At 64.2% G+C, this 57671-nt stretch carries 49 protein-coding genes (1 of these 49 running past the window's edge); 27 read left to right on the top strand and 22 right to left on the bottom strand.

The features are described from left to right. The 7 genes from DL237_RS13275 to DL237_RS13245 all read left to right on the top strand — a co-directional run. A protein-coding gene (locus tag DL237_RS13275) for a BKACE family enzyme (protein ID WP_119399560.1) crosses the window boundary here: on the top strand, positions 1–49 show its 3' end. The gene continues 872 nt to the left of window position 1, outside the view; the window shows 49 of its 921 coding nt (coding positions 873–921); its start codon lies beyond the left edge, outside the window; its stop codon occupies positions 47–49. Then, the gene (locus DL237_RS13270; protein ID WP_119399559.1) at positions 46–1509 is read left to right on the top strand and encodes a carnitine 3-dehydrogenase; all 1464 of its coding nucleotides are present in this window, start codon (positions 46–48) and stop codon (positions 1507–1509) included. Before DL237_RS13275 ends, DL237_RS13270 begins: the two co-directional genes overlap by 4 nt. Continuing rightward, positions 1506–3494, top strand: coding sequence for a CocE/NonD family hydrolase (locus DL237_RS13265; protein WP_119399558.1), 1989 nt, complete (start codon positions 1506–1508; stop codon positions 3492–3494). The genes DL237_RS13270 and DL237_RS13265 overlap by 4 nt, the downstream gene beginning before the upstream one ends. 138 nt (positions 3495–3632) lie before the next feature. Next, positions 3633–5222, top strand: a complete 1590-nt coding sequence (locus DL237_RS13260; protein ID WP_119399557.1) for an ABC transporter substrate-binding protein — start codon at positions 3633–3635, stop codon at positions 5220–5222. A 25-nt stretch (positions 5223–5247) separates the two neighbouring features. After that, positions 5248–6207, top strand: a complete 960-nt coding sequence (locus tag DL237_RS13255; RefSeq protein ID WP_267897024.1) for an ABC transporter permease — start codon at positions 5248–5250, stop codon at positions 6205–6207. Continuing rightward, positions 6204–7019, top strand: a complete 816-nt coding sequence (locus tag DL237_RS13250; protein WP_119399555.1) for an ABC transporter permease — start codon at positions 6204–6206, stop codon at positions 7017–7019. Before DL237_RS13255 ends, DL237_RS13250 begins: the two co-directional genes overlap by 4 nt. Continuing rightward, positions 7016–8659: an ABC transporter ATP-binding protein gene (locus DL237_RS13245; protein ID WP_407691912.1), complete on the top strand. Its 1644-nt coding sequence runs from the start codon at positions 7016–7018 to the stop codon at positions 8657–8659. The genes DL237_RS13250 and DL237_RS13245 overlap by 4 nt, the downstream gene beginning before the upstream one ends. Before the next feature lie 71 nt (positions 8660–8730). Here the strand turns inward: DL237_RS13245 and DL237_RS13240 are convergent, their stop codons facing one another. Then, on the bottom strand, positions 8731–9174 hold the full coding sequence (locus DL237_RS13240) for a winged helix-turn-helix transcriptional regulator (RefSeq protein ID WP_119399554.1): 444 nt from the start codon (positions 9172–9174) through the stop codon (positions 8731–8733). Positions 9175–9571: 397 nt separating this feature from the next. Here DL237_RS13240 and DL237_RS13235 point away from each other — a divergent pair, with 397 nt between their 5' ends. Beyond that, entirely contained in the window at positions 9572–10909 is a 1338-nt protein-coding gene (locus DL237_RS13235) for an MATE family efflux transporter (RefSeq protein ID WP_233544994.1), read from the top strand. Beyond that, the gene (locus DL237_RS13230) at positions 10906–11352 is read left to right on the top strand and encodes a MaoC family dehydratase (RefSeq protein ID WP_119399553.1); all 447 of its coding nucleotides are present in this window, start codon (positions 10906–10908) and stop codon (positions 11350–11352) included. The genes DL237_RS13235 and DL237_RS13230 overlap by 4 nt, the downstream gene beginning before the upstream one ends. A 305-nt stretch (positions 11353–11657) precedes the next feature. Here DL237_RS13230 and xylA read toward each other — a convergent pair whose 3' ends face one another. From xylA to xylF, 4 genes are all read right to left on the bottom strand, one after another. Next, positions 11658–12959, bottom strand: a complete 1302-nt coding sequence (gene xylA, locus DL237_RS13225) for a xylose isomerase (protein WP_119399552.1) — start codon at positions 12957–12959, stop codon at positions 11658–11660. A gap of 97 nt (positions 12960–13056) precedes the next feature. Then, positions 13057–13806 (bottom strand): ATP-binding cassette domain-containing protein, encoded by a 750-nt coding sequence (locus DL237_RS13220; RefSeq protein ID WP_119399551.1) that lies wholly within the window; start codon positions 13804–13806, stop codon positions 13057–13059. Then, positions 13807–15105: a sugar ABC transporter permease gene (locus tag DL237_RS13215; protein ID WP_119399550.1), complete on the bottom strand. Its 1299-nt coding sequence runs from the start codon at positions 15103–15105 to the stop codon at positions 13807–13809. Between the two features lie 158 nt (positions 15106–15263). Continuing rightward, entirely contained in the window at positions 15264–16292 is a 1029-nt protein-coding gene (xylF, locus tag DL237_RS13210) for a D-xylose ABC transporter substrate-binding protein (protein WP_119399549.1), read from the bottom strand. Between the two features lie 222 nt (positions 16293–16514). On the opposite strand from xylF, the gene DL237_RS13205 reads away from it, so the two are divergent. Both DL237_RS13205 and DL237_RS13200 read left to right on the top strand, forming a co-directional pair. Then, positions 16515–17795 (top strand): ROK family protein, encoded by a 1281-nt coding sequence (locus DL237_RS13205; protein ID WP_119399548.1) that lies wholly within the window; start codon positions 16515–16517, stop codon positions 17793–17795. Continuing rightward, positions 17795–19258, top strand: coding sequence for a CRTAC1 family protein (locus tag DL237_RS13200; protein ID WP_407691915.1), 1464 nt, complete (start codon positions 17795–17797; stop codon positions 19256–19258). The genes DL237_RS13205 and DL237_RS13200 overlap by 1 nt, the downstream gene beginning before the upstream one ends. Here DL237_RS13200 and DL237_RS13195 read toward each other — a convergent pair. Next, a complete protein-coding gene (locus DL237_RS13195; RefSeq protein WP_119399547.1) occupies positions 19255–20598 on the bottom strand; it encodes a cytochrome-c peroxidase in 1344 nt (447 codons plus the stop codon). The two genes, DL237_RS13200 and DL237_RS13195, sit on opposite strands and share 4 nt — an antisense overlap. Before the next feature lie 170 nt (positions 20599–20768). Here DL237_RS13195 and DL237_RS13190 point away from each other — a divergent pair, with 170 nt between their 5' ends. The 5 genes from DL237_RS13190 to DL237_RS13170 are packed head-to-tail and all read left to right on the top strand — an operon-like array spanning position 20769 to position 27335. Further along, positions 20769–22295, top strand: a complete 1527-nt coding sequence (locus DL237_RS13190; RefSeq protein ID WP_119399546.1) for an ABC transporter substrate-binding protein — start codon at positions 20769–20771, stop codon at positions 22293–22295. Positions 22296–22352: 57 nt separating this feature from the next. Continuing rightward, positions 22353–23270 carry an ABC transporter permease gene (locus DL237_RS13185; RefSeq protein ID WP_119399545.1) on the top strand — a complete coding sequence of 306 codons (918 nt, stop codon included), beginning with the start codon at positions 22353–22355 and terminating at the stop codon, positions 23268–23270. Then, entirely contained in the window at positions 23267–24187 is a 921-nt protein-coding gene (locus DL237_RS13180) for an ABC transporter permease (protein ID WP_119399544.1), read from the top strand. Before DL237_RS13185 ends, DL237_RS13180 begins: the two co-directional genes overlap by 4 nt. Next, positions 24187–26022, top strand: coding sequence for a dipeptide ABC transporter ATP-binding protein (locus tag DL237_RS13175; RefSeq protein WP_119399543.1), 1836 nt, complete (start codon positions 24187–24189; stop codon positions 26020–26022). Before DL237_RS13180 ends, DL237_RS13175 begins: the two co-directional genes overlap by 1 nt. Then, on the top strand, positions 26019–27335 hold the full coding sequence (locus DL237_RS13170; protein WP_158585641.1) for a lyase family protein: 1317 nt from the start codon (positions 26019–26021) through the stop codon (positions 27333–27335). Before DL237_RS13175 ends, DL237_RS13170 begins: the two co-directional genes overlap by 4 nt. Here DL237_RS13170 and DL237_RS13165 read toward each other — a convergent pair whose 3' ends face one another. Next, on the bottom strand, positions 27336–28265 hold the full coding sequence (locus DL237_RS13165) for a LysR family transcriptional regulator (RefSeq protein ID WP_119399541.1): 930 nt from the start codon (positions 28263–28265) through the stop codon (positions 27336–27338). A 206-nt stretch (positions 28266–28471) separates the two neighbouring features. On the opposite strand from DL237_RS13165, the gene DL237_RS13160 reads away from it, so the two are divergent. Beyond that, a complete protein-coding gene (locus DL237_RS13160; RefSeq protein WP_119399540.1) occupies positions 28472–29269 on the top strand; it encodes an MBL fold metallo-hydrolase in 798 nt (265 codons plus the stop codon). A gap of 162 nt (positions 29270–29431) precedes the next feature. On the opposite strand, the gene DL237_RS13155 is transcribed toward DL237_RS13160, so the two are convergent. Then, positions 29432–30088 (bottom strand): isochorismatase family protein, encoded by a 657-nt coding sequence (locus tag DL237_RS13155; RefSeq protein ID WP_119399539.1) that lies wholly within the window; start codon positions 30086–30088, stop codon positions 29432–29434. Between the two features lie 52 nt (positions 30089–30140). After that, positions 30141–31373, bottom strand: a complete 1233-nt coding sequence (locus tag DL237_RS13150) for an isochorismate synthase (protein ID WP_119399538.1) — start codon at positions 31371–31373, stop codon at positions 30141–30143. Between the two features lie 588 nt (positions 31374–31961). On the opposite strand from DL237_RS13150, the gene DL237_RS13145 reads away from it, so the two are divergent. Together DL237_RS13145 and DL237_RS13140 are read left to right on the top strand one after the other, a co-directional pair. Beyond that, a complete protein-coding gene (locus tag DL237_RS13145; RefSeq protein WP_119399537.1) occupies positions 31962–32342 on the top strand; it encodes a glucose dehydrogenase in 381 nt (126 codons plus the stop codon). Next, positions 32342–34579, top strand: a complete 2238-nt coding sequence (locus tag DL237_RS13140) for a pyrroloquinoline quinone-dependent dehydrogenase (protein WP_119399536.1) — start codon at positions 32342–32344, stop codon at positions 34577–34579. The genes DL237_RS13145 and DL237_RS13140 overlap by 1 nt, the downstream gene beginning before the upstream one ends. Before the next feature lie 46 nt (positions 34580–34625). Here DL237_RS13140 and DL237_RS13135 read toward each other — a convergent pair whose 3' ends face one another. Continuing rightward, positions 34626–36278 (bottom strand): alpha/beta hydrolase fold domain-containing protein, encoded by a 1653-nt coding sequence (locus DL237_RS13135; RefSeq protein WP_119399535.1) that lies wholly within the window; start codon positions 36276–36278, stop codon positions 34626–34628. A gap of 212 nt (positions 36279–36490) precedes the next feature. On the opposite strand from DL237_RS13135, the gene DL237_RS13130 reads away from it, so the two are divergent. The 7 genes from DL237_RS13130 to DL237_RS13100 all read left to right on the top strand — a co-directional run bounded on the left by DL237_RS13130 (position 36491) and on the right by DL237_RS13100 (position 44223). After that, a complete protein-coding gene (locus tag DL237_RS13130) occupies positions 36491–37366 on the top strand; it encodes a shikimate dehydrogenase (protein WP_119399534.1) in 876 nt (291 codons plus the stop codon). 81 nt (positions 37367–37447) lie between these two features. Further along, a complete protein-coding gene (locus tag DL237_RS13125; protein WP_119399533.1) occupies positions 37448–39340 on the top strand; it encodes a bifunctional sugar phosphate isomerase/epimerase/4-hydroxyphenylpyruvate dioxygenase family protein in 1893 nt (630 codons plus the stop codon). Between the two features lie 11 nt (positions 39341–39351). Then, a complete protein-coding gene (locus DL237_RS13120; protein ID WP_119399532.1) occupies positions 39352–40236 on the top strand; it encodes an SMP-30/gluconolactonase/LRE family protein in 885 nt (294 codons plus the stop codon). Between the two features lie 23 nt (positions 40237–40259). Continuing rightward, on the top strand, positions 40260–41246 hold the full coding sequence (locus DL237_RS13115) for a sialic acid TRAP transporter substrate-binding protein SiaP (RefSeq protein ID WP_119399531.1): 987 nt from the start codon (positions 40260–40262) through the stop codon (positions 41244–41246). 116 nt (positions 41247–41362) lie between these two features. Beyond that, entirely contained in the window at positions 41363–42346 is a 984-nt protein-coding gene (gene dctP, locus DL237_RS13110) for a TRAP transporter substrate-binding protein DctP (RefSeq protein WP_119399530.1), read from the top strand. 81 nt (positions 42347–42427) lie between these two features. Further along, complete coding sequence (locus DL237_RS13105) at positions 42428–42925, top strand: TRAP transporter small permease (protein ID WP_199672083.1); 498 nt, start codon at positions 42428–42430, stop codon at positions 42923–42925. After that, a complete protein-coding gene (locus DL237_RS13100) occupies positions 42922–44223 on the top strand; it encodes a TRAP transporter large permease (protein ID WP_119399528.1) in 1302 nt (433 codons plus the stop codon). The genes DL237_RS13105 and DL237_RS13100 overlap by 4 nt, the downstream gene beginning before the upstream one ends. A 75-nt stretch (positions 44224–44298) precedes the next feature. Here DL237_RS13100 and DL237_RS13095 read toward each other — a convergent pair whose 3' ends face one another. The 9 genes from DL237_RS13095 to glpD all read right to left on the bottom strand — a co-directional run bounded on the left by DL237_RS13095 (position 44299) and on the right by glpD (position 54631). After that, positions 44299–45414, bottom strand: coding sequence for an iron-containing alcohol dehydrogenase (locus tag DL237_RS13095; RefSeq protein WP_233544993.1), 1116 nt, complete (start codon positions 45412–45414; stop codon positions 44299–44301). Further along, a complete protein-coding gene (glpK, locus tag DL237_RS13090; protein WP_119399526.1) occupies positions 45414–46904 on the bottom strand; it encodes a glycerol kinase GlpK in 1491 nt (496 codons plus the stop codon). The genes DL237_RS13095 and glpK overlap by 1 nt, the downstream gene beginning before the upstream one ends. An 88-nt stretch (positions 46905–46992) precedes the next feature. Then, positions 46993–48702: an ABC transporter substrate-binding protein gene (locus DL237_RS13085; RefSeq protein WP_119399525.1), complete on the bottom strand. Its 1710-nt coding sequence runs from the start codon at positions 48700–48702 to the stop codon at positions 46993–46995. 80 nt (positions 48703–48782) lie between these two features. Continuing rightward, the gene (locus DL237_RS13080; RefSeq protein ID WP_119399524.1) at positions 48783–49055 is read right to left on the bottom strand and encodes a DUF2160 domain-containing protein; all 273 of its coding nucleotides are present in this window, start codon (positions 49053–49055) and stop codon (positions 48783–48785) included. A gap of 38 nt (positions 49056–49093) precedes the next feature. After that, a complete protein-coding gene (locus DL237_RS13075) occupies positions 49094–49870 on the bottom strand; it encodes a carbohydrate ABC transporter permease (RefSeq protein WP_407691914.1) in 777 nt (258 codons plus the stop codon). A 98-nt stretch (positions 49871–49968) separates the two neighbouring features. Continuing rightward, the gene (locus DL237_RS13070; RefSeq protein ID WP_119399523.1) at positions 49969–50844 is read right to left on the bottom strand and encodes a carbohydrate ABC transporter permease; all 876 of its coding nucleotides are present in this window, start codon (positions 50842–50844) and stop codon (positions 49969–49971) included. Beyond that, positions 50844–51926, bottom strand: a complete 1083-nt coding sequence (locus DL237_RS13065) for an ABC transporter ATP-binding protein (protein ID WP_119399641.1) — start codon at positions 51924–51926, stop codon at positions 50844–50846. The genes DL237_RS13070 and DL237_RS13065 overlap by 1 nt, the downstream gene beginning before the upstream one ends. Next, the gene (locus DL237_RS13060) at positions 51926–53011 is read right to left on the bottom strand and encodes an ABC transporter ATP-binding protein (protein WP_119399522.1); all 1086 of its coding nucleotides are present in this window, start codon (positions 53009–53011) and stop codon (positions 51926–51928) included. The genes DL237_RS13065 and DL237_RS13060 overlap by 1 nt, the downstream gene beginning before the upstream one ends. A 24-nt stretch (positions 53012–53035) precedes the next feature. Then, positions 53036–54631: a glycerol-3-phosphate dehydrogenase gene (gene glpD, locus DL237_RS13055; RefSeq protein ID WP_119399521.1), complete on the bottom strand. Its 1596-nt coding sequence runs from the start codon at positions 54629–54631 to the stop codon at positions 53036–53038. Positions 54632–54907: 276 nt separating this feature from the next. Between glpD and DL237_RS13050 the strand changes: the two genes are divergently transcribed. Further along, positions 54908–55684 (top strand): DeoR/GlpR family DNA-binding transcription regulator, encoded by a 777-nt coding sequence (locus tag DL237_RS13050; protein ID WP_119399520.1) that lies wholly within the window; start codon positions 54908–54910, stop codon positions 55682–55684. A 51-nt stretch (positions 55685–55735) separates the two neighbouring features. On the opposite strand, the gene DL237_RS13045 is transcribed toward DL237_RS13050, so the two are convergent. The 3 genes from DL237_RS13045 to DL237_RS20880 form a co-directional block, all read right to left on the bottom strand. Further along, positions 55736–56473, bottom strand: coding sequence for a sulfate/molybdate ABC transporter ATP-binding protein (locus DL237_RS13045; protein ID WP_119399519.1), 738 nt, complete (start codon positions 56471–56473; stop codon positions 55736–55738). Positions 56474–56497: 24 nt separating this feature from the next. After that, positions 56498–57361 carry a sulfate ABC transporter permease subunit CysW gene (gene cysW / locus DL237_RS13040; protein ID WP_119399640.1) on the bottom strand — a complete coding sequence of 288 codons (864 nt, stop codon included), beginning with the start codon at positions 57359–57361 and terminating at the stop codon, positions 56498–56500. Further along, the coding region (locus tag DL237_RS20880; RefSeq protein WP_233544992.1) for a hypothetical protein at positions 57354–57671 on the bottom strand (318 nt) is incomplete at its 5' end. The genes cysW and DL237_RS20880, both read right to left, overlap by 8 nt.

Genomic DNA, 57671 nt, shown 5'->3' with positions numbered 1-57671 from the left:
GCGCGAAAAGCTGGGGCTGACCAAGCGCGCGCCGAAGGTGGCAGCATGAAGGCCGCGATCATCGGTGGCGGCGTCATCGGCGGTGGCTGGGCCGCGCGGTTCCTTCTCAACGGCTGGGATGTGGCGATCTTTGACCCCGATCCGCAGGCAGAGCGCAAGATCGGCGAGGTCCTTGCCAATGCCCGTGCCGCACTGCCGCAGTTGTCCGACACAGGCTTGCCCACCGAAGGTAGGCTGAGCTTTGCAGGGTCTGTGGCGGAGGCTGTCACGGGGGCCGCGTATATCCAGGAGAGTGTGTCGGAGCAGCTGGCGTTGAAGCACCGGGTCTTTGCAGAGATTCAGGCCGCGGCGCCGGATGTACCGCTCGGTTCGTCAACCTCGGGGTTCAAGCCATCGGAGTTGCAGCAGGGCGCGGTGACCCCCGGCGTGATCTTTGTCGCGCACCCGTTCAATCCCGTCTACCTGTTACCTCTGGTCGAGATCGTACCATCGGCTGCCGATGCGCAGGGCTTTACCGATCACGTGCTGGAATTGCTGCGCGACATCGGGATGTTCCCGCTGCAGGTGCGCAAGGAGATCGACGCACATATCGGCGACCGTCTGCTGGAGGCACTGTGGCGCGAGGCGCTCTGGCTGGTCAAGGACGGTATCGCCACGACAGAAGAAATCGACGATGTCATCCGCATGAGCTTTGGCCTGAGATGGGCGCAGATGGGACTTTTCGAGACCTATCGCATCGCCGGCGGCGAGGCAGGCATGAAACACTTCATGGAGCAGTTCGGCCCGGCTCTGGCCTGGCCCTGGACCAAGTTGATGGACGTGCCAGAATTCACCGAGGAACTGGTGGAGCTGATCGCCGACCAGTCCGATGCCCAATCGGGCCATCACACCATCAGGGATCTTGAGCGCATTCGGGATGGCAACCTGGTTGCCTTCCTGCGGGCGCTGAAAGATCGTGATTGGGGGGCGGGCAAGGTGTTCAACGACCATGATCGACGCCTTGCAGAGCAGGCGAAGGCGACAAAAACGACATCGGCTGCTTCAGAGGCGACAAAGCTGGTGGTGCTTCCCAGCTGGATTGACTACAACGGCCACATGACGGAAAGCCGCTATCTGTTCGCGGGGTCGCAGATCGTCGATGCCTTTCTGGCCCGGATCGGGGCAGGGCTGGACTATGTGGCTGCCGGACACAGCTATTACACCGCCGAAACCCATATCCGCCACTTGGGAGAGGCCAAGTTGGGCGCGCATCTGACTGGTACGGTGCAGGTTCTCAGCCATGACGAAAAGCGCCTGCATATCTGGATGCGGCTGACTCGTGATGACGACGGAACCGAGGTGGCGACGATAGAACAGATGCTGCTGCATGTAGATATGGCCGCTGGCCGCACCTGTGCCGCCGATACTTCCGTGCTGAAAACACTGGATGAAATCGCCAACGCGCAATCCGACATGCCGCGCCCCACGGCGGCAGGTCGGCACGTTGGCCAAGGCAGGGATGCTGCATGACGATACGAACAGACTTTCCCTATCAGGTGACGGAAACGCCAGACCTGTGGATTCCGCTGTCTGACGGAACGCGGCTGTCGGCGCGTCTCTGGGCGGCTGATGGGGTCGGCCCGGTGCCTGCTGTGTTGGAGTTTCTACCCTATCGCAAGCGCGATGGAACCACGGCGCGTGATGCCCTGACCCACCCCTATCTTGCTGGCCACGGCTATGCCTGCTTGCGCGTCGACATGCGCGGCAATGGCGACAGTGACGGGCTGATGGACGATGAATACAGCCCCCAGGAGCTTTCGGACGCCTGCGAGGTGATCGCCTGGATCGCAGCGCAGGATTGGTGCAGCGGCAACGTCGGTATGATGGGCATCAGCTGGGGCGGGTTCAATTCGCTTCAGGTGGCGGCGCTGCAACCGCCTGCACTGAAGGCCATCATCACGCTGTGTTCGACTGTTGACCGTTATGCCGACGATATTCACTACAAGGGCGGTTGCCTGCTGAACGAAAATCTCGGCTGGGCGGGCACCATGTGGTCCTATTCCTCGCGTCCGCCTGACCCTGCGATGCGCGCAGACTGGCGCGAGCAGTGGTTGGAGCGGTTGGAGCGGCAGCCCTTTTTGGCAACGACATGGCTGAGCCACCAACGCCGAGACGCCTATTGGCAGCACGGGTCGGTCTGCGAGGATTTCAGTGCCATCAAGGCGGCCGTCATGGCTGTTGGTGGCTGGGGGGACAGCTACAAGAACGCCGTGCCGCAACTGGTCGAGAAGATCGACGGCCCGGTGCGTGGTATCGTCGGGCCTTGGGTGCATAAATATCCGCACTTTGCCGTGCCTGAGCCCCGCATAGGCTTTCTGCAAGAAGCACTGCGTTGGTGGGACCAGCACCTGAAAGGCGTAGAGACCGGCGTGTCAGACGAACCGGCCTATTCGGCATATCTGATGGACGGCGTGCGACCTGCGACATGGTATGCGGAGCGTCCTGGCCGATGGGTAACCGAGGCGTCCTGGCCGGCAGCCGACATCGAGACTTCGGTGCTGGATCTGTCTCAGCAGGGATTGGGCAAGGGGGCCGGGGCACTGAACCTGCCGCTTGCCTCGCCGCAACATTGCGGTGCTCAGGGCGGTGAATTCTGTGCCATCTGGCTGGGGCCGGAAATGCCAGGCGATCAGCGCACCGATGACGCCTTGTCGCTGTGCTTTGATAGCGATGCCATGGCGCAGACCGATATCGTCGGCGCGCCTGTGCTGAAGCTGAAGCTGACAGCAGATCAGACCGCAGGGCAGATCGCCGTGCGGCTGAACCATGTACATCCTGACGGGGCCGCAACACGCATCAGCTGGGGTGTTCTGAACCTGACCCATCATACCTCTCATGCAGAACCACGGCCCCTGATCCCGGGCGAAGAGATCGAGATCGAGTTGGCACTGGATCATATCGCCTATCGCCTGCCGGAGGGGCACCGTCTGCGTGTCGCGGTTTCGTCCGCCTATTGGCCGATGATCTGGCCATCCTCTGCGGCGACCCGGCTGACATTGTTGGAAGGCGCGCTGACACTGCCGGTCCGTGCAGCCGCGACAGGTGATGAGATCACCTTCGCGCCCGCTGAAAGCGCCGCACCACTTGAGGCGGAAACCCTGCGCGAAGCCGCCCATGTGCGGCGCAGCGAGACCGACCATCAGACAGGTGCGGTCACGCTGGTGATCGAGGATGATTTCGGCAAGAGCCGGAATGGCGACCATGGGCTGATCGCGGGATCGGTCGCACGCGAACGCTGGACGATCCATCCCGATGATCCGCTGTCGGCACATGGCTGGACGCATTGGACGCAGGAAATTGAGCGTGACGGAACGCGCCTGAGGACCGAAGCCATGCAGGAAATGTGGTCCGACTCGGGTACATTCTATCTGACGGGGCGCATCGAGGCGTGGCAGGACGATGTCCTGATCTATGAGCGAGATATCAAGGACGAGGTGCCCCGCGACAATTTGTGAGCACAAAACGATATTTTTTGCACGGCTGAGCAAAAAAAACGTTGCGTCTGCGGCAGGGTGCCGCAGTTTATTGATCAGTCAATCAAGAAACCTTGCGGCGCAATTTGTGACCGCAGGACCATCCGGGAGAATCAACACATGAACGACGAACTCCGCTATCTGCTGGCCCGCACCGTGCAGGGCAAGATGAACCGCCGCAACTTTCTGGGGCGTGCCGCTGCTGTGGGTTTCACCGCCGCTGCCGCGAACACGATGCTGGCGTCGGGTCTGAAGGCGCAGACGCCGCAGAAGGGTGGCGTGCTGAAGATCGGGATGCAGGGTGGCGGGTCCACCGACTCCCTTGATCCGGCGCTGGCTGCCAACCAGGTGACCTTCCAGCTGCTGAAACTGTTCGGTGATCCCCTGGTCGAGCTTGACCCAAAGGGCGGTCCCGTACAGATGCGCCTGGCCGAAGCGGTCGAAAGCACACCCGACGCCAAGCAATGGACGTTCAAGATCCGCAAGGGCGTCAAGTTCCACAATGGCAAGGATCTGACCCCCGATGACGTTCTGGCCACGCTGAAGCGCCACTCGGACGAAAACTCGAAATCCGGCGCCCTTGGCGTCATGAAGGGGATCGAGTCGATGAAGGTCGATGGCGACAATGTCGTCGTCACCCTGACCGAGGCGAACGCCGACCTGCCGTACCTTATGGCCGATTATCACCTGGTGATCGAACCCAACGGCGGCATGGATGATCCGGCATCCGGGATCGGCACGGGTGCCTACAAGGTCACCGTCAATGAACCCGGCGTGCGCCACGTCTTTGAAAAGTTTGACGAATACTGGGACGAAAGCCAGGGCCACTTCGATGGCGTCGAGATCCTTGTGATCAACGACAACACCGCCCGCACCTCGGCGCTGCAATCGGGGCAAATTCACGTTGCCAACCGGATCGATCCGAAGGTTGCAGGGCTGATGGGCCGCGCGCCGAACCTCGAAGTCAAGAACGTGTCGGGCAAGGGGCACTACGTGTTCATCATGCACTGCAATACGGCACCCTTCGACAACAACGATCTGCGGCTGGCGCTGAAATATGCGATCAACCGTCAGGAGATGGTGGACAAGGTGCTGCAGGGCTATGGCACGATCGGCAACGACTTTCCGATCAACGCGTCCTATCCGCTGTTCGACGACTCGATCGAACAACGCAGCTATGATCCCGACAAGGCCGCGTTCCACTACAAGAAATCCGGCCATGATGGCTCTCCCATCGTGATGCGGACCTCCGATGTCGCCTTCTCTGGTGCGCTCGACGCCTCCGCACTTTTCCAGCAAACGGCGCAAGCCTCGGGTATTCCTCTGGAAATCAAACGTGAGCCCGGCGACGGCTATTGGTCGGACGTCTGGAACGTGCAACCCTTCTGCGCCTCTTACTGGGGCGGCCGGCCCGTGCAGGACCAGATGTATTCGACCGCTTACCTGTCGAGTGCGGACTGGAACGACACCCGGTTCGACAACCCCGAGTTCGATAAGCTGCTGGTTGAGGCCAAGGGCGAGCTGGACACCGCCAAGCGCAAGGAAATGTACAGCCAGATGGCCTACATGGTGCGTGACGAAGGCGGTCTGATCCTGCCGATGTTCAATGATTTCATCTGTGCAATCACCGATGACGTGCAGGGCTGGGAAGAAGATCCGAACCAGGATCTGATGAACGGTCTGCTTGCGCACAAGTGCTGGTTTGCCTGAGGGCGGGATCTTGATCACATCCATAATTGGACACCCAGTTGTCCGGCTCGTGGCCCATCGCATTGCGATGGGCCTCTTGCTCCTCTTCGCCGCGTCGCTGCTGATCTTCGTGGGAACGCAGATTCTGCCCGGTGATGTGGCCCAATCCATCCTGGGGCAATCCGCCACTCCACAGGCGCTGGCCAACCTGCGCGCCGAACTGGGGTTGAACGAACCCGCCGTCAGCCGCTATTTATCCTGGTTACTGGGGGCTTTGCATGGTGATCTTGGCACTGCGCTGACCAACGGTCAGGATATCGCCGATGCCATGGGTCGCCGCCTGGGCAACACCCTGTTCCTGGCGGGCTGTGCAGCAATCATCGCAGTACCGCTGGCATTAACCTTGGGTCTTGTGTCCGTCCGTTACCAGGGGCGTTGGCCTGACAAGCTGATTTCGGCAGTCACCCTCGCGTCGGTTTCGGTGCCCGAATTCCTGTTGGGCTATATCGTCATGTTCATCATGGCGGTGCGTCTGCGCGCCTTTCCATCAGTCTCGACCGTCTACGACAGCATGTCCCTGCTGGAACGGCTGAATGCCATTGCCCTGCCTGTCACCGTCCTGGTGCTGGTGGTTCTGGGGCACATGATGCGCATGACCCGCGCCGCAATCCTTAACGTGATGCAATCGGCCTATATCGAAACGGCCGAGCTGAAGGGTATGCGCCCGTTCCGCATCATCTGGCGCCACGCCCTGCCGAACGCGATTGCGCCGGTGGTCAATGTCGTGATGCTGAACCTCGCCTACCTGGTCGTCGGCGTGGTCGTGGTCGAGGTCGTCTTTGTCTATCCCGGAATGGGACAGTACCTGGTCGATCACGTCGCCAAGCGCGACGTGCCGGTGGTGCAGGCCTGTGGCCTTGTATTCGCTGCCGTCTACATCGGGCTGAACATGATCGCCGACCTTGTTTCCATCCTTGCCAACCCACGTCTGAGGCACCCTAAATGAGCCGTATTCCCCTCTCCGCCCTCATCGGGATAGTGGTGACCGCGGCCTATTTCCTGGCTGCGATCTTTGCCGATGTCATTTCGCCCTACGGATACGCCGAAGTCGTCGGCAATGTCTGGGATCCGATTTCCGCCGACCACTGGCTGGGCACGGATTCCATCGGGCGCGATCTGCTGAGCCGTATGATCTACGGTGGCCAGATCACGATCTTTGTTGCCGCCGCCGCCACTGTCCTGGCGTTTGCCACGGGTGCCTTCTTCGGGTTTCTGGCCGCTGTTTCAGGTGGTTGGGTCGATCAGACGCTGTCGCGCCTGGTGGATCTGTTGATGTCGATCCCGGCGCTTATCCTGGCATTGGTCATCCTGTCGGTTCTGCCCGTGTCGATCCCCGTGTTGATCGGGGTCATGGGCCTGATCGAATCCACACGGGTGTTCCGTCTGTCGCGCGCCGTTGCGGTGGACGTGGCCGTCATGGATTACGTCGAGGCGGCCCGACTGCGTGGCGAGGGCACGCTTTGGGTGATCTTTCGCGAGATCCTGCCAAACGCGCTGTCGCCATTGGTGGCCGAGGCGGGCCTGCGCTTTATCTTCATGGTCCTGTTCATCTCGACCTTGTCGTTCCTTGGCCTTGGCGTTCAACCGCCGCTGGCCGATTGGGGCGGCATCGTGAAGGAGAACAAGGAGGGCATCGTCTACGGCATCCCCGCAGCGCTGATCCCGGCAGTTGCCATCGCCACGCTGGCCATTTCGGTCAACCTCGTGGCGGATTGGGTGCTGAACCGCACCTCCAGCCTGAAAGGAGGCCGCGGATGAGCGAGATTGAAAACCCGGTGCTGGAGATCCGCGACCTCAAGATAGAGGCGACCAGCTATCCGCCCGGTGAAAAGCCCGTCGATGTGACCATTGTCGAAGGTGTCTCACTGACCCTGGCAAAGGGCAAGGTGATGGGGCTGATCGGTGAATCCGGTGCAGGCAAATCGACCATCGGGCTGTCATCGATGGCCTATGGCCGGGGTGGCGTGCGCATCACGGCGGGCGAGGTGCTGGTCAATGGCACCGACATCCTGAAAGGTGGGGCAGGCGCCTTGCGACGTCTGCGTGGCAAGACGGTGACCTATGTGTCGCAGTCTGCCGCCGCGTCGTTCAATCCCGCACGCAAGCTGATGGATCAGGTGATCGAGACGTCGCTGGCCATGGGCGTGGCGCGTGCAGAGGCCGAGGCCAGGGCGGTGGCCCTGTTCGAAAAACTGGGCCTGCCATCGCCAAAGACCATCGGCAACCGCTACCCTCACCAGGTGTCGGGCGGACAGTTGCAGCGGGTCATGACAGCCATGGCATTGTGCCCGCAACCTGAACTGGTGGTGTTTGACGAACCGACAACGGCGCTGGACGTGACCACGCAGATCGACGTTCTGGCCGCGATCAAGGAAGCGATCCGCGATACGGGCGTGGCCGCGCTCTACATCACGCACGACCTGGCGGTTGTGGCACAGGTGTCGGATGAGATCATGGTGCTGCGCCATGGCAACATGGTCGAACTGGGCACGGCCGAGCAGATCATCCATGACCCGCGCGAGGAGTATACGCGCGACCTCGTTTCCGTCCGGCAGGTCAATCACGCCGAAAAGCCCGCAGTGGGCGAGGCGGTGCTCAAGATCAACGATATTTCGGCGCGCTATAGCGGGCTGAAGTTCGATGTTCTCAAGCATGTTACCCTGGAACTGGCCGCCGGGCAGACGTTGGCCGTGGTTGGGGAAAGCGGGTCGGGCAAATCCACCCTGGCGCGCGTCATCACCGGCCTTTTGCCCCCGAATGCAGGGTCGATCGAGTTCTGCGGACGCACGCTGTCACCCGCTCTCAAGGGGCGGTCGAAAGAAGATCTGCGCGAATTGCAGATGATCTACCAGATGGCCGATACGGCGATGAACCCGCGTCAGACGGTGGCCGCTATCATCGGGCGTCCGCTGGAATTCTATTTCGGGCTGAAGGGCGCGGAAAAACGCAAGCGTGTGCAGGAACTGCTTGACGAGATCGAACTGGGCACCGGCTTTGCCGACCGCTATCCGGCAGAACTGTCGGGGGGGCAAAAGCAGCGTGTCTGCATCGCCCGCGCCCTGGCGGCCAAACCCAAGCTGATCATATGCGACGAGGTGACCTCGGCGCTGGACCCGCTGGTCGCGGATGGCATCCTCAAGCTGTTGCTGAACCTGCAGAAGGAGGAAGGCGTCGCCTATCTCTTCATCACGCACGACCTTGCCACGGTAAAAGCCATCGCTGACAAGATCGCCGTGATGTATCGCGGTGCCGTCGTTCGCGATGGCAACCGTGACGAGGTTCTGTCACCGCCCTTTGACGATTATACCGATCTGTTGCTGTCTTCGGTGCCCGAGATGCGGTTGGGATGGCTGGAAGAAGTCATCGCGCATCGCAAGATGGAAGCAGGGGGCGAGTAGCCGCGCCGACATCCGCAAGACGTACAAAAAGGGCCGCCCGGTGGGTGGCCCTTTCCCGTTCGCAGCGCAGCCTATTCGGCCAGTTTCGCCGTGACGCTGAGGTGGGTGATCGGCGCGCCGGTCTCTTCGTCGACAAGTCGGGGGCGGATCGGGCGTTCGGTGTCGCGCGACAGCAGCGTGATCATCGGCGTGGCCTCTGTCGGTACGTTCTGATTTGCCCAGTCGATCAGGGTGACGAGGATCGGGTGCAATGCCTTGCCCTTTTCTGTCAGGCGATATTCGTGGCGCAGTGGACGGTCCTGGTAGGCATCGCGGCGCAAGACACCATCCGCCTCGAGCTTGCGCAGACGGTCTGCCAGGACGTGCCGAGTGATGCCCAGGCGGGCCTGCATCTGGTCGAAACGGCGCACCCCCAGAAAGCATTCGCGGATCACCAGCATTGTCCAGCGGTCCCCGATCACGGACAAGCCGCGGGCCACGGGGCAGGATTCGGTATGTAGCTCGGTCCATTTCATAGGCCCAGCATATCGCAGATTGACAGGTTCCGAAAGAGAACTTACCCCTAGTGCATTCCATAAGGGAACTTACTGTCCCGGGACCACATCAGCAGGGAGTAAGGGCATATGTTCGGGGAAAGGTCAGGCGCAGGCAGCGTGGGTGCGCTCTGTCCGGATCGCGCGAATTTTGCGACAAAAGTGTACGATAAGTATCTGAATGTGTGCGATAAAAAAAGCTTTCTGAGCCACGGATGCGGTGCTCTGCCGATGGACGCAGTGCGTATTGCAACAGGCCGAGGTGGTGGGCGTGGTTGAGGTGGCACCCTCGCCGAGCAATAGGCAGGGCGTGGTGGGCGCGGGCCGCGATACGGGCAGCTTGACCCCTGATGCACGGGCCTTGCGGCGGGATCTGTTGTTGAGCGGCCCGATCGGGGGCACCTTGCTGCGACTGGCCGCGCCCAACGTCATCGCCATGTTCGTGCAGGCGGCCCAAAGCATTGCCGAGGCTTATTTTGCCAGTCTTCTGGGGGTATCGGCGCTGGCGGGGCTGGCATTGGTGTTTCCACTGGTCATGTTGTCGCAAATGCTGTCGGCGGGGTCCATTGGCGGTGCCATCTCCTCGGCCGTGGCGCGCGCCCTGGGCGCGGAGGATGCTGAAAGGGCCGGTGGTCTGGCCTTGGCGGCGTGGATCATCGCGATAGCTGTCGCGGTGTGTTCCGCTGTCGCAATGCATTTCCTGGGGCCGCGGATCTTTGCGGCGCTTGGAGGGACGGGCGATAGCGTCGTCGCGGCTGTGACCTATGCGAGTGTTTTCTTTCCGGGGTGCATCTGTCTGTGGCTGTGCCATTCGACGTTGAGCGTGATCCGGGGCACGGGGGATATGCGGGTCCCGTCGTTGCTGTTGCTGCTGGTGTCGACAGGGTCGATACCGCTGTCGGGGGCACTGGCCCTGGGCTGGGGGCCGTTTCCGGCGCTTGGGATGGCGGGGCTGCCGGCCGGGTTGCTGACGGCCTATGCCATTGGTGCGATTGCCGGAATCGGCTTTGTCGTGACGGGGCGTTCTGGGCTGGTGTTGCGCGGGGCCTGGACACGGCTGAGCGCGGACCTGTTTCTGGACATCCTGAAGGTGGGGGCGCTGGCATCTGTCAACGGCGTGCTGACCGTGCTGACAATCGTGCTGATGGTCGGAATGGTCGGGCGTTACGGAGAGGCGGCGCTGGCGGGCTATGGTCTTGGCGCGCGGCTGGAATTCCTGATGATCCCGGTGGTGTTCGGGATCGGGGCGGCGATGACGGCGATGGTCGGCATCAATATCGGGGCGGGGCAGGTGGCGCGGGCACGACGGATTGCCTGGACCGGGGCCTGTGCTGCCGCGGCCATCGTCGGCGGCATCGGCATCGTTCTGGCGGTCGTGCCGGACCTGTGGCTGGGCATCTTTCTGGCGGCGGACGACAGTGCAACGCTGGCTGTGGGGCGCGCATATTTTCGAACTGTAGCACCCCTTTACGCCTTTTTCGGCTTTGGGCTGGCGCTGTATTTTGCCTGTCAGGGGGCGGGGCGCATGCTGTGGCCGGTGGTGGGCAGCGTGTCGCGGATCGTGCTGGCGGTCGGCGGGGCGGCCCTGCTTTCCGCGACGGCGGGTTTCGGGGTGCGGGGCGTCTTCATCGCCATCGCCACGGGGATGCTGGGCTATGGGCTGATCACCGGGCTGGCCGTGTGGCGCAGCACCTGGGAGCGGAGGACACCATCATGACCGATCTGTACCTGGAGGACATGGCCGCGGGCCAGACCTATGCCTCGTCCGGGCGGGTGAAGGTGACGCAGGATGCCATCGTGGCCTTCGCGGAAACCTTTGATCCGCAGCCGTTTCATACCGATGCGGTCGCCGCGAAAGAGACTTTTTTCCAAGGGCTTGCGGCAAGCGGATGGCATACGGCCGCGCTGACCATGCAGTTGACGGTGGCCAGTGATTTCCGACCCGCGGGCGGTATCATCGGGGCCGGTTTCGACGAGCTGCGGTGGCCGAGGCCGGTGCGCCCGGGCGACGAACTGCACCTTGAAATGGAGATCCTGGAGGTGCGGGAACTGCGGACGCGGCCTGGCCTGGGCATGATCAAGGTGCGGACGGTGACGCTCAATCAGAACGACGATCCGGTGCAGATCTCGGTCGGCAACCTGACGGTATTGCGCCGATGATCTGCCGGTCCGGAGACCGGGAAAACACCCTCGAAGCGCCGAAATACAACGTCGGTGCCTGCGTCGGTATTTGGGCGGTATCCGGGCGGTGCTGACACCGTGCGGGCAGGGGCAGGGGATGGAGGTCGGCGGCGGAGGTACGTGCCGATAACCCCCGCCTCGATGCGTTGAAATGCAACGTCGGTGCCTGCGTCGGTATTTGGGCGGTATCCGGGCGGTGCTGAAACCGCGCGGGCAGGGGCGGTGAGGGTCGCCTGATCGGGGGCCCCGGCGCGGCCAAAATGGCCTGCGCCGGGGCGGCGCGATCAGAGGTAGCGGTTCACCAGGTTTTCGAGGCGTTCCTGCCGACCCGAGCGGGGCTGCGGATTGATGCCTTCGGCGCTGACGCGGTCGGCAATGCTGGCGAGGTCGCTGGAGAGCATCGCCTTGGCCGCGTCGCTGTCCCATCCGGCATAGCGGGCATCGCGGGCGGCCTCCAGCTTGCCATCTTCCAGCATCGCGGCGGCGGCTTTCAGACCGGCGGCGCAGGCATCCATGCCGCCGACATGGGCAAGGATCAGATCCTCGGGGTCGAGGGACTGGCGCCGCAGCTTGGCGTCGAAGTTGGTGCCGCCGGTGGTGAAGCCGCCAGCGCGCAGCACCTCGTAATAGGCCAGTGCCATTTCGGGCACGTTGTTGGGGAACTGGTCGGTGTCCCAGCCGGACTGGTAGTCGTTGCGGTTCATGTCGATCGAGCCGAAGATGCCGAGGCTGCGCGCCATGGCGAGTTCGTGTTCGAAGGAATGACCGGCAAGGATGGCGTGGCCCTGTTCGACGTTCACCTTCACCTCACCCTCAAGCCCGAATTCCTTGAGGAAGCCATAGACGGTGGCGACGTCGTAGTCGTACTGGTGCTTGGTCGGTTCCTGCGGCTTTGGTTCGATCAGGATGGCGCCGTCAAAGCCGATCTTGTGCTTGTAGTCGACGACCATTTGCAGGAAGCGCCCGGCGTGGGCGCGTTCGCGGCCCATGTCGGTGTTCAACAGCGTCTCGTAGCCTTCGCGCCCGCCCCAGAGGACGTAGTTTTCGCCGCCCAGTTGCATGGTCGCGTCCATGCAGGTTTTCACCGTCGCGGCGGAGAAGGCAAAGACATCGGGGTCGGGGTTGGTGGCGGCACCGGCCATGAAGCGGCGGTTGGAAAACAGGTTGGCGGTGCCCCAGAGCAGTTTCACGCCGGTCGCGGCTTGCTTCTCCTCAAAATAATCGACGATTTCGCGCAGGGCGCGGGTGTTTTCATCAAAGCTGTTGCCCTCGGGGCGGACATCGACGTCGTGAAAGCAGTAGTAGGGTACGCCGAGGATCTGGAACATCTCGAACGCCACGTCGGCCTTGAGGCGGGCAAGCTCCATGGTGTCGCCGAACCAGGGGCGCTCAAACGTCTGCCCGCCGAAGGGGTCACCGCCGGGCCAGGCAAAGCTGTGCCAATAGGCGGCGGCAAAGCGCAGGTGATCCTTGAGCGATTTGCCCATGACCATTTCATCGGGGTTATAGTGGCGGAAGGCGAAATCGTTGTCGCTGTCGGGGCCTTCGTAGGTGATGGCCGGGATGTCCTTGAAAAAATCGCTCATGTCGTGTCCTTGAAACAGATCGGGGAGGCGGGTCTGGAATGGGCGCGCGAGCAAGGGCCGGGCGCGCGCCCGGGGTGTCATGTGCGGGGGGCGCCGGTCAGGCGGCGGCTTTGGGGTTCTTGCCCATGATGATCATCGACAGGATGTCATCCTCGGTCACGTCCTCGACCCGTTCGGTGCCGACGACCTGACCGTTCTTCATCACGGATACACGGTCGCACAGCTCCATCATCTCTCGGGTGTCGTGGCTGATCAGGAAGATGCCGAGGCCCTGTTTCTTGAGCTCGGTGATGAGGTCCGCGACCATCTTGGTTTCGTGCACGCCGAGGGCGGCGGTCGGTTCATCCATGATCAGCACGCGGGCCTTGAAGTAGACCGCGCGGGCAATGGCGACCGATTGCCGCTGGCCGCCGGAAAGGGCCGAGACGGGTTCCTTCAGTTTCTTGAAGTTGGGGTTGAGGCGCGCCATGATCTTGCGCGTCTCGGCCTCCTGCCTGGAATCGTTGACGAAGCCCAGCGGGGTGGTCAGTTCGCGCCCCAGGAACAGGTTCGAGGCGGCATCGAGGTTATCGGCCAGCGCAAGGGTCTGGTAGATGGTTTCGATGCTGTTGTTGCGGGCGTCGCGGGGCGAGGTGATCTCGGTCTTCTTGCCGTTGATCCAGATCTCGCCCGAGTCGGCCTTGTAGGCGCCGGACAGGATCTTGATCAGGGTGGATTTGCCGGCGCCGTTGTGGCCCAGCAGGCCGACGACTTCGCCCGGATAGAGGTCGATGCTGACGTCGTCGACCGCGCGCACGCCGCCGAAGGACAGCGAGATATTCTTCATCTGGACAAGGGGGGTGGTCATTTACTTGGCTCCCGTGCGCTTGCGGTATTCGATGTCGACCCAGACGGCAAAGACGAGGACGGCACCGACGACGATGTTCTGGTAGGGGGCGTCGACGCCGACCATGGCCATGCCAGATTGCAGCGACTGCATGATCAGCGCGCCGAAGATGGCACCGTAGATGGTGCCGAGACCGCCGGAGAGCGCGGTGCCCCCGATGACGGCGGCGGCAATGACGCGCAGTTCGTCAAGCGTGCCGATGTCGTTGGTGTGATAGCCGAGGCGGGCCGAGGCGACGACGCCGCCGAGGGCGCAGAGCACGCCGACGATGGCGAAGATCTTGACCGTCAGCAGGCGGGTGTTGATGCCCGACAGGCTGGCCGCGTCGGGGTTGCCGCCGGTGGCGAAGATGTAGCGGCCGAGGCGGGTGCGGGTGGCGATCACGGTCATGACGATGGCGACCGCGATCAGCAGCAGCACCGAATAGGGGATGCCGTAGGCGACGTTGCAGTTTTCAGCGGTGTCGCAGCCATAGGCGGCGAAGTCCCGGGCCACCACGCGCGAGGGCAGTTCGTAGGCGTTCAGCACCGCGACAAAGCCGAGGATGGCGCCGATGGTCAGGGCGATGACGATGGCTTCGGCCCAGAGCGGCTTGACCGGGAAGTCATGCGCCACGCGGGAGCGGCGGGCGCTGTAGATGCCGGCGGCGGCGGCGAGGGCGGCAATGCCCCCCGCGATCCAGCTGAGCCCCCACCCGAGGGTGCCGGTGATGCCGCCGAACAGGATGTAGGTGTCGTCGAGCGGGCCGATCGTCTGACCGTCGGTCAGGTACCAGGCGACGTTGCGCCAGACGAGCAGACCGCCGAGCGTCACGATGAAAGCGGGGATGCCGCGATAGCCGATCAGCCAGCCCTGCGCCGCACCGATCACGGCGCCGGTGATCAGGCCGAGGCCGATGGTGATCCATGGGATCAGGGGCGAGCCGATCTCGAGCCCGAGGACGCCGGGCAGCCAGCGGGTCTGCATCATGCCCATGACGGCGGTGCAGGTGGCCAGCAGCGCCCCGACCGACAGGTCGATGTGGCGGGTGACGATGACAAAGACCATGCCGGTCGCCATGATGGCGACGCTGACGGTCTGGATCGTCAGGTTGAAGATGTTGCGCGGCGTCAGGAAACGCCCGTCGGTCCAGACGTTGAAGACCAGGCAGACAACCAGGAATGCCCCGATCATGCCCAGCAGGCGGGTGTCGAGTTCAAGTTGCTTGAGGAGGTTTCGCTTGGCGGCGGGGGCCGGGGTGGATTGCGTCTGATCAGACATTCGGGCTCCTAGTGGGACAGCGGCGCGGGGCGCCGGGCGTGCCGGAGAGGGCGGAGGCCACGGAGATCCCCCGACAAGGGGGCTGCGACGGGGCCAGCGTGAAAGGGGTGGGGGTCGGCCTGCCCGTGGCGGGGCAGGCCGGGTAGATCATCGGATGATCAGTTGCAGGGGGCCGGTCCGGCCTCGACGCCCTGGCAGAGCGCGTCCTTGGTGATCCAGCCCGCGTCGACCACAACCGACAGGTTGTCCTTGGTGATCGGCACCGGGGTCAGGAACTTGGCCGTCATTTCGGTGCCTGCGGGCGAGGTCCAGGTCTGGCCGCCCTCGACGGCGGTCATGTCGTCGCCGTTTCCGGCCAGTTCGACCGCGATTTCAGCCGCAGCGGTGCCGAGGTCACGGGCGTCTTTCCAGACAGAGACGGTCTGCGTGCCCAGTGCGACGCGGTTCAGGGCGGCATGGTCGCCATCCTGGCCCGAAACGGGGATCCCTTCCATGCCTTGCGCGGTCAGTGCCGCGACAACGCCGCCGGCGGTCCCGTCATTGGAGGCGACGACGGCATCGACCTTGTTGTCGTTGGCGGTCAGGATCTGTTCCATGTTGCGCTGCGCGTTGGCAGGCAGCCAGCCGTCGGTATAGGCCTCGTCGACGATGGTGATCGCGCCGCTGTCGATGGCCGATTGCAGGACTTCCTGCTGGCCGCCGCGCAGGAAGTCGGCGTTGGGATCGGTGGGCGAACCCTTGATCATGACGTAGTTGCCGGTCGGCTGTGCCTCGAGCACGGCGCGGGCCTGCATCCGGCCCACCTCGACGTTGTCGAAGGTCAGGTAGAAGGCGCGCTTGTCCTCGATCAGGCGGTCATAGGCGATCACGGGGATGCCTTCGTTGGCGGCGGCGTCAACGGCGGGGCCGATGGCGGCGGTGTCCTGCGCCAGAATGATCAGCGCGTCGACCCCTTGCGAAATCAGGCTCTCCACGTCGGACAATTGCTTGGCCGAGGACGATTGCGCATCGGCGGAGACATAGGTCGCGCCGGCGGCCTCAAGGGCTTTCTTGATGGCGGCTTCGTCGGTTTTCCAGCGCTCCTCCTGGAAGTTCGACCAGCTGACGCCGACAGTCATGTCCTGGGCGAGTGCGGCCGAATTGAAGCCAGCAACGGCGATGACCGCTGCGAGAATGGATTTATGCATGTTTTCCTCCCGAAAAGTCCCCCCGCCACTGGCGAGAGTCCCGAACCGTTGGTCCGGTGGCGGCAGGATGACATATTTAATTCATCTGTCAAAATAAAACTTATTGCTTTTCGCCTTCTTTTCCACATTCTGACAAGCGAGATGCCTGATAATGTCGAATATACCCGTGCGGAGGGGTCTCTATCCCTTCGCAGGTGCAGCAATAAGTTTAGAGTCTGAATAATGTATGTGAGTGATGCCAGCCCAGAGCCCCCCCTGGCGCCGACGGAGCAGGCCCCGACCGGATGCGGACCGATTCTGTCGGTCAGCGGACATGCCGCCAAGAACCTGCGCCAGCAGATCTTTGAGGCGGTGCGGGCCGCCGGGCGCACGACACGGGCCGATGTGACGCGCAGCCTGGGAATCAGCGCCGGATCGGCGACGACGCTGAGTGCCGAGCTGATTGCCGCCGGGTTCCTGCGCGAGGTCGAGGGGCTGGCGCGCGAGGCGGGGCGGGGCCGCCCGCCCGTGGCGCTGGAGGTGGTGCCGGATGCGCGGCTGGTGATCGGGCTGAAGCTGTCGGACCAGGTGCATACTGCCGTGCTGACGGATTTCGCGGGCACCGTTCTGGCCAATGCGTCGCAGCCGACACCGCCGACGCGCAAGAGCCTGGAGGATATCCTGGCGGAGGTCGAAACGCTGGTCGCCGCGTTGTTGGCGCAGGCCGGGTGCGGGGTCGCCGCGATCAGCGCCATGGGCGTCGGGCTGCCGGGGCTGGTCGATCACCCGGCCGGGCATGTGGTCTGGTCGCCGCTGCTGCGGCTGCGCGATCTGCCGCTGGCAGAGGCGTTGCAGGATCGGTTCGGCCTGCCGGTGCAGATCGACAACGACGCCAACATGCTGACGCTGGCCGAGCTGTGGTTCGGGGCCGGGCGGGCGCGATCGGATTTCGCGGTGGTCACGATCGAGGAAGGCGTCGGCATGGGCGTGGTGCTGAACCACCAGCTTTTCCGCGGGTCGCGCGGGGTCGGGCTGGAGCTGGGGCATACCAAGGTGCATCTGGATGGCGCCCTGTGCCGCTGTGGGCAGCGCGGCTGTCTGGAGGCCTATGTGGCGGATTATGCGCTGGCGCGCGAGGCGGCGACGGCGCTGGATCGCAGCGCGCACAATCGCCAGAGCGCCCATGCGCTGCTGGAGACGCTGTTTGCCGAGGCCAAGGCGGGCAACGAGTCGGCCCGCACGATCTTTAGCCGGGCGGCGCGTTATCTGTCGCTGGGGCTGGCCAACGTGGTGCAGTTGTTCGACCCGGAGCTGATCATCCTGTCGGGCGAGCGGATGCAGTACGATTACCTCTATGCCGATGAAATGATGGCGGAAATGCGGGCGCTGACCGTGGGTGGGGGCCGGGTGCCCTGCGCCGTCGAGCTGCATGCCTGGGGGGACATGGTCTGGGCGCGCGGGGCATCGGCGCTGGCGCTGAGCGCCGTGACGGATTCGGTTCTGGGCGAGAGGTGGGCGGCATGATGCGGTGGGCGGTGGTTCTGGCGATGCTGGCAAGCGGGGCGCAGGCCGGCCCGGTGTTCGAGGACCGGTCCGACGCCTTGCCGCGGCATGTATACGGTGGCGGATGGGAACATTTCGTCGGCGGGGGCGTGGCGGTGTTCGATTGCGATGGCGATGCGCGGCCCGATATTTTCGCCGCCGGGGGCGAGAACGCGGCGCTGCTGCTGCGCAACGGGGGGGATTTCACGTTTCGGCAGGTGGCGGTGCCTGAGCTGCGCGGCGCCACCGGGGCCTATCCGCTGGACATCGACGCCGACGGATGGATGGATCTGTATGTGATGCGGGTCGGGCCGGACGTGGTCTTGCGCGGTCAGCCCGCCTGCGGTTTCGTCGATGCGACACAGGCGTTCGGCCTGCCCGAAAGCGATCAGTGGAGCACGGCCTTTGCCGCCTGGTGGACCGATGACCGCCGGCCGCAGATGGCCGTGGGGCACTATGTCGACCGCGGCAATCCCGACGGGCCGTTCGAGGCCTGTGACACCAATACGCGGCTGGTCCCCGATGCGCAGGGATACCGGGCCGAGGTGCTGGCACCGGGGTTTTGCAGCCTGTCGATGCTGGCGGCGCGGGATGCGCGCGGGCGGCTGGGCCTGCGGATTTCCAATGACCGTCACTACTATGTCAAGGGCGGCTACGAGCAGATGTGGGACATCGGAGAGGGGCGGTTCCTGGATGCACAGGACGGGTTCGCCAAGGTCTCGCTCTGGGGGATGGGGATTGCCAGCCGGGACCTGACAGGCGACGGGCGGGCCGAGGTGATGATGACCTCGATGGGGGATCAACTGCTGCAACTGGCGCAGGCGGACGGAACATACGCCAACGCACCTTACGCCATCGGCACCTATGCGACGCGCCCGCATGTGGGCGGTGACGGGCGGCCATCGACCGGGTGGCACGCGCAGTTCGCGGATGTCGACAACGACGGGCGCGCGGATCTGTTCATTGCCAAGGGCAACGTCGATCAGATGCCGGGCATGGCGATCCATGACCCGAACAACCTGTTGATGCAGCAGGCGGATGGCAGCTTTGTCGAGGCGGCGGCAGATGCGGGCGTGGCGACGGCAGAACGGTCGCGCGGCGCGGCGCTGGCGGATTTCGACGGCGACGGGCGGCTGGACCTGCTGGTGGTGAACCGCCGTGCGCCGCTGGAGCTGTATCGCAACGTGACCGAAGGCACCGGGCATTGGCTGGAGGTGTCGCTGCAACAGCCGGGCGGCAACCGCAATGCCGTGGGCGCGCGGGTGCGCGTCAATGGGCAGGAACAGGAGGTGAGCGTCGGCGGCGGCCATGCCAGCGGGCAGGCGACGCCGCTGCATTTCGGGCTGGGGGCGGCCGAGACGGCGCAGGTCACGGTGATCTGGCCGGATGGCAGCCGCAGCGAGGCGCACCCCGCCGTCGACCGCATCGTGACGCTGCGGCGCTAATGCGCCACGGGCAGGCCGCTCGGCACTGTGTCGGGAACGCCGAGCCCCCGGGTCAGCGCCTGTGGGTCGGTCAGAGTATCGAGGAAGGCCCTGAGGTTGGCGATATCTTCGGCCCCGAGGTCGGTGCGCCATGTCGCCATGGAGGCGATGGCGGCAACATCTGCCGGGCTGGCCATGGTGGCGGCATCGTCATAGGGCAGGGCGGGCAGGACCGCCTGGGTGATGTCGTAGCGGGCGAGGCCTGCGACAGGGTCGGCATGGTCCGCGATGAACTGGCCCAGATCGGCATGCGCCCCCGCATGGCCATAGGGCGCGGTCAGCGCCACGTTGCGCAGCGATGGCGTGCGAAAGGCATAGAGGTCGGCGGGGTCGCCGGTGACGCGAAAGCGGCCTTCGTCGCGGGTGTTGAATTCGAACTTGGCGGCCTTGCCCGGGCCGATCTGCGGCGCGCCCATGGCGTGAAAATCGTGGTCGGTCAGAAACGGACCGGAATGGCAGCTGTCGCAACCCGCGGGGCCATAGAACAGCTCCATCCCGGCGCGGGCCGCGTCGGGCAGCGGCGTGCCGTCGCGCAGATAGGCATCGAAGGGTGCTGTATCCGAGCGCCATTCCGCCGCCATGAAGACCGCGATGGCGTTGGAGATATCGGTGAAGGCGATGTCGTCGGGGCTTTTGATGGCGGGATAGACGGCCATGAAACCCTCGGCATAGGCCGGAATGGCGGCGACGCGGCGCGCGATCAGATCCCATGCGCCGCCGGGGCCGGTGATCAGCCCCTGACGGGCGGCGCGGGCAACGTCGTTTTCCTGCACATGGCCCGCCATTTCATCGGCGCTGAGCACCGGGAACATGGTTTGCGCGGAGAGCAGAGAGGCGAAGCCCGTGACCATGTCGTCGTCCAGCGGGGTGCGGAACCCGCCGGGGCGGGTGGGGTCGGCCTCGATCCGGCCATCGTCGAACAGGCGGGTGAATTCATGCGCGCCGAGGTTGAACAGCGCAGGCGCATTGCGGGGCACGCGGGCCTCGGGCGGGTTGTCGGGATCGGCGCGGCGGTCGGGGCCGAGGCCGATGCCGCCATCGCCCAGCGACAGCGACAGGCCATCGCCCGTGCCAAAGCGCGGATGGTGGCAGGTGGCGCAGGACACCTCCTTGTTGCCGGACAGGATCGGATCGTAGAACAGGAGCTGCCCGAGGGCGGCCTCGTCCGCGCGCACGGGGGCATAGCTGTCGTCGGTGACGGGCGCGGGCAGGGGACCGGCGATGGCGGTGCCGGTGGTCGCGAGGACGGCACTGGCGGCGAGGGCCAGATAAACCCCGGACGTGATGCGACTGTGGTGCATTGGCTCTCCCCCTCCTCTGCCCGAGGTGGAGGATGGCAAATTGCCCGGCGTTCGGCAATGGTCGTGAGGGGGATGTAACGCTTGCGGAATGTGCAACGATGGCTGCATTAATTGCAATTTACGCACTTCTTGGCGCGGACTATCGTTTGCCATACTCGGGAGGAGTAGACATGAAACATATGACGACGCGGGTGCTGGCACCTGCATTTCTGGCCGCGACGCTGTTCGCCGCCCCCGCCATGGCGGACAAGGCCGACGACACGATGCGCGTCGCGATGGCCGAAGAAATCCTGAACCTGGATTACAATTACACCACCAAGCGCGAATACATCATCCTTGCGCAAATGACGGATACGACGCTGTTCGATCTGGATCCGCGCACGCAGGAGTACAAGCCGGCGGTGGCGACGGGGTATGCGTTCGTCGACGACAAGACGTTGGATATCACCCTGCGCGACGACGTGAAATTTCACGACGGCAGCGTGCTGAGCGCCGAGGACGTCGCCTATACCTACAACTGGATCATCCGCGAGGACAGCGAATCCAACGCTTCGGGGACCATCGGGCGCTGGCTGGACAACGCCGAGGTGACGGGGCCGAACACGGTGCGCTTTCACCTGAAATCGGTCTATCCGCTGGTGCTGCGCGACATGGCGCAACGGATCATGCTGCGCAAGGCCGGCACCTACGACGAGGGCGGCACGGTCGACCGTGACGCCATGGCGCAGGAGCTGATCGGCACCGGCCCCTACAAGGTGAAATCCTTTGAGCCGGGGCAGGAACTGGTGCTGGAACGCTTTGACGATTATTTCGGAGAGGCCCCCGCGATCCAGACCATCGTGGTGCGCAACCTGCCCGATATCGGCACCCAGCAGGCCGAGCTGATGTCCGGCGGGATCGACTGGATGTTCAAGGTGCCGCTGGACCTGGCCGAGAGTCTGGGCGCGACGCCGATGGCCAGCCATCTGAGCGGGCCGGACCTGCGTGTCGCCTTCGTCGTGCTGGATGCGGCGGGCTATACGGATGCGGATGGACCGCTGACCAAGGTGAAGGTGCGTCAGGCAATCAATCATGCCCTGAACAAGGCCGACATGGCCAAGTTCCTGATCGGCGGGTCGGCCGAGCCGATCCATACCGCCTGCCATCCGGCGCAGTTTGGCTGCGATCAGAGCGTGCAGGATTATCCCTATGACCCCGAGGCGGCAAAGGCGCTGCTGGCCGAGGCGGGTTATCCCGACGGGTTCGAGCTGGAGCTGTGGGCCTATCGTGACAAGGCCGTGGCCGAGGCGGTTTCGGCGGATCTGAGCGCCGTCGGCATCAAGGTGAACCTGCGCTACGTCAAGCTGGAGTCGCTGAACCAGGCGCGCGCGTCGCAGGACATTCCGGCCTATATCGGCACCTGGGGATCGGGTGGCACGGCAGACACCGCCGCCATTGCACGCATCCATTTCTCGATGGACACCGACCGCAACCTGTCGGGCGATCAGGCGCTGGCGGACGAGGTGCTGGCCGCCGAGCAGACCAACGATCAGGACGAACGCGCCGAGATCTATTCAAGCGCACTGTCGACCATTGCGGATCAGGCCTATTGGGCGCCGCTGTTCACCTATTCGGCGAACTACCTGGTGTCGCCGGAGCTTGAGTTTCCGCTGGACCCGGATGGTCTGCCGCGTTTGCAGAACGCCAGCTGGAAGTAACAGCGCGTCGGTCGGGGCGGATCCGAAGGGTCCGCCCCATTCTTCAAAGGACACACCATGTTGAAATATATCCTGCTGCGCGGCCTTCTGGCGCTGGCGGTGGCGTTTACCGTCTCGCTCGCCGCGTTTTTCCTGCTCAACATCGCGACCGATCCGGCGCAGGCCATTGCGGGCGAGGATGCGACGCAAGAGGTCGTGCAGACGATCCGCGCCCGCTATGGTCTGGATCAGCCGCTGCCGGTGCGCTACGGGCAATGGCTGGTCGGCGTGTTGCAGGGCGATTTCGGCGAGAGCTATTATTGGCACAAGCCTGTGGCGGAGCTGGTGGCCGAGCGGGCGGGCGTGACGATCACGCTGGCGCTGGCCGCGCTGAGCGTCACCATCCTGATCGCCATTCCACTGGGGGCGCTGGCGGCGCTGAACCCGAACACATGGCTGGACCGCATGGCGCTTGGCGTGGCGGTGTCGGCGCAGGCGGTGCCGAATTTCTGGCTGGGGCTGATCATGATCATCCTGTTTGCCGTGATGGTGCCGATCTTTCCGGTGTCTGGGGATGATACGTGGCGGCATTTCGTGCTGCCGGCCTTTGTGCTGGGGGCGTCGTCCGTCCCTGCTGTCATGCGCCTGACGCGCACCGGCCTGATCGAGGTGATGAGCGCCGATTACATCCGCACGGCCCGGTCAAAGGGATTTCGCGGCGGTGCCCTGTTGCGCCGTCATGCGCTGCGCAACGCGCTGCTGCCGGTGATTTCCGTGCTGGCGGTGCAGTTGGGGCAGAAGTTCGGCGGGTCTGTCATCACCGAAAGCATCTTTGCGATCAATGGGTTGGGGCGGCTGGCACTGGAGAGCATCCTGGGCGCCGACATCCCGACCGTGCAGATGCTGATCTTTGTCTTTGCCATCGTCTTTGTCGCCATGAACCTGCTGGCCGACATCCTGAATGCCGCGCTTGATCCGAGGATCCGCATATCATGACCCAGAGCACCACGTTGAACGCCGAGGTGAAAACCGCGGCCACGGAAGAGGCCGCGCCGTTCACACCGCGCCAGTTGATGCGCCGCCGCGCGCTGAGCCACACCGGGTTCCTGGTCGGGGCCGGGCTGATTGCCGCGCTGGCGCTGATCGCCCTGTTCGCCCCGCTGATCGCGCCGCATGACCCCTTTGTGCAATCGCTGAGCAGTCGGATGCTGCCGCCGGTCTGGGACGATGCAGGCACCTGGGATCATATCCTGGGCACGGACCAGAACGGGCGCGATTACCTGAGCCGGTTGATCTACGGCGCGCGGGTGTCGATTTCGATCGGGCTGGGGGCGGCGTCGATCGGTCTGCTGCTGGGGGTGAGCCTTGGCGTGGTGGCCGGGTATTTCGGCGGCTGGGTCGACCATGGCGTCAGCTTTCTGCTGACTGCGCAACTGGCGCTGCCGGGGCTGCTGCTGGCGATGGCGCTGGTGTTCATCATCGGCCCGTCGATCTGGGTGGTGATCGGCATCATCGGGGTGCTGCACTGGACCTATTACCTGGTGGTGACGCGCAGCGCGACACAGCGTATCCGCAGTCTGGATTTTGTCGCGGCTGCCGCCGCGTCGGGGGCCACGCCGCGCCAGATCATCTGGCACGAGATCGTGCCGAACCTGATCCCGCAGATCATCGTCATCTTCACCTTCGAGCTGGGCATCGCGATCCTGGCCGAGGCGTCGCTGTCGTTCCTGGGCGTGGGCATTCAGCCCCCGACACCGTCCTGGGGTCTGATGATCGCCGAGGGCAAGCAGGCGATGTTCTATCGGCCATGGCTGGTCGTGTTGCCGGGGATGTGCCTGTTCACGCTGGTGATCGGGGCTAACCTGCTGGGCGATGGATTGCGCGACATTACCGCACCGGAGGGGCGTAGCTGATGAGCAAGTTGTTGGAAATCGACGGGTTGTCGGTCGCGTTGACTATCCCCACGGGGCGCCTGCATGCGGTGCGCGACGTGTCGATCACGCTGGAGCGGGGCGAGGCGTTGGGGATCGTGGGCGAAAGCGGGTCGGGCAAGAGCATGTCGGCGCTGGCGCTGATGCGGCTGTTGCCGGGACGTGCCGAGGCGACGGGCAGCCTCCGTTTCGACGGGGCCGATCTGGGCGCGGTGAGCGACGAGGCGTTTTCGCGGCAGTATCTGGGCCACCGGATCGCGATGATCTTTCAGGAGCCGATGACATCGCTCAACCCTGTCTACACCATCGGGCGGCAGTTGAGCGAAGCGGCGGTGATCTTTGGCGGGAAAAGCCAGCGCGAGGCCGAGGCGCGGGCGCTGTTCCTGCTGGAACGGGTCGGCATTCCCGACCCCGTGGCGCGCCTGTCGCAATATCCGCACCAGCTGTCGGGCGGGCAGCGGCAGCGGGTGATGATCGCGCTGGCGCTGATGCTGGAGCCGGAACTGCTGATCGCGGATGAACCGACGACGGCGCTGGACGTGACGGTGCAGGCGCAGATCCTTGACCTGCTGCGCGATCTGCGGCGCGAGATGGGCATGGCGATGATCCTGATCACGCATGACCTTGCCGTGGTGGCCGAACAGACCGACCGCGTCGCGGTCATGTATGGCGGCGAGATGATCGAGGAGGGGCGCGCCGAGGCGGTCATGGCCGATCCGGCACATCCCTATACACGGGCGCTGCTGGGGGCGATCCCGCGCATGGACGGCGCGCCGCGCCGCCTCGGGGCGATCCCCGGCACGGTGCCGTCGCTGACCAGCCGCCCCAAGGGCTGCGTCTTTGCCCCGAGGTGCGACTTTGCCCGGCCCGAGTGCGTCGAGGGGCGCCCGCCGGTGCGGGGCGGGGCCGATCATTCGCGCCGCTGTGTCCTCAGCGATGCGGAGCGGCCTGCGGCGATGGCCGCCGCGCCGCTGCGCGCCGATCACGTTGCCGCCGCGCAGGTCGAGGCGGTGATCGAGGCGCGCGACATCACCCAGGTCTTTACTTCGCGCAAGGGGATGTTCGGCGCGCGCCACACGATCCACGCGGTCGATGGCGTGAGCCTGAGCCTGATGCGCGGCGAGACGCTGGCACTGGTGGGCGAGAGCGGGTCGGGAAAATCGACGCTGGCGCGGATCATGCTGGGGCTGAACCTGCCCACCAGCGGCACGGTCACCATGCTGGGAAAACCCGTGGCCGACCTGGCCCCGCTGGAACGTGCCGCGCTGGTGCAGCCGGTGTTTCAGGACCCGTATTCATCGCTCAACCCGCGGCGCACGCTGGCCGAAATCATCGCGCGCCCGCTGGTGCTGCGCGGCGAGGACGATGCCGATGCCTGTGCGCAAAAGGCGCGCGAGGCGATGGAGATGGTACGCCTGCCGGCGCGTCTGCTGCATTCCTATCCATCACAGCTGTCGGGCGGTCAGCGCCAGCGGGTGGCGATTGCGCGGGCGCTGGTGACGCGTCCGCAGGCGCTGGTGTGTGATGAGCCGACCTCGGCGCTGGATGTGTCGGTGCAGGCGCAGGTGCTGAACCTGCTGGGCGATCTTCAGGCCGAGCTGGGGCTGAGCTGTCTGGTGATCACGCACGACATGGCGGTGGTGCACCAGGTGGCCGACCGGGTGGCGGTGATGCTGAACGGGCAACTGGTCGAGGAGGGCAGCTGCGCACAGGTGCTGGGCAGCCCGAGCAGCGATTACACCGCGCGGCTGCTGGCAGCGGCACCGCAGTTTCGACCCGAATGGCAGGCCGCCCCGGCGGCGGAGGGACACGTATGAGTTTGACACCTGACACCCTGTTCGCGCGCGACACGCTTTGGCAGTCCTGGTTGGACGTCGAGGCGGCGCTGGCGCGCGCGCAGGCGCAGCTGGGCGTGATCCCCGACTGGGCGGCGCGCACCATCACCGAGGTTGCGACGCTGGATCACCTGGGACGCGATGCGATGGTGGCCGACGCCCGGCGGACGATGGCGCCGATCCTGTCCCTGACGCGGCTGCTGGCAAAGGCGGCCGGCAAGGCGGGCGACTATGTGCACTGGGGCGCGACCACGCAGAACATCATGCAGACCGGGCGCATCCTGCTGATCCGGCAGGCGGATCGCGCCATTCGCGCCCGCCTGGCCCGGGCCAGCCTGCGGCTGGGCGCGCTGGCCCGAGAGGAATCCGGTACGCTGATGGCCGGGCGCACCAATCGCCAGCACGCGCTGCCGATCACCTTTGGTTTCAAGGTGGCGGGCTGGATCGAGGAGATGGAGCGGGCCGAGGCCCGGATGAGCGATGCCGCCACCCGCCTGTTCGCGCTGCCTTTCGGCGGGGCAGTCGGGGCAATGCATGCCTTTGGCGGCGAAGGCCGGGCGCTGAACCGGCAACTGGCCGCGGATCTGGAGTTGCGCGAACTGCTGGTGCCGGGGCGCGTGGTGAACGACCTGTTCGCGGAATACGTGCTGAGCCTGAGCCTGCTGGCCATGACGATCGAACGGATCATGACCGAAGCCTATGCGCTGATGGCCGAGGAAATCGGAGAGGTCAGCGAGCGACTGGATGCGGGGACCGTCGGATCGTCGACCATGCCGCAAAAGGTGAACCCGAAGTTCGTGGTGCGCACGATCGCGCAGGCGGTCGAGCTGCGCGGACTGGCGGGGCCGGCGCTGGAAACCGGGCGTTCCAGTCACGAAGGCGATGCGGTCGCCAACCAGTTGCTGTCATCGGTGCTGGATGCGGCGATCCCCCTGGCCTGGCGGCTGGCCGAGAGTTTCGAGGAGACGTTGAACCGGTTGACGCCGAACCCGGTGCGCATGGCGGAAAACCTGAACCGCAGCCAGGGCGCGATTTCCGCCGAGAACCTGATGATGGCGCTGGCGCCGCTGGCCGGACGGGCGCAGGCGCATGACATCGTGCATCATGCGCTGGAGGACGGCGGCGCGTCGGGCCTGACCGAGGACGCCGGAATTCGCAAGTACCTGGAGCCCGCCGCCATCGCGGCGGCATTGGACCCGGCGCAATACCTGGGCGACAGCGTGGAAATTGCGCTGTCCGGCGCGGATCTGGCGCAGGATCTGGCGGTGCGTTTCGACCCGGGGGTGTCTGGCTGACTAGATCAGTTCCAGCAGGTCGCGCGCCTGTGGGTCACGGGCGCGCAGATCCTCGATGGCATCGCTGACGGCATCCAGAAACCGTTCGGCCAGCGGTGCGCGCGCGCCCGGCGGGTGCAGGCTGGCGTAGGTGATCCAGTGATCGCCGGCAATCGGGCGCAGCACCAGCCCGGAGCCGAGGGCAGGTGGCGCGCAGACCCGGTCCAGCAGGGCGATGCCGAGGCCCGCGCGGACCATTTCGATCGTCACCAGCGTCGACGAGGATTCGAACGGCGCCGCCAGCGACAGACCCGCTTCTCCCAGCATCTCCTCAAGCCGGTTGCGCCAGCGCTGGCCGGCCTCGAGCGTGGCGAATGTTTCGCCGGCAAGGTCATTGACGGTGACCGCGCGCCGCGTTGCAAGGGGGTGGGTGTCGCGCATCAGCACGCAGAGGCGCGAGCGCAGGAAGGGGATGATTTGCAGATCGATGATGGCATTTTCGACCGGCAGCGAAATCAGGCCGAGGTTGTAGCCGCGGGCCGCGACCTTGCTTTCGATCTCGAACCGGCTTTCGACCTTGACGGAACATTGCATCGCGGCGGCGCGGTCGCGCAGGCGGGCAAGGCCGGGCACGGCAAGGCCGTTGGCCAGTGGCGCGGCGGTGACGACGGAAAGCCAGTCCTTGCTGCGCTGGCGGATGTCGCGGGAGACGCGGGTGATTTCATCGATGCCCAGCAGCGTATTCGCGATCTGGCGATAGAACAGCTCTCCGTCCTCGGTCAGTTCGAGCCGCCGTCGGCTGCGGGAAAACAGTGTGAGGGCAACATCGCTTTCCAGTTGCGACAGAAGGCGGCTGGCGGCGGAAACGGAGATGTTGAGGCGCGACGACGCCTCGGACAGGGCGCCGGTCAGCACGATCTGTCGAAAGAGTTGCAAGGCCCGCAGGTTCATGTCCGTTCACGCTCCATCCCTGAGGGAAATGTTTGCCACAGTGGCGCGTCCTGGTCGAGGGATGTTAGCGGTGCTGCAATGCTGGGCAGCGCGGGGCAGGCGGCAGTTGATGCACCGCCGGAGCCTTGCAGGTGCGGGGCCACCGCGCAGGATGGTGCAGGACGCAAGAGCGCAGGATCGCGCAGGGAACAAGAGGAGGGGCCGAGATGAAAACGCTGCCCGTGGCCGAGCATTGGTATGTCGCACGGCGGCTGGATGGCCGGATCACGCTGATCACGGAGCCGCACGTGCACCCGATCTTTTCCGCGAACATGTACCTGGTGGAGGGGACGCACCGCGATCTGCTGATCGACAGCGGCATGGGCGTGGCGCCGTTGCGCCCCTTTGTCGACGGTCTGCGGCGGGACGCGCGCAAGCCGCTGATCAGTTTGACGACGCATACCCATGTCGATCATTTCGGTGCGGTGCAGGAGTTCGACATTCGGCTGGTGCATGAGATCGAGGCCGGGTCATTGGCCGATCCTGCACCCTATTCGCTGAATGCCGCGGCCCTGTCGCCCGGTGCGATGGCGATGTTTGCGGCGGCAGGGTATCCGCCACTGTGGCCGATGCTGATCGATGCGCTGCCGCATGCGGGGTATGAGCCGGCCGACTATGTGCTGTGGGGGGCGGCGCCGACCGACACGGTTGCGGACGGCGATGTGATTTCCCTGGGGGACTGGCAGGCGGAGGTGCTGCATCTGCCGGGGCATTCGGCGGGGCAGGTCGGGGTGTGGCATGGCCATAGCGGCACGCTGTTCGGGGCCGATGCAATCTATGACGGGCCGCTGATCTGGGAGGGGGCGGGATACGACGTGGCCGCCTATGCACGGACCCTGCGTCGGATCAGAGAGCTGCCGGTGCGCATCGTGCACGGCGGGCACGACCAGGCCTTTGGCAGGGCGCGGATGATCGAGATCTGCGATGCCTACCTGGGACTGTGGGCGCAGAAGAGATTGATCTAGCCTTGGCGCTGTCGGACCTTGTGCCGGTCAACCCCCAAGCAATCGGCGCGGGCCGTTTTCGCCGGATCGACGCCAGGTTTCGGCGCACCTGTCGCGACCATCCGCCGCCCGGGGTAAGGCACCGTCGCGTCATGGGCGCAGGTCGTCAGCGCCTTCGGGGTGTCATGAGCGATGCGCGGGGGCGGGGTCGAGCTGGTTCAGCATGTCCTGCGTGGCAAGCACCACACCGCAGACCGAGGCGACCCAGGACATCGCCATGTCATGGCGGGCGCGGTCGAAATCGGCCTGGGCATCGGCAATCGTGAAAGGTTCGATATCCAGTTGGAATGCCTCGGATGCGGTGGCAAGGCAACCGATGTGCGAATAGATCCCGGTGATCATCAGCTGGTCGCGGCCCCGGGCGCGCATCAGATGTTGCAGGTTGGAGCGTTGGAACGCGCTGTAGCGGTGCTTGACCAGCACGATGTCGTCGGGCTGCGGCGCGAGGTCGGGCAGGATCGCCTCGTGTGCCGGATCGCGCGACATGCCGGGCCCCCAGAGGTCGCGTTGCAGGCCCCGGTCGCTCGGCAGCTGGTTGCCCTGCTGGGCCGTGTAGAACACCGGAATTCCCGCAGCGCGGGCGGCCCGCGCAAGGCGGTCGATATTGGCGATGAGCGGTTTCAGGGGGGCGGCGTCCTGGACAAAGGGCGCGCAGAAATACGACTGCATGTCATGGACGAGAAGCGCCATCCGATCCGTCTGCGGTGTCCAGGCCGCGCGCGATGCGGGCCAGTCGCCGGGTTGGGGGAGGTCATAGGCAGGGATCGTCGGTAGCGCCATGGTCAGGTGTCTTTCTTGGGTCGGCAATCAGCGATGTCGGTCGGCCGAAACATCAGTGCGGATCGGTCGGGATGGCCATATCGTGGGGCAGGCCAAGGGCGCGCAGCAACGCCGCAAATTTTGCCCCGGTTTCGGCGGCCTCCTGGGCGGGCACGGATCCTGGCACGATCCCTGCGCCTGCATAGAGGCGCGCACTGCGGCCCTGGATCTCGGCGCAGCGAATGCTGACGTACCAGGCCCCATCGCCGTTGGCGGCGGTCCAGCCGACCGCGCCTGCGTAGAAATCACGCGCCACGGGTTCAAGCTGTTGGATGATCTGCGCGGCGCGGTCGCGGGGCGATCCGCAGACGGCGGGGGTGGGATGCAAGAGCCCGGCAATCTGAACCGAGGGCATGTCGGCGTCGCGCAGTTCGCCCCGGATCGGTGTGCCAAGGTGCCACATCGTCGCCGAACTGGTGATTTCCGGCACGCTCGGCGCCGTCAGCGTGGTGCAATGAGGTGCCAGGGTATCGAGGATGAATTCGACCACGATGGCATGTTCGCGCAGATCCTTGGCCGACGCTGTCAGGGCCTGTGCCGCCGCGCGATCTTGTGCCGCATCGCTGCGGCGTCTGGCCGACCCGGCCAGCGGGTGCGACAGGATCTGCGCGCCGCTTTTGCGCACCAGAAGTTCAGGCGATGCACCGACAAGCAGGCGTGCCCCGTCCGTGTCCGTGGCGGTGTCCGTGACGGTGTCGGGGCCCGTGTCGGTCGACGGGGGAAGGGCGACCTGAAAGGCCGTGACAGAGGCATCCTGACACAGGCGCGCCAGAACCGAGGGGACGGGAATGACCTGATCGCAGACAAGTGCCAGCGTCCGCGCGAGCACTATTTTCCGGAGCGGCTGCGGCAGGTTGGCCTGGTTTTTCATGAGGTCGAGGGCCTGTTGGACGGCCTCCGCGTAGGCCTCGGCAGAGGGTTCTGGCGTGACGGTCCAGGTCGGGGCGATTTCAGGCTGAGTGCGGGCCGCAATCGGAGTGCGGCTGGTCTGGTCGGCCATCCATAGGCAATCGTCGGCGTCGCGATCAAAGGGCAGCGCGCCACCGATGAGGCCAGTGGGGGCCATGCCCTCCATCGCCCGGGAAATCCTGTCGGGCAGGGTGGCCAAGGGACCGCGTGGCAGGGGGTGCAAGGTGCCGGTGGCGCCGATTGCGCCGTCTGGGCCCTGGAACAGGAACGGGGCGGTCCGGGCCGAGAGATCGACCGGGGCGGGTGAGGGGGCGACACGGTGGCGCGACGGGGTCATGCGGCGGCTCTTCTTGCTGTTTTCGGGTGTGCCGTGTCGCTGGCTATGCTGCAAGAAGGGCGGGATTCCGCGTGACCTTGCCGGCGGTTTGCGACGGGCGGCCATCGGGGCCGCGAAAGGTCGTGCAGGGCGCTGTCAGTCTTTTGCACATCTGGGCTGGCGTGGGTTCGTGAGGTCTGATCTGCCGCAGTTTCGCAGCCGAAAAGACCGGTGTTGCCGCTTTATGAAAGCGCGCCCGGAGAAAGACAAGTAAAAAACTCAGGTATAGGCGGGCGCTGTCCGACACCGACGCTTTGTGCGACAGTTGACCCAAGTTGGCAGGAAGGTACGGGTTCGACTTGAGGACGCATTGTCCTTATATTTACGTGAGTTACGGGGTGATCTTTATCTTTGACATGACCCTGCGATGCCGGTCCCCCTTGGGCCAACCCTGTTGCGATGTCACGCATCATTCGATGAAAAGTCATGGAACCTTGATCGTGGGTCAGGCGTTTTGATCACAGCGACAGCTAGGGCTGGCGCAGACATGCGCATCGGACACCGTGCCGTAGGGCGACGCGACAACTCCGACGCGAAAGGAGAAAATTCATGACTTCGACACAATCTGTCAGTGCCAGGACGCCCGTGGAACGCCACTGGGCGATCCTGGTGCTGGGGTGGGTATTGGTGATCTTTGGTGCCGTATTGCTGGCCGGGGGTATCTGGCTGATCGTTCTTGGCGGATCCTGGTATTACGGGCTGGCCGGATTGGGCCTGATCGTGACCGGGGCGCTGCTAAACCGTGCAAGCATGGCTGCGGTCTGGTTGTACCTGGTGATCTGGCTGGCCACGGTCGTCTGGGCCTACTGGGAGGTCGGAACGGACTGGTGGGCGCAGGTTCCACGCCTGGTTGCCCCGACCCTCGTGCTTGTCCTGATCCTCATTTGCATCCCCGGACTGACCGGCCGTTCCAGAAGGCAGACCTATTGATGACACGATTTACACTTTGCACCGCGTCCGCTCTTGCCCTCATCGCGGCCCATCCGATCCTGGCGCAGGACACCTCCACATCCTCATCGACCGACAGCGCGCCGAGCGCCGCAGCACCAGCAGACACAGCCCCGAACGCGGGGTCGTCTGATGTGACAACCTCGGCAACCGACACCGGGAGCGCCGGGCAGGCGCAACCGGACGCCGCGCCGCAGGATACGTCAGATGAGACGAGCCAAGGCGACGAGACGAGCCAACCGGAAGGTGCGGCCGAGGATACTGACCAGGCCACGAATGCCGGGCTGGGAACAGCGCCGCAGGCGCAGCCCGAGGTGGGCGAGAACTGGCCCTTTTACGGGGGGGATTCAAATGCGACGCGTTACTCTCCGCTGAACCAGATTACCCCGGAAAATGTCGGCCAGCTGGAACGCGCCTTCGTTTATCGCACGGGCGACATGCCGAGTGCGGAGGCTGCTGGCAAATACGCGGGTGAAACGACCCCGATCGAGATGAACGGCGCCCTGTACATGTGTTCCGCCAAGAACGTGCTGATTTCGATAAGTGCCACGACAGGCGAGGAAAACTGGCGTTTCGATCCGGGGGTGCCGGACGAGGCGATCCCATATTCCGCGTCATGCCGGGGCGTTACGGCCTATACCGACCCGACCGCGGCCGAGGGAACACCCTGCGCCACGCGGATTATCGAAGGCACGCTGGACGCCAAGCTGGTCGCCGTTGATGCAAGCACCGGTGCGGCCTGCGAAGGGTTTGGCGAAAATGGCACCGTCGATCTTTGGCAGGACATCGGTGAACGGGTGCCGGGGTGGTACGCGGTGACTGCGCCCCCTGTCGTCGTGCGCGGTATCCTTGTGACCGGGGCGCAGGTCAAGGACGGCCAGGCCGAGGACGCGCCCTCGGGGGTCATTCGCGGCTATGACGTCAAGACCGGGGAACTGGCCTGGGCCTGGGATCTGGCCGCGCCGGATCAGAATATCGACGGTCCGCCAGAGGGTGAAGTCTATACGCGCGGAACGCCGAACATGTGGACCGCCGCCGTCGCGGACGAAGAATTGGGCTATGTCTATCTGCCGCTTGGCAATTCCTCGGTCGACTACTACGGCTCGAACCGGTCGGACGCCGAGAATGAATTTGCCACCTCGCTGGTGGCGCTGGACGTGACGACGGGCAAGCCGGTCTGGCATTTCCAGACGGTGCGCCACGATGTCTGGGACTACGACCTTGGCAGCCAGCCGACGCTGATCGACTGGAAGGGGACACCGGCAATCCTGTTGCCGTCGAAACAGGGCGATCTTTATATCCTTGATCGTGCGACGGGCGAGGCGCTGACCCCGGTCGGCGAGGTTTCGGATCTGCCGCAAGGCGATGTGGAGCCCGACTTTATCTCTCCGACCCAACCGGTTTCGAGCTGGCACACCCTGCGCAAGGAGCCGTTGCAGGAATTGGACAGCTGGGGCTTTACCCCGATTGACCAGCTCTGGTGCCGCATTCAGTTCCGCCGTGCGAACTATGATGGCTACATGACCCCGCCGTCGGCAGACAAGCCGTGGATCCAGTACCCCGGGTACAACGGCGGGTCGGACTGGGGGTCGGTCGCGGTGGACACCGAAACGGGCGTCATCGTTGCCAACTACAATGACGTTCCCAACTATAACCAGCTGATTCCACGCGAAAAAGCCGACGAGATGGGGCTGGTGCCGATTGATGAGCAAGCCAAGCGTTCAGGTGGTGCCGAGGGCGCCGGTGACGCGCAGGCGGGATCGCCCTATGCAATCAACGTCAACGCCGGCTGGCGCAGCGAGCTGACCGGGATGCCCTGCACGCGTCCGCCCTATGGCGGGATCCGCGCGATCGACCTGGAGACGGGCGAGACGATCTGGGACAAACCCTTGGGAACAGCGCGCAATAACGGGCCGTTCGGCATTCCGTCCATGCTGCCTTTTGACATAGGAACACCCAATAACGGCGGGTCGGTGGTGACGGCCGGGGGGCTGATCTTTATCGGGGCGGCGACGGACAACCTGTTCCGTGCCATCGACATCAAGACGGGCGAGACGGTCTGGTCGGACGTGCTGCCTGCGGGTGGCCAGGCCAACCCGATCGCCTATTCGGTGGACGGGCGCGACTATGTGATGATTGCCGCCACCGGGCACCATTTCATGGAGACGCCGATTGGTGACTACATGATTGCCTACGCCTTGCCCGAGGCATCGAAATAACCTTGAAAAGCTGGATGCGCGGGGATGAACTTTCCCGCGCATCTCTTTAAGAAGGTTGATAAATCTGCGCCAGCCAGTCGCACATGCGGCGCAACCGTGCCTCGGCCGCAGGGCAATAGGCCATGGCGCGCAGATAGCCGTGAATCATCCCCTCACCAGTGTCCCTGACCACCCTCACGCCTGCGGCGTCGAGCGCATCGGCATAGGCGATGCCGCTGTCGCGCAGCGGGTCGAACTGGGCCGTGGCGACAAAGCTGGGCGGCAGGCCGGCGTGGCTTTCAGCGGCCAAAGGGGTGTGTCGGTAGTCTGTCGGTATCGCGTCGGTTTCCGGTAGGTACATTGCGCGCTGTTCGCGGAAGGTCGCGACGCTGAGCATCGGGCCGTCCGGGTTTTCAGCGTAGGAAGGCCGGGTCATGTCGAAATCGCAAACCGGGTAGATCAGCAGCTGAGCGCAGATGGGCAGGCCGAGCGTGCGGCATTCAAGCGCGGCTGCGGCGGCCAGATTGCCCCCCGCGCTGTCGCCGCCGACGGCGATGCGGGCCGGGTCGATCCTCAGGTCCCGGGCCTGATCGTGCACCCAGCGAAGCACCGCGACGACCTGGAGGAAGGCGGCGGGAAAGCGGACCTCAGGGGCGAGGGCGTAGTCGACCGAAATCACGGTCTGGCGGTTCCAGGAGGCGATGCGGGCCGTGATGTCCCAATGGCTTTCGGGGCTGCCCTGCACCCAGGAACCGCCGTGCATGTAGACCAGCGCGGGCTGTACGCCGCCGCCCTTGTGGCGAAAGATGCGCACACGCACCGGCCCGCCCATCGTCTCGATCCAGTGTTCTTCGTCGGTTTCGATGTTTTCGGGGGTGGGCATCCGTATGTCGCGCGCCACCGATTCCATGTGCAGGCGACGGTCGGCAGCCGAGCTGTGGGCGGGAAGTTCCGACACCTTGGCCTGCCACATGTCAAGGAAACGCAGCAGGTCGGGGTGGATCTGCGACAAGGCCTGGCGGGGTGGGGTGGCGCTGTCTTCGATCGACAGGCCGGGTTTCATCACGAAGCGCACCAGCATGTCGCCGGCATGACGGCACAGCATCTGCTGACCCTTGGCGCCGAACAGGTCATCCCCGAAGATCGCCGAGAACGTGGCGCGGTTGGAGACATTGAAGATGGCCATCGCCGAGATGTGCCAGTGCAATTCCAGCGCGCTGAGGCCGCGCCGGAACAGGCCGTCGTCGCAGCCGCGCCGATAGATCTGATCGAGCAGGCGGATCGCGGAGGAGTTCTGGCCCGAGATCATCTCGGATTTCGACATGTGGCGACCGTCGTGAATGTTCTCGACCATCACGAGGCGCACGAAATCCTTTTGCTGGCGGTGGTGTTCAAAGGTGAATTCGGCAAGGCGCCGCAGCGCCTCGACGGGGTGCAGGCGATCCAGGTCCAGGCTGTCTTCGGCGCTGCGCATCCGGGCATAGGCATCTTCCAGGACGGCCCGGTACAGACCTTCCTTGTCGCCGAAGTAGTAGTAGATCATGCGCTTGGACGTGCGGGTCAGTGCCGCGATTTCGTCCATCTTTGCACCGGACAGGCCGTTGGCGACGAAGACATCGCGCGCCACCGAAAGAATGTTGGATCGCACCGCCTCGGGGTTCTGTTTCCAACCGCGCCGCGCCGATGGGCCATCGGACCCGCCCACGTCACCTTCTGCCAAAGTCTGCCCTCCCGTAGTCGTTCAGCCCCTTTGATACGCAAATCCGGCGCGAAGCGCGATGGTCATCCGCGCGCAAATTCGACGTGCGGCATTCTGCAATGCAGAAAATTAACCGGCTCGAACACTACGTTGACATTTTTAACCGTTTCGAACAATAGTGGATTCGAGAGAGGCTGACCGAGGCAATCGGGCAGTGAGGAGAGGCACCGTTCATGGCAATCGCGACACATAAGGACCCACTTGACGAGGGGCTGCGCAAGATCCGCGTCGGCCTGTTGGGCAAGGGGATCGCCGCGTCGCGAACGCCGGGGATGCACATGGCCTCCGCCCGCGCCCTTGGGGTGCCGTACCAGTATGATTTCCTCGATCCGCTTGAAATGACGCTGCCGGACAAGGTCGACCAGATCCTGGATCAGGTAGAGGCGCAGGGGTATGACGGGCTGAACGTGACCTATCCGTTCAAGCAGGCCGTGATCCCCCATGTCGATGACCTGTCCAAAGCGGCCAGGGCGGTCGGCGCGATCAACACGATCGTGTTCCGCGATGGCCGCCGCTATGGCCACAACACCGATTACTGGGGGTTTGGGACCAGTCTGCGCCTGGGTCTGCCCGATGCGGTTCTGACGCGGGTCATTCTGCTGGGGGCGGGGGGTGCCGGTGGCGCGGTGGCGCAGGCGCTGCTGGATGCCGGTGTCGGTACGCTGCTGGTGCATGACCCCGAGGTGGCCAAGGCACAGGAACTGGTTGCGATCCTGCAGGCGCGGTTTGGCGCGGCGCGCGCCGCTGTGGCCGAGGATGTCGCGATGGCCCGCGAGGTTGACGGGATCGTCAACGCCTCGCCCGTGGGGATGACCAAGCTGCCGGGGTGCCCGCTGCCGAAGACGTTGTTGTCGGCGCGTCAATGGGTTGCCGATATCGTCTATTTCCCGCCCGAGACGGAGCTGCTGGCCGCGGCGCGCGCCCTGGGCTGTGCCGTTTTGCCGGGCACGGGAATGGCGCTGTACCAGGCCGTGCGCGCCTTTGAGCTGTTCAGCGGCCGGGCGCCTGACCTCGATGAAATGAAGGCCGTATTGCTGGCCTCCGACTAGGGGCGGCATGGCAGGGGGGATGCATATGTCGAGACAGGACAGATTTCGGGCGCAGGTCCGGTGCACAGGGGCGGGGGGCGTATGAAGACCTCTATCGCCACCGTCTGCATCGCCGGGGACATGCGCGAGAAGCTGGCCGCGATCGCCGCCGCCGGGTTCGATGGCATCGAGATCTTCGAACAGGATTTCATCGCCTTCGACGCCTCGCCGCGCGAGGTCGGGCAGATGGTGCGCGATCACGGGCTGGAGATCACGCTGTTTCAGCCGTTCCGCGATTTCGAGGGCCTGCCGGAGCCGTTGCGCGCCCGCAGTTTCGAGCGGATGGAGCGCAAGTTCGACCTGATGCAGGAGTTGGGGACCGACCTGGTGCTGGTCTGTTCGTCGGTGCACCCGGAGGCGCTTGGCGGGATCGACCGGATGGCGGGCGATTTTGCAGAGCTGGGCGCGCGCGCCGCCAAACGCGGCTTGCGCGTCGGGTTCGAGGCACTGGCCTGGGGTAAGCACGTCTGGGATCACCGCGATGCCTGGGAGGTGGTGCGGCGCGCCAATCATCCCAACATCGGCCTTATCCTGGACAGTTTTCACACGCTGGGTCGCGGGATCGATCCCGACAGCATCCGCTCGATCCCGAGCGACAAGATCTTTTTCGTGCAGCTGGCCGATGCGCCGCTGATCGAGATGGACCTGCTGTACTGGTCGCGCCATTTCCGCAACATGCCGGGCGAGGGTGATCTGGATGTGACCGGTTTCATGCGCGCGGTGGCGGCGACGGGCTATGACGGGCCGATCAGCCTGGAGGTGTTCAACGACCAGTTCCGTGGTGGCAGCCCCGGCGCGATCGCGCTGGATGGGCACCGCTCGCTTGTCTACCTGATGGACCAGGTGAAGCGGCAGGAGCCGGGGATCGCGATGAGCGCGCCGGACATGCCGCCGCGGGTGCGCGCCGACGGGGTGTCGTTCGTCGAGTTTGCCGCAGACGAGGCCGAGGCGGCCAGCCTGGGGCGTTTGCTGCGCACGATGGGGTTTCGCTGCGTCGGGCGGCATATCTCGAAGCAGGTCGAGTTGTGGCAGCAGGGCGAGATCCGCATCGTTCTGAACACCGAGCGCGAAGGCTTTGCCCATAGCGCGCATACGGTGCACGGCATGAATATCTGCGATGTCGGGCTGCGGGTCGACAGCGCCGAGGCAACGGTTCAGCGGGCGCAGGCGCTTGGCGCGTCGCCGTTCCGCCAGCCGGTGGGGCCGGGCGAGTTCGAGATCCCGGCGATCCGGGGGGTCGGCAGCGGGTTGCTGCATTTCATCGACGACAAAAGCGATGTTGCAAAGGTCTGGGATGTCGAGTTTTCGCCCGTCGAGGATACGGGCACGACGCCCGACGCCGGGCTGACGCGGATCGACCATATCGCCCAGACGATGAATTACGAGGAAATGCTGACCTGGTCGCTGTTCTACCTGTCGCTGTTCGAGACGCAAAAACGTGCGACGGTGGACGTGGTCGACCCCGGTGGGCTGGTGCGCAGTCAGGCGATTGAATCTGCCGATGGTGCGCTGCGGGTGACGCTGAACGGGGCCGAGACACATCGCACCTTTGCCGGTCGCTTCATCGCCGACAGCTTTGGTTCGTCGGTGCAGCACGTCGCCTTTGAGACGGATGATATCTTTGCCACCGCCGATGCGCTGATCGCGAACGGGTTCGAGCCGCTGCATATTCCCGACAATTACTATGATGACGTGGCGGCCCGCCTTGGTGTGGGCGATGAGATGATCGTCAGGTTGAAGGCCGGAAATATCCTCTACGACGAGGACGGGCAGGGCGCCTATTTCCAGATTTATGGCCGCCCGTTCGGCGACGGGATCTTTTTCGAGATCGTTCAGCGCAGCGGTGGTTACGCCGGATATGGCGCGGCGAATGCGCCATTTCGGATTGCGGCGCAGCGTCGGTCGATGTCGCCAAATGCGGTGCCGCGGCGATGAAGGATGCAGGGATGAAACAGCCAGAGATCACCTGCGTGCAGCAGGTCGCGGCGCAATTGGGCGAAACCCCGCTGTGGTGCACGCGGACCAATTCGCTGTGGTGGATCGACATTGAACAGCCGCGCCTGTGGCAGCTGGACCCGGAGACGGGCGAGGCCCGGTCCTGGGCGCAGGGCGGCACCTATCTGGGGAGCCTGGCCTTTACTCGCTCGGGTGCGCGCCTGCTGGCGCGGGATCTGGACCTTGTGACACTGGACACCGACACCGGGGTCGAGACGCATTTCGCCACCACGCCGGAGGAGCGCCATCCGGCGACGCGGCTGAACGATGGCCGGGTCGACCGGCACGGGCGGCTGTGGATTGGCACGATGGACAACGGGTTGCGCGAAGGGCTGGGGCATCTGTACCGGGTCGATCCCGATGGCCGCATGACGGCCTTTTACGACGATGTGATCGTGTCGAACGGCATCGCCTTCGATCCCGACGGACGGCACATGTATTTCACCGACACCCGCCGCCATGTCACCTGGAAGGTGACGCTGGACGCGGCGGGCGAGGTTCCCGTCGCACGCGAAATCCTTGCCGATTACAGCGCCACGGGCGAGCGCCCCGATGGGGCCTGCGTGGATGCGGATGGCTGTCTGTGGCAGGCCTTTTTCGCCGGTGGCAAGGTGGTGCGCTATGCGCCGGATGGGCGGATCGACCGCGAGATCGCGTTGCCGACCAGCAACCCCACCTGCCTGTGTTTCGGGGGGCCGGACCTAAGGACGCTCTACGTCACCACGGCCTTCAAGTTTCTGAGCGAGGCGCAACTGGCCGAGCAGCCGCTGGCAGGCAGTGTGTTTGCCATCGAAGGCGTCGGACAAGGGGTGCCCGAGCATCTGTTCGATATCTGATAATACCCAAGGGAGGAAACCATATGGCGCTAAATACCATTCTGAGGACGCTGGCTGTGGCCACGACGGCGACATTCGTTGCCGCGATGGCCGGGCAGGCACAGGACAAGACGCAGATCATGTTCTCGGATGTGACGACGCCGGATGTGCCGCGTTCGCAGGCGATGACCGAAATTTTCGCCAAGGAGATCGGGGATGAGTTCGAGTTCAAGCCGTTCTTCAACGGCACGCTGATCAAGCAGGGCACCGAACTGGTGGCCATTCAGCGCGGCAACCTGCAAATGGCAATCCTGCCGCCGTCGGATTTCGCGCAGCAGGTTCCGGCCTTTGATATTCTGGGCGCGGCCTACGTGGTGCGCGACGCGGCGCACCTGAAGCGGATCTTTGACAGCGAAGTGGGCGAGACGTTTCGCGCGCTGGCCCGCGAAAAGCTGAAGGTCGAGATTCTGGCCCCCGCCTATTACGGACGGCGTCAGGTGAACGTCGCCGGGGACAAGGAAATCAACACGCCCGCCGATATGGCCGGGATCAAGATGCGGATGCCGGGTGGCGACAGCTGGCAGTTCCTGGGCAAGGCGATCGGCGCGAACCCGGTGCCGATTCCCTATGCCGAGGTCTATACCGCGCTGCAGACCAACGTGATCGATGCCCAGGACAACCCCCTGCCGAACGACAAGGCGATGAAATTCTACGAGGTGACGGACCAGATCGTGCTGACCAGCCACAATGTGGGCTTCGGGATGCTGATCGTCGGGACCGACCTGTTCGACAGCCTGACACCGGAACAGCAGGCGCGTATGCGCAGTGTCGCCAGCAAGGCGTTCGACTGGTCGACCGAGCAATATTTGCAGCAAGAAGAAGAGCTTGTGAGCTTTTTCGAAGGTGAGGGCCTGAAGGTCTATACCCCCGACGTGGACGCCTTTCGCGCCTACGCACAGGAGCAGTACCTGAATTCGGACATGTCCGAGGCCTGGCCCGAGGGAATGCTTGAGCAGATCAACGCGCTTTAAGCGAGGAAGAGGATGGGGCGGCGGCTTTACGTGGCCCCATCAAAATGTAACACAAAACGAACAATGTCATACGAATTGGAGAAAGTATGTCACTGTTGAAAATGGGAGGAATGAAAATGATCAATCGCAGAACCCTTATGGGCGCGGTCGCCGGTGCGGCGCTGATGCTGGGCGTCGCCACGCCGCTGATGGCCCAGGACAAGCCGACGCTGCGCTTTTCGGCCGTGTTTTCCGAGCAGGACATTCGCGCCGACATGATGAAGATGCTGGCCGAAAAGGTCTCGGGCATCGCGGACATGCAGCTGTACTATGGCGGCAATCTGTTCAAGCAGACGACCGAGATCATCGCGATCCAGCGTGGCAACCTTGAGATGGGCAACGTCTCGCCGCAGGATATCGCGACGCAGATCCCGGCCTTTTCGATCCTGACATCGGCCTATCTGTTCCGCGACGCGGAGCATCTGAAGGCGTTCTTTGCCAGCGATGCCGGTGCCGAGATGAAGGCGATGGCCGAAGATCAGCTGGGCATCCATATCCTGGGGCCGACCTATTTCGGCACGCGTCAGGTCGGTCTGCGGATCGACAAGGAGATCAACACGCCCGAGGATATGGCTGGCGTGAAACTGCGGATGCCGGGCGGTGACGCATGGCAGTTCCTGGGCAAGGCGCTTGGTGCGAACCCGACGCCGATGGCCTATGCCGAGGTCTATACCGGCCTGCAAACCGGGGCCATCGACGGCCAGGACAACCCGCTGCCGAACGTCGAGAACATGAAGTTCTACGAGGTCATGAAACAGATCGTGCAAACCTCTCATCTGGTTGGCTACGACCTCCTGGTGATTTCGCAGAAGGTCTGGGACGAGATGAGCGAAGAGGATCGCAGCGCGTTCGAGGCGGCGGCAGACGAAGCCATCGCCTGGAGCACCGCAGAGCACCTCAAGCGCGAAGAGGAACTTGCGTCTTCCTTCGAGGAACAGGGCCTGAAGATCTATACCCCGGATGTCGATGCCTTCCGGGCCTATGCGCAGAAGATGTACCTCGACTCCGACCTCTCCAGCGACTGGCCGGAGGGAATGCTGGAACGTATCAACGCGATGTGATGCGTTCGACCCTGTCATGAAGGCTGCGTCCGGCGGGTCCGGGCGCAGTTTCAACAAAGGCTGAGACACGTGGAAAAACTTGTGAAATTGGGTCACTGGCTGCGCCAGCGCGCCGAGAATATCGCCGCCATCATGCTGGCCGTCATGTTCGGCGCGTTCATCGTGCAGGTGGCCTTCCGCTATCTTTTCAACATGCCGGTGGGCGGCGCATCGGAGCTGACGATCCTGATGTGGCTTTGGATCGTGCTATGGGGCGCGGCCTTTGTTGTGCGCGAAAGCGAGGAAATCCGCTTTGACTTCATCCTGGCGATGGTCGGTCGCCGGACCCGGCGGGTCATGACAGTCTTTGCCGCGGCGGCGCTGCTGTTTCTCTATGGTTATTCGCTGCCGGCGGTCTGGGACTATGTCACCTTCATGAAGGTGCAGGATACCTCGTACCTCGATATCCGCTATGACTACGTCTATTCGATTTACATCGTGTTCGCGGTGGCGGTGCTGATCCGCTACGCCTGGCTGTTCCTTGGCGCTGTCAGCGGCAAGTGGGGCCAGGTTGAAACCCGCGAGGAGGAACTGCAATGATGGGCCTGGATCCCTTTGCGCTGAGCATCATTTCGATCGTGCTGCTGAGCCTGCTGGGCCTGCCGATCGGCCATTCGATGATCGCGTCGTCCATCCTGTACCTGATGCTGTCGGGCCTGGATATGGGCACGGCGGCCGAACAACTGCTGAACGGGCTGTTTTCCAGCTATATCCTGTTGGCGGTGCCGCTGTTCATCCTTGCCGCAGAGTTGATGAACTCCGGGTCGATGACGTTGCGCCTGCTGGCGTTTTGCAATGCCTTTGTCGGGCGGTTTCCCGGTGGGCTGGCGCTGGTCAATGTCGGGCAGAGCATCATTTTCGCCGGCATGTCCGGGTCGGCCATCGCGGATGCCGCGGGCACGGGCAAGATGATGCAGAAGATGATGACCGAGGGGGGCAAGTACCCGCCCGCCTTTGCCGCGGCGCTGACGGCATCGACCGCGGTGATCGGGCCGATCATCCCGCCGTCCATTCCCATCGTGATCTATGCGCTCGTCTCGGATGCCTCGATCGGCTATCTGTTTCTGGCGGGGGTGATGCCGGGGCTGCTGATGGGCGCGATGCAGATCGCGTTGATCCTGACGACGGCCAAGCGCCGCAACTTTCCGGTGGAAAAGCCGGTGCCGGTGCGCGAATTGCCCGGTGTGACGCTGAAGGCGTTTCCGGCGCTGATGATGCCCATCGTGCTGCTGGGCGGGATTTATGGTGGGGCAACGACCCCGACCGAGGCCGCGGCGGTCGCGGCGCTGTATGCGCTGCTGGTGTCGGCCATCCTGTACCGCAGCGTCAGCTTTGGGTCGATCTATCAGTCGCTGTTGTCCAGCGCGCGTACAACGTCGTCGATCGGGATGCTGATCGCCGGGGCGCTGGTGTTCAACTATGTCGTCACCATCGAGAACGTGCCGACGATGCTGAGCCAATGGCTGGGCGGGTTCGACCTGTCACCGATGGCGTTCCTGTTGATCGTCAACGTGATCCTGCTGTTGCTGGGGTGCCTGCTGGAGGGCACGACGATCCTGCTGGTGATCGTGCCGGTGTTCATCCCGACGGCCAACGCGCTTGGTATCGATCTGGTGCACTTTGGCATCGTCTGCGTGGTCAACATCATGCTGGGGCTGATCACGCCGCCCTATGGGCTGCTGTTGTTCGTGATGGCCGGGATTTCGGGCTGTTCGCTGAACAAGATCATCCGAGAGGTGCTGCCGTTCCTGATCGCGCTGCTGATCGCCCTGCTGGTGATCACGCTGGTGCCCGACATCTCGCTTTGGTTGCCGCGCCAGTTCGGCTATCGCGGCTGAGGGGGGCGGGGGGATGCCCCCGGCCTCATTGGAAACTGGAGAGGCGGCAGGGATGATCCTGCCGCCTTTTGCCGTTCAGCTTTGGGAGAGGATCTTGCGCAATTGTTCCCCGGAGAGGGCGACCGGGTTGGTGCGCATGGAGGAGGAGGCGAGGGAGTCCGCCGCGACCCTCGCGTGATCGCGCGCGCTCAGCCCGAGGTCGGCAAGGCGGGGCAGGCCCTGCGCGTCGATCCAGGTCTGCAATGCGGTGAGGGGATCGGAGTTTTCGGGGAAAGCCGAGGCGATCCAGGCCAGCACCTCGGCCCTGCGGGGCGTGTCAATGGCGGTGAAGTTTGTGCGCAGCACCGGCACCAGCAGGCGACCACAAAGCACGCCGTGGGCCGCGCCTGTGCGCCCGCCGAGCACGCCTGCCAGCCCATGCACCGCCCCAAGGCCGGCATTGGCCAGCGCGATGCCGCCCGACAGACTGACGTGCGCCATATCGTCAAAGGCCTGCGGGTTGGGCGCCTGCATGAGCTGCCGCAGGGCACCCAGCCCCCTTGGGATGGCATCGCGGCAGAGCGCGTCGGTCAGAGGGCTGGCGTTCAGCGACAGGTAGGGCTCGATCACCTGCGTGATCGCATCGAGACCCGAGGCGAGGCGGGTCGCGGGGGGCACGTCTTCGGTCAGGGCGGGGTCGACCACGGCAAGGCGCGCGATCATGCGGTCGTCGCGCAGGCTGACCTTGCGCTGTGCTTGTGGCACGCCGATGACGGCATTCTTCGTCGCCTCGGCCCCGGTGCCTGCGGTGGTGGGGATGGCGGCAAAGGGCAGCGGCGCGGTATCGAGGGGGTGCCCGCCGCCGACGACTTCCAGATGGTGCAGGGCGGGGTGCGCGCCTGGCAACAGGGCCGCCAGCGCCTTGCCCAGGTCGAGGGCCGAGCCGCCGCCCATGGCGATGACGGCATCGGCGTTGCAGGGGCGCAGGGTGTGCAGGGCGTCCTCCAGCACCGGCAGTGTCGGTTCGCCCTTGGCAAGGCAGGTCTGGACTGTGCAGCCCAGGGCGCGAAGGTCGTCGGCCAGGGGGGGCGCGGCACGGGCAGAGGCGCTGTGGACCAGGATCAGGCGGGATCCGAGGGCGCGCAGATGGGGCAGGGCGTCGGCCAGGGCGCCGCGACCGAACAGGATGCGCGGGGGCAGCAGCAGTTGCATCAGAACGCTTGCGCGGCGGCCACGGCGCGGGTCCATGCGTCGTATTTCGCGCCGCGCTGTTCATCGGACATGTCGGGTGTGAATTGACGGTCGAGCGCCCACATGTCGGCGAAACCGGCCTGATCGGGGTAAAGACCGGCGCGATACCCTGCCAGCCACGCGGCCCCCATCGCCGTTGTTTCCAGCGTCTTGGGGCGGTCGACGGGGGCGCCGATGATGTCTGAGAGGAACTGCATCGCCCAGTCAGAAGCGCTCATCCCGCCATCGACGCGCAGGGTGGCGCCGCCTGCGGGGCGGTCCCAGTCACGCTGCATCGCCTCAAGCAGGTCGCGGGTCTGGAAGCCGACGGATTGCAGGGCGGCACGGGCCAGCTCGGCCGGGCCGGAGTTGCGGGTCAGGCCGAAGACGGCGCCGCGGCATTCGGCATTCCAATAGGGCGCGCCGAGGCCGGTGAAGGCGGGCACAAGCACGACATTCTGCCCCTCGTCGGCGTTTTCGGCGAGGCCCTGCGTCTCGCCCGCTTCGCGGATGATCCTGAGGCCGTCACGCAGCCATTGCACCACGGCCCCGGCGATGAAGATCGAGCCCTCAAGCGCATAGGTCGGCTTGCCGTCAAGCTGGTAGGCGATGGTGGTCAGCAGCCGGTTGGAGGAGCGCACGGGCGTGTCGCCGGTATTGAGCAGGGCAAAGCAGCCGGTGCCATAAGTGGATTTCAGCATGCCGGGTTCGAAACAGGCCTGCCCGATGGTCGCGGCCTGCTGATCGCCTGCGACGCCGAGGATGGGCAATTCGCAGCCGCCGAACAGATCGGGCCGGGTCCTGCCGAAGTCGGACGCGCAATCGCGGACCTCTGGCAGCATCTCGATCGGGATATCCAGCAGGTCGCAGATGGTGCGCGACCAACGGCCCTTGCGGATGTCATAAAGCAGGGTGCGCGCGGCATTTGTGGCGTCAGTGACATGGGACGCGCCGCCCGTCAGTTTCCAGATCAGGAAGGTATCGACGGTGCCGAACAGCAGTTTGCCTGCGCGCGCCCTTTCGCGGGCGCCCTCGACGTTATCGAGAAGCCATTTCAGCTTGGTCCCCGAGAAGTAGGGGTCGAGCAGCAGGCCGGTGCGGTCGGTGACCATCTGTTCGTGCCCGGCGTCGCGCAGGTCTGCGCAGACCGGGGCGGTGCGGCGGTCCTGCCAGACGATGGCGTTGTGAATGGGCCTGCCCGTGTCACGATCCCAGACCAGCGTCGTTTCACGCTGGTTGGTGATGCCGATGGCGGCAATGTCGGAGGAGGAGATCCCGGCCCGTTCGATCACCGCGCGGCAGGTGGCGGCGGTGGTTGACCACAGGTCAGAGGGGTCGTGTTCGACCCAACCCGATTGCGGATAATGCTGGGGGAATTCTTCTTGTGCGCTGGCGGTGACGTGCAGTGTTTCGTCAAACAGGATCGCCCGGCTGGAGGTCGTGCCCTGATCAATGGCCAGAATATAGCTCATGCGTCGCTCCGCGCGCTTGGGGTCGGATAGGGTCGGGGCGCGCGAAGGGTCCGCGCGCCCCGGTTTGTTGTTCAAGCGTCAGCCTGGCTTACTGGTTCCAGGAGGAGACCAGATCGTCGTAGCTGACGGTCTTGGGCTCTTCGTCCTCGCTCTCCAGCTTGGGCTTGGGTGCGCCCGGCTGTTCCAGCCAGTAGGAGGCATCCTGTTCATCGTTCAGGACCGGACCGAGATCGCCCTGAATGCCGGCGCGTTCCAGCCGCGACAACACGCTTTCCATGTCTGCGCAGAGTGAATCCAGAGCCTCTTGCGAGGTTTTGGCACCCGACATGGCGTCACCGATGTTCTGCCACCACAGCTGTGCCAGCTTGGGGTAGTCAGGGACGTTGGTGCCGGTCGGGGACCAGCGCACGCGGTCAGGCGAGCGGTAGAATTCCACCAGGCCGCCCAGTTTCGGCGCGCGGTCGGTGAAGTGGTCGCTCTCGATGGTCGAGTTGCGGATGAAGGTCAGCCCGATGTCGGCTTTCTTGACGTCCACCGTTTTCGAGGTGACGAACTGCGCATAGAGCCATGCGGCCTGTGCGCGGTCCACCGGGGTCGACTTCATCAGCGTCCAGGACCCCACGTCCTGGTAGCCAACCTTCATGCCGTCTTCCCAATAGACGCCATGCGGGCTGGGGGCGAGACGCCATTTCGGCGTGCCGTCTTCGTTCATCACGGCGTCAGAGGCGACAAGCGGCGCCACGAAGGTCGTGTACATGAACATCTGCTGGGCAATGTCACCCTGTGCAGGGACGGGGCCGGCCTCGGAGAAGGTCATGCCGGCGGCGGCGGGGGGAGAGTATTCCTGCAACCACTTGATCGCCTTGTCCACGGCATAGACGGCCGCGGGCGAGTTGGTCGCGCCGCCACGGGTCACGCACGCGCCGGTGGGCTGGGACTTGTCGTTGACGCGGATGCCCCATTCATCGACCGGCAGGCCGTTGGGTTCACCCTTGTCGCCCATCCCGGCCATGGACATCCACGCGTCGGTATAGCGCCAGCCGAGCGAGGGGTCCTTCTTGCCGTAGTCCATGTTGCCATAGACCTTCTTGCCGTCGATTTCGCGGCCCGTGAAGAACTCCGCGATATCTTCATAGGCTGCCCAGTTGACCGGCACGCCGAGGTCATAGCCGTACTTTTCCTTAAAGGCCGCCTTGATTTCGGGGTCGTTGAACCAATCGTAGCGGAACCAGTAAAGGTTCGCGAACTGCTGGTCGGGCAGTTGGTAGAGGTCGCCGTCCGGGGCGGTGGTGAACTGGGTGCCGATGAAGTCGTCAAGGTCCAGCGTGGGCGAGGTGACATCTGCCCCCTCGTTCGCCATCCATTCGGTCAGGTTGCGCACCTGCTGATAGCGCCAGTGCGTGCCGATCAGGTCACTGTCGTTGACGTAGGCGTCATAGATGTTTTCGCCCGACTGCATCTGGGTTTGCAGTTTCTCGACAACATCGCCTTCGCCGATCAGATCGTGGGTGATCTGGATGCCGGTGATGGCGGTGAAGGCCGGCGCAAGGACCTGGCTTTCGTATTCATGCGTCGTGATGGTTTCGGAGACGACGTTGATCGACATCCCCTCGTATGGTTTGGCGGCGTCGATGTACCATTGCATCTCGGCTTCCTGATCGGCGCGCGACAAGGTCGAGACATCACCGATTTCGTCGTCGAGAAACTTTTTCGCCGCCTCCATGTCGGCGAGCGCGGGGCCCCCGACAAGGCAGAGGGCAAGACCCAGTGCCGTGGAAGATTTGAGTAGGACGTTCATGTAGATTCCTCCCTAAGGTGAACGTGGTTTGAAGTGATCTGCGGGCCCTCCTACAGTCCCGCAGATCGTCGTTTCGGGTGCTATACCCAGCGGAACACCGCTGCGGCATAAGCGACGCAGACAATCAGCGCATAGGGCTGTGGGCCGAGATCAAGGCCCAGCCAGGCCAGGTTGAGGAAGGCCGAGCCGAGCAGCGTGATGAACAAGCGGTCGCCGCGCGTCGTCTCGATCCGCAGCACGCCGGTGCGCGGCGTTTCGGGGGAGCGGATTGCCAGCACCGTGAAGGTGAGCAGCAGAGCGGCGATCACCGCGAAGAAGGCGGCCGTCGGCCATGTCCATGCCATCCATGCCATTGCTCAGACCCTCCGTTTCAATTGTTGCTGTTGCATCATCATACCCGTCCCAGGGCAAAGCCCTTGGCGATGTAGTTGCGCACGAAATAGATGACCAAGGCCCCGGGCACGATCGTCAGCACACCCGCGGCGGCCAGCACGCCCCAGTCGACCCCGGCGGCACCGACGGTGCGGGTCATGGTGGCGGCGATGGGTTTGGCGTCGACCGAGGTCAGCGTGCGGCTCAGCAGCAGCTCGACCCAGGAGAACATGAAGCAGAAGAAGGCGGCGACGCCGATCCCGCTTGCGATCAGGGGCGTGAAGATCTGCACGAAGAAGCGCGGGAAGGAATAGCCGTCGATATAGGCGGTCTCGTCGATCTCCTTCGGGACACCGCGCATGAAGCCTTCGAGGATCCAGACGGCGAGGGGGACGTTGAACAGGCAGTGCGCCAGCGCCACGGCGATATGGGTGTCGAACAAGCCGATGCTGGAATAGAGCTGAAAGAACGGCAGCGCAAAGACGGCGGGCGGCGCCATGCGGTTGGTCAGCAGCCAGAAGAACAGGTGCTTGTCGCCCATGAAGGAATAGCGGCTGAAGGCATAGGCGGCGGGCAGGGCGACGGCCAGGCTGATCACGGTGTTCATCACCACGTAGATCAGCGAATTGACATAGCCCATGTACCAGCTCGGGTCGGTCAGGATCTTTTCATAGTTCGCCAGCGTCAGGTCCTGCGGCCAGAGAGAGAAGCTGCCCAGGATTTCGGTGTTTGTCTTCAGGCTCATGTTCACCAGCCAGTAGATCGGCAGGAGCAGGAAGATCAGGTAGAGCGCCATCACGATCAGCGATGCCGAAGGCCGCCAGATACGGGTGCTTGCGCGACTGCGGATCGCGATGGTGCTGGTGCTGGTGCTGGTGGAAACAGTGCTATCGGTCATTGCGCGCCATCCCTTTTGTCGAGGTTCGTCATGACGGTGTAGAACACCCATGAAATCAGCAGGATGACCAGAAAGTACATCAGCGAGAAGGCGGCGGCGGGGCCGAGGTCGAATTGACCGAGGGCCATTTTCACCAGGTCGATGGACAGGAAGGTCGTGGCATTGCCCGGCCCGCCGCCGGTGACGACGAAGGGTTCGGTGTAGATCATGAAGCTGTCCATGAAGCGCAGCAGGATGGCGATCATCAGAACACCGGCCATCTTTGGCAACTCGATATAGCGGAACACGGCCCAGCGGCTGGCCTGGTCGATCTTGGCGGCCTGGTAATAGGCATCGGGGATCGAGCGCAGCCCGGCATAGGCCAGCAGCGCGACCAGCGAGGTCCAGTGCCAGACATCCATGACGATGACGGTCACCCAGGCGTCGATGGTGTTCTGCGTGTAGTTATAGTCGATCCCGAGCGCATCGAGCGTGTAGCCCAGCAGCCCGATGTCGACCCGACCGAAGATCTGCCAGATGGTGCCGACGACGTTCCACGGGATCAACAGCGGCAGCGACATCGTGACAAGGCAGAAGGACGACCAGAAGCCACGCTTGGGCATGTTCAGGGCGACGAAGATGCCCAGCGGGATCTCGATGGCCAGGATGATGGCGGAGAAGATCAGTTGCCGCACGAGGGCATCCCACATCCGTTCGCTCGACAGCATGTCGCGGAACCAGTCGAGCCCGGCCCAGAAGAACTGGTTGTTGCCGAAGGTGTCCTGAACCGAATAATTCACGACGGTCATCAGTGGAATGACGGCGGAAAAGGCGACCAGCAGAAGCACCGGCAGAACCAGGAACCACGCCTTTTGGTTGACGGTCTTGTTCATCAGGCGGCCTCTCCCAGTGGTGAAATGCGCCAGTCGTTGGCGTAGACGTTGACGCCTTCCGGCGCGAAAGTGATGCGGTTTGCACCTTCAGGTATCACATCACCTTCGCCGGATATCGCATTGATTTCGTGCCCATTCACCTCAAGCCGCAGGATCTTGTGGCGGCCCACGTCCTCAACCCGTCTGATCCGTGCCGGGATGCCGTCTTCGGTGGTCGAGAGGCGTATGAATTCGGGGCGCACGCCGATCTGCATCGCGCCGTCCGCCCGGTAGCTGTGGCCCAGATCGACCGGGGTGCCATTGATGCGTGCGGTGCGCCCGTCAACCTGAGCGTCAAAGAGGTTCATCCCGGGCGAACCGATGAAATAGCCCACGAAGGTATGCGCGGGTCGTTCGAACAGTTCCTGCGGGGTGCCGATCTGCACGACGCGGCCATCGTACATGACGACGACCTTGTCCGCGAAGGTCAGGGCCTCGGTCTGGTCATGCGTCACGTATATCATCGTATGGCCGAAATCGTGGTGCAGCTTTTTCAGCTGCGTGCGCAGTTCCCATTTCATGTGGGGGTCGATGACGGTCAGGGGTTCATCGAACAGCAGGGCGTTGACGTCTTCGCGCACCATGCCACGGCCAAGGCTGATCTTTTGCTTGGCGTCGGCGGTCAGGCCGCGCGCCTTGTGGTTCAACTGTGCTTCCATGTCGATCATCTTGCCGACGCGCTGGACACGGCGGGCGATTTCGGCCGCATCCATGCCGCGGTTCTTCAGCGGGAAGGCAAGGTTTTCGCGCACCGTCATGGTGTCGTAGACAACGGGGAACTGGAACACCTGTGCGATGTTGCGTTCGGCCGTTGGGGCGTGCGTCACGTCGCGGCCATCAAACAGCACCCGGCCCTGACTGGGGATCAGCAAACCGGAGATGATGTTGAGCAAGGTGGATTTGCCGCAGCCTGAGGAGCCGAGCAGGGCGTAGGCCTCTCCATCCGCCCAGTCGTGGTTCAGTTCCTTGAGCGCGAAATCGTCATCGGACCTGGGCTGTGCCAGGTAGGAATGAGCGAGGTTGTCCAAAGTGATCTTGGCCATCATGCAGCATCCGCATAGGGTGCCGAGGCAACCAACTGGCCGTCTTCGGCAAAGAGGTAGACGCGGGAGGCGTCGAGGTAGACCGGCAGCGCCTGACCGGGTGTCAGGTTGCGAATGCCGTGGATCAGGCCGACCCAGCGTGCCCCGTGATAGTCGAGGTGCACGAAGGTCTCGGACCCCGTGATTTCAGTCACCGTCAGGGTTGTATCGAAGGCGATGGCGTCCGCTTGGGGTTCAAGGCTGAGGTGATTGGGGCGGAAGCCTGCGATATAGTGCCCATCCGCCAGACCGGGGGCAAGGATGTCGGCGGGAATGTCGCCGGCGGTGCCGTAAGTCACACGACCGCCACGCTTTTCCAGAGGCAGGAAATTCATCGGCGGGTCGGAAAAGACGCGCGCGGTGGTGGCGTTGCCGGGGTTGCGATAAACGCTGGCGGTCGGGCCGAACTGGGTCACGCGCCCCTCCCACAGGGTTGCGCAATTGCCGCCGAGCAGCAGGGCTTCCTCGGGTTCCGTGGTGGCATAGACGAAGATGGCGCCGGATTCCTCAAAGATCCTGGGGATCTCGGCGCGCAGTTCCTCGCGCAGCTTGTAGTCGAGGTTGGCAAGGGGTTCATCGAGCAGCACAAGGCCGGCATTCTTGACCAGCGCGCGGGCAAGGGCACAGCGTTGTTGCTGCCCGCCCGACAGTTCCAGCGGCTTGCGGGCCAGCATCGGGGTCAGTTTCATCAGCTCGGCGGTGGCGCGGACGCGGCTGTCGATCTCGGATTTGTCGAGGCCGAGCAGGCGCATGGGCGAGGCAATGTTGTCGTAAACGCTCATCGATGGGTAGTTGATGAACTGTTGATAGACCATGGCGACGCGGCGGTCCTGTACCCGCATCCCGGTCACATCGTTGCCGTTCCAGATGATGCGGCCACTGGTCGGTGCATCAAGGCCCGCCATCAGGCGCATCAACGAGGTCTTGCCGGACAGGGTCGGCCCGAGCAGTACGTTCATCGTGCCCTTTTCCAAGGTCAGCGACGTTTCGTGAATATGAGTCGTCGCGCCGACGACGCTGGTCACGCCCTCAAGTGTCAGTGTCATTGCCTCCTCCTCCTTCTGGCCGGTCTACTCGGCGGCCTCCGACACAAGCTGGGCGCGGCGTCCCGTCATGTAGGTTTCAAGCTCTGCGGTCTCATCCTCCGACAGGCGCAGGCCCAGTTTCGAGCGCCGCCACAGCACATCCTGCGCGCAGCGGGCATATTCGTGGCGCATCAGCCAATCGACTTCGCGCGCCGTCAGATTGAAGCCGAACAGCTGGCCAAGGTCGTCGGCCGTCCGTGCGTCCCCCAGCATCTGCCGTGCTTCGGTGCCATAGGCACGGACCAGGCGGCGGGCCCAGCGATCATCCAGAAAGGCGAAATCACGCTTCAGGGTGCTGATCTGGGTGTTTACCGCGTCGACCGGAAAATCTCCGCCGGGCAGGGCGACGCCTGCGGTCCAGGGGCCGGGCAGGTCGGTGAAATGTTCGCCGATCAGATCCAGCGCGCTTTCGGCCAGACGCCGGTAGGTGGTGATCTTGCCCCCGAAGATGTTCAGAACGGGCGCCCCTGCGCTGGTGTCGACCTTGAGCGTATAGTCCCGGGTCGCGGCAGTGGCCGAACTGGCCCCATCATCATACAGCGGGCGGACACCGGAGTAGGTCCAGACGATATCCGCGGTCGAAATCGGTTGCTTCAGGTAGGCATTGACGAAATCGACCATGTAGCGCTGTTCGTCCGGGGTGCAGACGGGCTTGGCCTCGGGATCGGTGTGTTCCTGATCGGTCGTGCCGATCAGGGTAAAATCGGTCTCATAGGGAATGGCGAACATGATCCGCCCGTCCGTCCCCTGAAAGAAATAGCTTTTGTCGTGATCGAACAGGCGGCGGGTCACGATATGGCTGCCGCGCACCAGACGCACGCCATCGGTACTGTTGGAGCGGATGGTATTGGAGATGATATTGCCGACCCATGGGCCACCGGCATTGACGATCATGCGCGATCGGACTGTGCTGCGGACGCCGGTTTCGACGTATTCCAGCTCGACCTGCCAGACGCCGTCGTGCTGGTGGGCCGAGCGAACGCGGGTGCGTGTCAGGACGGTGGCACCGCGCGCCTCTGCGTCGCGGGCGTTCAGGACCACCAAGCGGGAATCCTCGACCCAGCAATCGGAGTATTCGAACGCCTTTTCAAAGCGTTCGTCGAGCGGCGCACCCTCAGACGCGGTTTTCAGGTTCAGGCTGCTGGTCGGGGGCAGGATCTTGCGCCCACCCAGCGTGTCATAGAGGAACAGCCCGAGGCGGATCAGCCAGGCGGGGCGGCGCCCCTTCATCCAGGGCATGAAGATGTTCATCAGGCGGGAGGTCGGCGTATCACTCTCGAACCGCATGTCGGGATGATAGGGCAGCACGAAGCGCATCGGCCATGAGATATGCGGCATGGCGCTGAGCAGGACTTCTCGTTCGATCAGGCTTTCACGGACCAGCCGGAATTCAAAGTATTCGAGATAGCGCAACCCGCCATGAAACAGCTTGGTCGATGCGGAGGATGTGGCCGAGGCAAGGTCGGACATTTCCGCCAGGGTGACGGACAGGCCGCGGCCTGCTGCGTCGCGCGCAATGCCACAGCCATTGATGCCGCCGCCGATGACCAGAAGGTCGCGGATTTCATCATCGGCTTGCACGCTGGTCCCCTCCCTCGAGCCACGATTCCTTAGCTAAAGGTTACAGAAACTCCGCTCAAAAGAACAATATTTGTTTTCGTTTTTTTTCGTAATCGTCAGGCGACTCTGTAACTCTTTCAATAATAATGAGAAAGTCAGGGATCATACGGTGGAGTGTGGCAATTGCTGCGCTGCAACAAGGGTGTTGAAGGTGCGGAACACCCAATATAGGCCCGTGAAATGTGTTGACGTGTTCGCTCTGGCGCGTTTCTTTTCGTTTTAGCAAAGGGCCAGATCATGTCGCAGACCATCCGCCATCCAGAGATCCTCGATATCGCGCGCCGCGAGGGCAAGGTTACGGTCGATGGGCTGGCCGAACATTTCGGCGTGACGCTTCAGACGATCCGGCGCGACCTGTCGGACCTCGCCCATGCGGGACGACTGGAGCGGGTGCATGGCGGGGCAGTGCTGCCGTCTGGCACCACAAACATCGGGTATGAAGAGCGCCGCCGGCTTAATTCTGAGGGCAAGACGGCCATTGCGCGGGCCTGTGCAGCGCAGATCCCGGAAGATTGCGCCGTTTTCCTCAACATCGGTACCAGCACCGAGGCCGTCGCGGTGGAGCTGATGCATCATCGCAATCTGTTGGTGGTGACCAACAACATGAATGTCGCCAATATCCTGTCGCAAAACCGCGACTGCAATGTGATCGTGACGGGCGGATCGCTGCGGCATTCGGACGGCGGTCTGATCGGGGATATCACGACCGCGACGATCCGGCAGTTCAAGTTCGATATCGGTGTCATCGGGTGTTCGGCCATTGATAATGACGGCGATATTCTGGACTTTGACGTGCAGGAGGTCGGGGTCAGCCAGGCGATCCTGAACCGGTCCCGCCGGACCCTGCTGGTGGCGGATCATACCAAGTTCAAACGCACGGCTCCCGCACGTATTGCCTCGCTGCGGGACGTGGACATGTTTTTCACCGACCGGGCCCTGCATCCCGATCTGAGCCTGCGCTGTGACGAGTGGGGGACAGAGGTTCAGATCTGTTCGGGCAAGGGTAAATCCTGACCGGGGGAGGCCAGTCAGGAAGGGGCCAGTCAGGAGGCGCCCAGGAGGGCGTCAGGCAATCGCCAGCCTTGGCCGTTCGATGAAGCTTCGCACGAAGTCGGTTTGCGGGCGTTTGCGGATGTCTGCGGGGGTTCCGACCTGTTCGATCCGGCCCATCGACATGACCGCGACCATGTCTGCAAGGCTCAGCGCCTCGTCCTGATCGTGGGTGACGAAGATCGTGGTCAGGCCGGTGGCGTCGTGGATATCGCGCAGACCGGCGCGCAGTTCGCGTCGGACGCGGGCGTCGAGCGCACCAAAGGGTTCATCCAGCAGCAGAACGCGCGGCTCTGTCGCCAGCGCACGGGCAAGCGCGACACGCTGACGCTGTCCGCCCGAAAGTTGCGCGGGATAGCGGCTGGCGATGCCGGGCAGCTGGATCAGCTCCAGCAGCGTCATGACGCGCTGTTCGATTTCCGCAGCCGAGGGGCGGGTGCCGCGGGGGCGGGCACGCAGGCCGTAGGCGATGTTTTCGAACACGCTCATGTGGCGGAACAGGGCGTAGCTTTGGAAAACGAACCCGGCGCGGCGGGCTTGCACGGTGATGCCGGTGGCGTCGGTGCCGTCGAACAGGACCCGGCCTGCGGTCGGGGCCTCAAGCCCCGCGATGATGCGCAGCAGGGTGGTCTTGCCCGAGCCTGAAGGGCCCAGAAGCGACACCATGGCGCCGGAGGGGATGGAGAGCGAGACGGGGTGCAGGGCGTGTGTGCCGGCAAAGCTCTTGGCGATTTCGTCGATATCGATGCGCATTTCAATCTCCGATAGGGGGGCGGTTCAGTGGCGGCGCGTGGCGGATAGAAGATCCGCGTGGCGCCATTCCATCAATGTTTTCAACACGAGAGTGAGCAGGGCGAGGCTGGCAAGCAGGGCGGCCATGGAAAATGCGGCGACCGAGAGGTATTCGTTGTAGAGCATCTCGATCAGGATCGGCATGGTGGTGGTCTGGCCGCGGATCTTGCCGGAGATGACGGCGACGGCGCCGAATTCGCCCATGGCGCGGGCATTGCAGAGCAGTACGCCGTACAGCAGCGCCCAGCGGACGTTGGGCAGGGTGACGGTGCGGAACATGTACCAGCCCGTCGCGCCCAGGGTCAGGGCGGCTTCTTCCTCGCTGCGGCCCTGTTCGCTCATCACCGGGATCAGTTCGCGGGCGATGAAGGGGAAGGTGACGAAGAGCGTCGCCAGCAGGAGGCCCGGCAGGGCGAAGACGATCCGCAGATCGTGCAGCGCAAGCCACGCCCCGAGCCATCCGGAGCTGCCGAACAGCAGCACCAGCGACAGGCCCGCCACCACTGGCGATACGGAAAAGGGTAGATCTATCAGAGAGATAAGGACCGCTTTTCCGCGAAAGTCGAACTTGGCGATGGCCCAGGCTGCGGCCAGTCCAACGGCCGCGTTCAGCGGCAGGGCAAGGGCCGAGATCGTCAGTGTCAGGCGGATCGCAGACTGGGCGTCAGGTGTTGAAATCGCTGCCAGAAAGGCCATGGGTCCCTGGCGAAATGCCTCGGCAAACACGGCGGCCAGCGGGGCGAGCAGGAGCACGGCGGTCAGGCCAAGGATCAGGGTCGTCAGGGCGATGCGGGCGGGGCGGGCCTCGGTCGTGACGTCGGCGGGATGGTGCAGCGAAAGGTCAGACATTGGCGTCACATCCATTGAAATCGGGGCGGCGGTATTCACGTCGGTATCTTGACGGTATCCGAGCGGTGCAGAGGCCGATCAGACCCAGGGCAAGACCCGGGGTGACGAGGTAGGCGGCGAGGATCAGCACCGCCGGAGCACCGGCGACCCAGAGGGCGATGGCAAGACCCAGCCCCACTGCGCCGGCCAGGCTGGCGAGGACGAAACCCGTGGCGCGCGGCGCGGGGGCGCGGACGTGCCCGGTGCGGCAGGTCGGGAGGCGGGGCCCGGGTCGGGGAGCGGGGTGGGGGCCGGGGCCGGGGTGAGGAGC

The sequence above is a fragment of the Pseudooceanicola sediminis genome, from assembly GCF_003575965.1.
Classification (GTDB): domain Bacteria; phylum Pseudomonadota; class Alphaproteobacteria; order Rhodobacterales; family Rhodobacteraceae; genus Pseudooceanicola; species Pseudooceanicola sediminis.
The sequence above is the reverse complement of the archived record's forward strand: the minus strand, read 5'-3'. Positions and strand labels throughout refer to the sequence as shown.

Bases quoted from the DNA above. Each gene is read 5' to 3' on its own strand.
- DL237_RS13050 (WP_119399520.1), top strand. From the start codon at position 54,908: ATGTCGCAGACCATCCGCCATCCAGAGATCCTCGATATCGCGCGCCGC.
- DL237_RS13165 (WP_119399541.1), bottom strand. From the start codon at position 28,265: ATGAACCTGCGGGCCTTGCAACTCTTTCGACAGATCGTGCTGACCGGC.
- DL237_RS13065 (WP_119399641.1), bottom strand. From the start codon at position 51,926: ATGGCCAAGATCACTTTGGACAACCTCGCTCATTCCTACCTGGCACAG.
- DL237_RS13240 (WP_119399554.1), bottom strand. From the start codon at position 9,174: ATGAAATGGACCGAGCTACATACCGAATCCTGCCCCGTGGCCCGCGGC.
- DL237_RS13070 (WP_119399523.1), bottom strand. From the start codon at position 50,844: ATGAACAAGACCGTCAACCAAAAGGCGTGGTTCCTGGTTCTGCCGGTG.
- DL237_RS13195 (WP_119399547.1), bottom strand. From the start codon at position 20,598: ATGCACCACAGTCGCATCACGTCCGGGGTTTATCTGGCCCTCGCCGCC.
- DL237_RS13150 (WP_119399538.1), bottom strand. From the start codon at position 31,373: ATGACCCCGTCGCGCCACCGTGTCGCCCCCTCACCCGCCCCGGTCGAT.
- DL237_RS13170 (WP_158585641.1), top strand. From the start codon at position 26,019: ATGAGTTTGACACCTGACACCCTGTTCGCGCGCGACACGCTTTGGCAG.
- DL237_RS13145 (WP_119399537.1), top strand. From the start codon at position 31,962: ATGACTTCGACACAATCTGTCAGTGCCAGGACGCCCGTGGAACGCCAC.
- DL237_RS13190 (WP_119399546.1), top strand. From the start codon at position 20,769: ATGAAACATATGACGACGCGGGTGCTGGCACCTGCATTTCTGGCCGCG.
- cysW (WP_119399640.1), bottom strand. From the start codon at position 57,361: ATGTCTGACCTTTCGCTGCACCATCCCGCCGACGTCACGACCGAGGCC.
- DL237_RS13270 (WP_119399559.1), top strand. From the start codon at position 46: ATGAAGGCCGCGATCATCGGTGGCGGCGTCATCGGCGGTGGCTGGGCC.
- DL237_RS13120 (WP_119399532.1), top strand. From the start codon at position 39,352: ATGAAACAGCCAGAGATCACCTGCGTGCAGCAGGTCGCGGCGCAATTG.
- DL237_RS13175 (WP_119399543.1), top strand. From the start codon at position 24,187: ATGAGCAAGTTGTTGGAAATCGACGGGTTGTCGGTCGCGTTGACTATC.
- DL237_RS13140 (WP_119399536.1), top strand. From the start codon at position 32,342: ATGACACGATTTACACTTTGCACCGCGTCCGCTCTTGCCCTCATCGCG.
- xylA (WP_119399552.1), bottom strand. From the start codon at position 12,959: ATGAGCGATTTTTTCAAGGACATCCCGGCCATCACCTACGAAGGCCCC.
- DL237_RS13220 (WP_119399551.1), bottom strand. From the start codon at position 13,806: ATGACCACCCCCCTTGTCCAGATGAAGAATATCTCGCTGTCCTTCGGC.
- DL237_RS13180 (WP_119399544.1), top strand. From the start codon at position 23,267: ATGACCCAGAGCACCACGTTGAACGCCGAGGTGAAAACCGCGGCCACG.
- DL237_RS13075 (WP_407691914.1), bottom strand. From the start codon at position 49,870: ATGGCGCTCTACCTGATCTTCCTGCTCCTGCCGATCTACTGGCTGGTG.
- DL237_RS13080 (WP_119399524.1), bottom strand. From the start codon at position 49,055: ATGGCATGGATGGCATGGACATGGCCGACGGCCGCCTTCTTCGCGGTG.
- DL237_RS13100 (WP_119399528.1), top strand. From the start codon at position 42,922: ATGATGGGCCTGGATCCCTTTGCGCTGAGCATCATTTCGATCGTGCTG.
- DL237_RS13045 (WP_119399519.1), bottom strand. From the start codon at position 56,473: ATGCGCATCGATATCGACGAAATCGCCAAGAGCTTTGCCGGCACACAC.
- DL237_RS13155 (WP_119399539.1), bottom strand. From the start codon at position 30,088: ATGGCGCTACCGACGATCCCTGCCTATGACCTCCCCCAACCCGGCGAC.
- DL237_RS13200 (WP_407691915.1), top strand. From the start codon at position 17,795: ATGCGGTGGGCGGTGGTTCTGGCGATGCTGGCAAGCGGGGCGCAGGCC.
- DL237_RS13130 (WP_119399534.1), top strand. From the start codon at position 36,491: ATGGCAATCGCGACACATAAGGACCCACTTGACGAGGGGCTGCGCAAG.
- DL237_RS13185 (WP_119399545.1), top strand. From the start codon at position 22,353: ATGTTGAAATATATCCTGCTGCGCGGCCTTCTGGCGCTGGCGGTGGCG.
- DL237_RS13245 (WP_407691912.1), top strand. From the start codon at position 7,016: ATGAGCGAGATTGAAAACCCGGTGCTGGAGATCCGCGACCTCAAGATA.
- DL237_RS13060 (WP_119399522.1), bottom strand. From the start codon at position 53,011: ATGACACTGACACTTGAGGGCGTGACCAGCGTCGTCGGCGCGACGACT.
- DL237_RS13160 (WP_119399540.1), top strand. From the start codon at position 28,472: ATGAAAACGCTGCCCGTGGCCGAGCATTGGTATGTCGCACGGCGGCTG.
- DL237_RS13205 (WP_119399548.1), top strand. From the start codon at position 16,515: ATGTATGTGAGTGATGCCAGCCCAGAGCCCCCCCTGGCGCCGACGGAG.
- DL237_RS13250 (WP_119399555.1), top strand. From the start codon at position 6,204: ATGAGCCGTATTCCCCTCTCCGCCCTCATCGGGATAGTGGTGACCGCG.
- glpK (WP_119399526.1), bottom strand. From the start codon at position 46,904: ATGAGCTATATTCTGGCCATTGATCAGGGCACGACCTCCAGCCGGGCG.
- DL237_RS13260 (WP_119399557.1), top strand. From the start codon at position 3,633: ATGAACGACGAACTCCGCTATCTGCTGGCCCGCACCGTGCAGGGCAAG.
- DL237_RS13230 (WP_119399553.1), top strand. From the start codon at position 10,906: ATGACCGATCTGTACCTGGAGGACATGGCCGCGGGCCAGACCTATGCC.
- DL237_RS13095 (WP_233544993.1), bottom strand. From the start codon at position 45,414: ATGCAACTGCTGCTGCCCCCGCGCATCCTGTTCGGTCGCGGCGCCCTG.
- DL237_RS13215 (WP_119399550.1), bottom strand. From the start codon at position 15,105: ATGTCTGATCAGACGCAATCCACCCCGGCCCCCGCCGCCAAGCGAAAC.
- dctP (WP_119399530.1), top strand. From the start codon at position 41,363: ATGATCAATCGCAGAACCCTTATGGGCGCGGTCGCCGGTGCGGCGCTG.
- xylF (WP_119399549.1), bottom strand. From the start codon at position 16,292: ATGCATAAATCCATTCTCGCAGCGGTCATCGCCGTTGCTGGCTTCAAT.
- DL237_RS13125 (WP_119399533.1), top strand. From the start codon at position 37,448: ATGAAGACCTCTATCGCCACCGTCTGCATCGCCGGGGACATGCGCGAG.
- DL237_RS13265 (WP_119399558.1), top strand. From the start codon at position 1,506: ATGACGATACGAACAGACTTTCCCTATCAGGTGACGGAAACGCCAGAC.
- DL237_RS13115 (WP_119399531.1), top strand. From the start codon at position 40,260: ATGGCGCTAAATACCATTCTGAGGACGCTGGCTGTGGCCACGACGGCG.
- DL237_RS13085 (WP_119399525.1), bottom strand. From the start codon at position 48,702: ATGAACGTCCTACTCAAATCTTCCACGGCACTGGGTCTTGCCCTCTGC.